Annotated in this window: 62 protein-coding genes, 1 other RNA gene, 1 pseudogene, 1 riboswitch and 2 other annotated features (2 of these 67 only partly in view); of the genes and pseudogenes, 12 read left to right on the top strand and 52 right to left on the bottom strand. The window is 42.8% G+C overall.

Translation table 11 applies throughout. The annotated features are described in order from the left end of the window. The 3 genes from ACSSTM_RS18290 to ACSSTM_RS18280 all read left to right on the top strand — a co-directional run. Positions 1-399, top strand: partial view of a transporter substrate-binding domain-containing protein gene (locus ACSSTM_RS18290; protein WP_095285500.1) — the 3' portion only. The gene continues 411 nt to the left of window position 1, outside the view; the window shows 399 of its 810 coding nt (coding positions 412-810); its start codon lies off the left edge, out of view; it ends in the stop codon at positions 397-399. An 80-nt stretch (positions 400-479) separates the two neighbouring features. Further along, entirely contained in the window at positions 480-1,133 is a 654-nt protein-coding gene (locus ACSSTM_RS18285; RefSeq protein WP_437404275.1) for an amino acid ABC transporter permease, read from the top strand. Positions 1,134-1,148: 15 nt separating this feature from the next. Beyond that, positions 1,149-1,799 carry an amino acid ABC transporter permease gene (locus ACSSTM_RS18280; protein ID WP_437404274.1) on the top strand — a complete coding sequence of 217 codons (651 nt, stop codon included), beginning with the start codon at positions 1,149-1,151 and terminating at the stop codon, positions 1,797-1,799. Between the two features lie 35 nt (positions 1,800-1,834). On the opposite strand, the gene ACSSTM_RS18275 is transcribed toward ACSSTM_RS18280, so the two are convergent. The 8 genes from ACSSTM_RS18275 to cymR all read right to left on the bottom strand — a co-directional run bounded on the left by ACSSTM_RS18275 (position 1,835) and on the right by cymR (position 8,696). Further along, positions 1,835-1,966, bottom strand: a complete 132-nt coding sequence (locus ACSSTM_RS18275; RefSeq protein WP_003216198.1) for a YrzQ family protein — start codon at positions 1,964-1,966, stop codon at positions 1,835-1,837. Positions 1,967-1,986: 20 nt separating this feature from the next. After that, positions 1,987-2,178: a hypothetical protein gene (locus ACSSTM_RS18270; protein WP_003216308.1), complete on the bottom strand. Its 192-nt coding sequence runs from the start codon at positions 2,176-2,178 to the stop codon at positions 1,987-1,989. Positions 2,179-2,191: 13 nt separating this feature from the next. Further along, positions 2,192-2,710: a PRC-barrel domain-containing protein gene (locus ACSSTM_RS18265; protein ID WP_045209900.1), complete on the bottom strand. Its 519-nt coding sequence runs from the start codon at positions 2,708-2,710 to the stop codon at positions 2,192-2,194. A gap of 74 nt (positions 2,711-2,784) precedes the next feature. Next, the gene (gene recD2, locus ACSSTM_RS18260) at positions 2,785-5,169 is read right to left on the bottom strand and encodes an SF1B family DNA helicase RecD2 (protein ID WP_060596861.1); all 2,385 of its coding nucleotides are present in this window, start codon (positions 5,167-5,169) and stop codon (positions 2,785-2,787) included. Between the two features lie 19 nt (positions 5,170-5,188). Next, a complete protein-coding gene (locus ACSSTM_RS18255; RefSeq protein WP_034661516.1) occupies positions 5,189-5,842 on the bottom strand; it encodes a tetratricopeptide repeat protein in 654 nt (217 codons plus the stop codon). A 60-nt stretch (positions 5,843-5,902) separates the two neighbouring features. Continuing rightward, positions 5,903-7,042: a tRNA 2-thiouridine(34) synthase MnmA gene (mnmA, locus tag ACSSTM_RS18250; protein WP_437404296.1), complete on the bottom strand. Its 1,140-nt coding sequence runs from the start codon at positions 7,040-7,042 to the stop codon at positions 5,903-5,905. 73 nt (positions 7,043-7,115) lie between these two features. Continuing rightward, positions 7,116-8,258, bottom strand: a complete 1,143-nt coding sequence (locus ACSSTM_RS18245; RefSeq protein WP_095285502.1) for a cysteine desulfurase family protein — start codon at positions 8,256-8,258, stop codon at positions 7,116-7,118. Between the two features lie 18 nt (positions 8,259-8,276). Then, on the bottom strand, positions 8,277-8,696 hold the full coding sequence (gene cymR, locus ACSSTM_RS18240; RefSeq protein ID WP_012010726.1) for a cysteine metabolism transcriptional regulator CymR: 420 nt from the start codon (positions 8,694-8,696) through the stop codon (positions 8,277-8,279). Positions 8,697-8,904: 208 nt separating this feature from the next. On the opposite strand from cymR, the gene ACSSTM_RS18235 reads away from it, so the two are divergent. Then, on the top strand, positions 8,905-10,170 hold the full coding sequence (locus tag ACSSTM_RS18235) for a replication-associated recombination protein A (protein ID WP_187703985.1): 1,266 nt from the start codon (positions 8,905-8,907) through the stop codon (positions 10,168-10,170). A 33-nt stretch (positions 10,171-10,203) separates the two neighbouring features. Here ACSSTM_RS18235 and ACSSTM_RS18230 read toward each other — a convergent pair whose 3' ends face one another. From ACSSTM_RS18230 to ACSSTM_RS18210, 5 genes are all read right to left on the bottom strand, one after another. After that, entirely contained in the window at positions 10,204-10,968 is a 765-nt protein-coding gene (locus tag ACSSTM_RS18230; RefSeq protein WP_034321354.1) for a tRNA threonylcarbamoyladenosine dehydratase, read from the bottom strand. 92 nt (positions 10,969-11,060) lie between these two features. Then, positions 11,061-11,241, bottom strand: a non-coding RNA gene (gene ssrS / locus ACSSTM_RS18225) — 6S RNA. A 77-nt stretch (positions 11,242-11,318) separates the two neighbouring features. Continuing rightward, positions 11,319-13,097, bottom strand: a complete 1,779-nt coding sequence (gene aspS, locus ACSSTM_RS18220; RefSeq protein WP_095285516.1) for an aspartate--tRNA ligase — start codon at positions 13,095-13,097, stop codon at positions 11,319-11,321. A gap of 18 nt (positions 13,098-13,115) precedes the next feature. Further along, positions 13,116-14,390: a histidine--tRNA ligase gene (gene hisS, locus ACSSTM_RS18215; protein ID WP_034661532.1), complete on the bottom strand. Its 1,275-nt coding sequence runs from the start codon at positions 14,388-14,390 to the stop codon at positions 13,116-13,118. Positions 14,391-14,463: 73 nt separating this feature from the next. Beyond that, positions 14,464-14,703: a binding site (T-box leader), on the bottom strand. 58 nt (positions 14,704-14,761) lie between these two features. Continuing rightward, positions 14,762-14,932 carry a YrzK family protein gene (locus ACSSTM_RS18210; RefSeq protein WP_003216250.1) on the bottom strand — a complete coding sequence of 57 codons (171 nt, stop codon included), beginning with the start codon at positions 14,930-14,932 and terminating at the stop codon, positions 14,762-14,764. A gap of 161 nt (positions 14,933-15,093) precedes the next feature. On the opposite strand from ACSSTM_RS18210, the gene ACSSTM_RS18205 reads away from it, so the two are divergent. Continuing rightward, positions 15,094-16,650, top strand: coding sequence for an SH3 domain-containing protein (locus ACSSTM_RS18205; protein ID WP_425389182.1), 1,557 nt, complete (start codon positions 15,094-15,096; stop codon positions 16,648-16,650). 97 nt (positions 16,651-16,747) lie between these two features. Here ACSSTM_RS18205 and dtd read toward each other — a convergent pair whose 3' ends face one another. The 8 genes from dtd to ACSSTM_RS18165 all read right to left on the bottom strand — a co-directional run bounded on the left by dtd (position 16,748) and on the right by ACSSTM_RS18165 (position 26,202). Then, positions 16,748-17,191 carry a D-aminoacyl-tRNA deacylase gene (gene dtd / locus ACSSTM_RS18200; protein WP_034661537.1) on the bottom strand — a complete coding sequence of 148 codons (444 nt, stop codon included), beginning with the start codon at positions 17,189-17,191 and terminating at the stop codon, positions 16,748-16,750. Between the two features lie 18 nt (positions 17,192-17,209). Next, positions 17,210-19,420, bottom strand: coding sequence for a RelA/SpoT family protein (locus ACSSTM_RS18195; RefSeq protein ID WP_034661540.1), 2,211 nt, complete (start codon positions 19,418-19,420; stop codon positions 17,210-17,212). Positions 19,421-19,562: 142 nt separating this feature from the next. After that, the gene (locus ACSSTM_RS18190; protein WP_034661543.1) at positions 19,563-20,075 is read right to left on the bottom strand and encodes an adenine phosphoribosyltransferase; all 513 of its coding nucleotides are present in this window, start codon (positions 20,073-20,075) and stop codon (positions 19,563-19,565) included. A gap of 23 nt (positions 20,076-20,098) precedes the next feature. Then, the gene (recJ, locus tag ACSSTM_RS18185; RefSeq protein ID WP_309415657.1) at positions 20,099-22,423 is read right to left on the bottom strand and encodes a single-stranded-DNA-specific exonuclease RecJ; all 2,325 of its coding nucleotides are present in this window, start codon (positions 22,421-22,423) and stop codon (positions 20,099-20,101) included. Between the two features lie 81 nt (positions 22,424-22,504). Then, positions 22,505-22,858: a LapA family protein gene (locus ACSSTM_RS18180; RefSeq protein ID WP_095285506.1), complete on the bottom strand. Its 354-nt coding sequence runs from the start codon at positions 22,856-22,858 to the stop codon at positions 22,505-22,507. 101 nt (positions 22,859-22,959) lie between these two features. Beyond that, positions 22,960-23,448, bottom strand: coding sequence for a cation:proton antiporter regulatory subunit (locus ACSSTM_RS18175; RefSeq protein WP_034661552.1), 489 nt, complete (start codon positions 23,446-23,448; stop codon positions 22,960-22,962). Positions 23,449-23,635: 187 nt separating this feature from the next. Continuing rightward, the gene (gene secDF, locus ACSSTM_RS18170; protein WP_034661556.1) at positions 23,636-25,864 is read right to left on the bottom strand and encodes a protein translocase subunit SecDF; all 2,229 of its coding nucleotides are present in this window, start codon (positions 25,862-25,864) and stop codon (positions 23,636-23,638) included. 41 nt (positions 25,865-25,905) lie between these two features. Next, on the bottom strand, positions 25,906-26,202 hold the full coding sequence (locus ACSSTM_RS18165; protein WP_003216788.1) for a post-transcriptional regulator: 297 nt from the start codon (positions 26,200-26,202) through the stop codon (positions 25,906-25,908). A 115-nt stretch (positions 26,203-26,317) separates the two neighbouring features. Between ACSSTM_RS18165 and spoVB the strand changes: the two genes are divergently transcribed. Next, positions 26,318-27,868 (top strand): stage V sporulation protein B, encoded by a 1,551-nt coding sequence (spoVB, locus tag ACSSTM_RS18160; protein WP_034661559.1) that lies wholly within the window; start codon positions 26,318-26,320, stop codon positions 27,866-27,868. Between the two features lies 1 nt (position 27,869). On the opposite strand, the gene ACSSTM_RS18155 is transcribed toward spoVB, so the two are convergent. Then, positions 27,870-28,532, bottom strand: coding sequence for a DUF421 domain-containing protein (locus ACSSTM_RS18155; protein ID WP_034661562.1), 663 nt, complete (start codon positions 28,530-28,532; stop codon positions 27,870-27,872). 165 nt (positions 28,533-28,697) lie between these two features. Here ACSSTM_RS18155 and ACSSTM_RS18150 point away from each other — a divergent pair, with 165 nt between their 5' ends. Continuing rightward, a complete protein-coding gene (locus ACSSTM_RS18150; protein WP_034661565.1) occupies positions 28,698-29,075 on the top strand; it encodes a TIGR04086 family membrane protein in 378 nt (125 codons plus the stop codon). Positions 29,076-29,124: 49 nt separating this feature from the next. Here ACSSTM_RS18150 and yajC read toward each other — a convergent pair whose 3' ends face one another. The 7 genes from yajC to ACSSTM_RS18115 form a co-directional block, all read right to left on the bottom strand. Beyond that, positions 29,125-29,391, bottom strand: a complete 267-nt coding sequence (gene yajC / locus ACSSTM_RS18145; RefSeq protein WP_003216659.1) for a preprotein translocase subunit YajC — start codon at positions 29,389-29,391, stop codon at positions 29,125-29,127. 47 nt (positions 29,392-29,438) lie between these two features. Next, positions 29,439-30,584: a tRNA guanosine(34) transglycosylase Tgt gene (tgt, locus tag ACSSTM_RS18140; RefSeq protein WP_034661568.1), complete on the bottom strand. Its 1,146-nt coding sequence runs from the start codon at positions 30,582-30,584 to the stop codon at positions 29,439-29,441. A 31-nt stretch (positions 30,585-30,615) separates the two neighbouring features. After that, positions 30,616-31,644, bottom strand: a complete 1,029-nt coding sequence (queA, locus tag ACSSTM_RS18135; protein ID WP_034661572.1) for a tRNA preQ1(34) S-adenosylmethionine ribosyltransferase-isomerase QueA — start codon at positions 31,642-31,644, stop codon at positions 30,616-30,618. A 34-nt stretch (positions 31,645-31,678) separates the two neighbouring features. Beyond that, the gene (locus tag ACSSTM_RS18130; RefSeq protein WP_034661574.1) at positions 31,679-31,879 is read right to left on the bottom strand and encodes a DUF2905 domain-containing protein; all 201 of its coding nucleotides are present in this window, start codon (positions 31,877-31,879) and stop codon (positions 31,679-31,681) included. Beyond that, on the bottom strand, positions 31,872-32,876 hold the full coding sequence (ruvB, locus tag ACSSTM_RS18125) for a Holliday junction branch migration DNA helicase RuvB (protein WP_095285510.1): 1,005 nt from the start codon (positions 32,874-32,876) through the stop codon (positions 31,872-31,874). The genes ACSSTM_RS18130 and ruvB overlap by 8 nt, the downstream gene beginning before the upstream one ends. Positions 32,877-32,887: 11 nt before the next feature. Then, positions 32,888-33,493 (bottom strand): Holliday junction branch migration protein RuvA, encoded by a 606-nt coding sequence (ruvA, locus tag ACSSTM_RS18120; RefSeq protein WP_034661580.1) that lies wholly within the window; start codon positions 33,491-33,493, stop codon positions 32,888-32,890. Positions 33,494-33,641: 148 nt separating this feature from the next. Then, the gene (locus ACSSTM_RS18115; RefSeq protein WP_181185478.1) at positions 33,642-34,142 is read right to left on the bottom strand and encodes an intercompartmental signaling factor BofC; all 501 of its coding nucleotides are present in this window, start codon (positions 34,140-34,142) and stop codon (positions 33,642-33,644) included. 240 nt (positions 34,143-34,382) lie between these two features. Between ACSSTM_RS18115 and ACSSTM_RS18110 the strand changes: the two genes are divergently transcribed. Further along, entirely contained in the window at positions 34,383-35,027 is a 645-nt protein-coding gene (locus ACSSTM_RS18110) for a serine/threonine protein kinase (RefSeq protein ID WP_034661587.1), read from the top strand. A gap of 32 nt (positions 35,028-35,059) precedes the next feature. On the opposite strand, the gene ACSSTM_RS18105 is transcribed toward ACSSTM_RS18110, so the two are convergent. Then, entirely contained in the window at positions 35,060-35,242 is a 183-nt protein-coding gene (locus tag ACSSTM_RS18105) for a hypothetical protein (protein WP_003216799.1), read from the bottom strand. A 191-nt stretch (positions 35,243-35,433) separates the two neighbouring features. Here ACSSTM_RS18105 and ACSSTM_RS18100 point away from each other — a divergent pair, with 191 nt between their 5' ends. Then, positions 35,434-35,580 carry a hypothetical protein gene (locus tag ACSSTM_RS18100; protein ID WP_162839368.1) on the top strand — a complete coding sequence of 49 codons (147 nt, stop codon included), beginning with the start codon at positions 35,434-35,436 and terminating at the stop codon, positions 35,578-35,580. Positions 35,581-35,616: 36 nt separating this feature from the next. Here ACSSTM_RS18100 and thiC read toward each other — a convergent pair whose 3' ends face one another. Next, the gene (gene thiC, locus ACSSTM_RS18095) at positions 35,617-37,377 is read right to left on the bottom strand and encodes a phosphomethylpyrimidine synthase ThiC (protein WP_034661590.1); all 1,761 of its coding nucleotides are present in this window, start codon (positions 37,375-37,377) and stop codon (positions 35,617-35,619) included. A gap of 126 nt (positions 37,378-37,503) precedes the next feature. Continuing rightward, positions 37,504-37,612, bottom strand: a riboswitch (TPP riboswitch). Positions 37,613-37,852: 240 nt separating this feature from the next. On the opposite strand from thiC, the pseudogene ACSSTM_RS18090 reads away from it, so the two are divergent. Beyond that, a pseudogene (locus tag ACSSTM_RS18090) lies at positions 37,853-38,368 on the top strand (lysine transporter LysE). Between the two features lie 48 nt (positions 38,369-38,416). On the opposite strand, the gene ACSSTM_RS18085 reads toward ACSSTM_RS18090, so the two are convergent. The 5 genes from ACSSTM_RS18085 to nadB all read right to left on the bottom strand — a co-directional run bounded on the left by ACSSTM_RS18085 (position 38,417) and on the right by nadB (position 44,397). Beyond that, positions 38,417-39,034: a YhcN/YlaJ family sporulation lipoprotein gene (locus tag ACSSTM_RS18085; protein WP_034661594.1), complete on the bottom strand. Its 618-nt coding sequence runs from the start codon at positions 39,032-39,034 to the stop codon at positions 38,417-38,419. A gap of 324 nt (positions 39,035-39,358) precedes the next feature. Next, positions 39,359-40,750 carry a SafA/ExsA family spore coat assembly protein gene (gene safA / locus ACSSTM_RS18080; protein WP_437404273.1) on the bottom strand — a complete coding sequence of 464 codons (1,392 nt, stop codon included), beginning with the start codon at positions 40,748-40,750 and terminating at the stop codon, positions 39,359-39,361. A 131-nt stretch (positions 40,751-40,881) separates the two neighbouring features. Next, entirely contained in the window at positions 40,882-41,991 is a 1,110-nt protein-coding gene (gene nadA / locus ACSSTM_RS18075; protein WP_034661601.1) for a quinolinate synthase NadA, read from the bottom strand. After that, positions 41,978-42,841, bottom strand: coding sequence for a carboxylating nicotinate-nucleotide diphosphorylase (nadC, locus tag ACSSTM_RS18070; protein ID WP_034661605.1), 864 nt, complete (start codon positions 42,839-42,841; stop codon positions 41,978-41,980). Before nadC ends, nadA begins: the two co-directional genes overlap by 14 nt. Beyond that, positions 42,823-44,397 (bottom strand): L-aspartate oxidase, encoded by a 1,575-nt coding sequence (gene nadB / locus ACSSTM_RS18065; protein WP_309415658.1) that lies wholly within the window; start codon positions 44,395-44,397, stop codon positions 42,823-42,825. Before nadB ends, nadC begins: the two co-directional genes overlap by 19 nt. A 97-nt stretch (positions 44,398-44,494) precedes the next feature. On the opposite strand from nadB, the gene ACSSTM_RS18060 reads away from it, so the two are divergent. Together ACSSTM_RS18060 and ACSSTM_RS18055 are read left to right on the top strand one after the other, a co-directional pair. Continuing rightward, positions 44,495-45,637 carry an IscS subfamily cysteine desulfurase gene (locus ACSSTM_RS18060; protein WP_420735156.1) on the top strand — a complete coding sequence of 381 codons (1,143 nt, stop codon included), beginning with the start codon at positions 44,495-44,497 and terminating at the stop codon, positions 45,635-45,637. A gap of 3 nt (positions 45,638-45,640) precedes the next feature. Next, the gene (locus ACSSTM_RS18055; protein ID WP_034661619.1) at positions 45,641-46,183 is read left to right on the top strand and encodes a transcription repressor NadR; all 543 of its coding nucleotides are present in this window, start codon (positions 45,641-45,643) and stop codon (positions 46,181-46,183) included. Positions 46,184-46,205: 22 nt separating this feature from the next. On the opposite strand, the gene pheA is transcribed toward ACSSTM_RS18055, so the two are convergent. The 16 genes from pheA to ACSSTM_RS17975 all read right to left on the bottom strand — a co-directional run. Then, the gene (gene pheA, locus ACSSTM_RS18050; protein ID WP_034661622.1) at positions 46,206-47,084 is read right to left on the bottom strand and encodes a prephenate dehydratase; all 879 of its coding nucleotides are present in this window, start codon (positions 47,082-47,084) and stop codon (positions 46,206-46,208) included. 18 nt (positions 47,085-47,102) lie between these two features. Beyond that, positions 47,103-47,546: an ACT domain-containing protein gene (locus ACSSTM_RS18045; protein WP_003216269.1), complete on the bottom strand. Its 444-nt coding sequence runs from the start codon at positions 47,544-47,546 to the stop codon at positions 47,103-47,105. Between the two features lie 55 nt (positions 47,547-47,601). Next, positions 47,602-48,888, bottom strand: a complete 1,287-nt coding sequence (obgE, locus tag ACSSTM_RS18040) for a GTPase ObgE (protein ID WP_034661626.1) — start codon at positions 48,886-48,888, stop codon at positions 47,602-47,604. A gap of 21 nt (positions 48,889-48,909) precedes the next feature. Continuing rightward, positions 48,910-49,503, bottom strand: coding sequence for a Spo0B C-terminal domain-containing protein (locus ACSSTM_RS18035; RefSeq protein WP_437404272.1), 594 nt, complete (start codon positions 49,501-49,503; stop codon positions 48,910-48,912). 256 nt (positions 49,504-49,759) lie between these two features. Then, complete coding sequence (gene rpmA, locus ACSSTM_RS18030) at positions 49,760-50,044, bottom strand: 50S ribosomal protein L27 (RefSeq protein ID WP_003216586.1); 285 nt, start codon at positions 50,042-50,044, stop codon at positions 49,760-49,762. A 12-nt stretch (positions 50,045-50,056) separates the two neighbouring features. Next, complete coding sequence (locus tag ACSSTM_RS18025; protein ID WP_034661634.1) at positions 50,057-50,395, bottom strand: ribosomal-processing cysteine protease Prp; 339 nt, start codon at positions 50,393-50,395, stop codon at positions 50,057-50,059. Positions 50,396-50,409: 14 nt separating this feature from the next. After that, positions 50,410-50,718 (bottom strand): 50S ribosomal protein L21, encoded by a 309-nt coding sequence (rplU, locus tag ACSSTM_RS18020; RefSeq protein WP_003216781.1) that lies wholly within the window; start codon positions 50,716-50,718, stop codon positions 50,410-50,412. A gap of 12 nt (positions 50,719-50,730) precedes the next feature. Then, positions 50,731-50,803 (bottom strand) — a sequence feature (ribosomal protein L21 leader region). 66 nt (positions 50,804-50,869) lie between these two features. After that, positions 50,870-51,739 carry a M50 family metallopeptidase gene (locus ACSSTM_RS18015; RefSeq protein ID WP_034661637.1) on the bottom strand — a complete coding sequence of 290 codons (870 nt, stop codon included), beginning with the start codon at positions 51,737-51,739 and terminating at the stop codon, positions 50,870-50,872. After that, positions 51,732-52,523: a M23 family metallopeptidase gene (locus tag ACSSTM_RS18010; protein ID WP_034661641.1), complete on the bottom strand. Its 792-nt coding sequence runs from the start codon at positions 52,521-52,523 to the stop codon at positions 51,732-51,734. The genes ACSSTM_RS18015 and ACSSTM_RS18010 overlap by 8 nt, the downstream gene beginning before the upstream one ends. Positions 52,524-52,632: 109 nt before the next feature. Next, positions 52,633-53,436 (bottom strand): septum site-determining protein MinD, encoded by an 804-nt coding sequence (gene minD, locus ACSSTM_RS18005; RefSeq protein ID WP_003216504.1) that lies wholly within the window; start codon positions 53,434-53,436, stop codon positions 52,633-52,635. Positions 53,437-53,438: 2 nt separating this feature from the next. Beyond that, positions 53,439-54,122, bottom strand: coding sequence for a septum site-determining protein MinC (gene minC / locus ACSSTM_RS18000; protein WP_095285521.1), 684 nt, complete (start codon positions 54,120-54,122; stop codon positions 53,439-53,441). A 54-nt stretch (positions 54,123-54,176) separates the two neighbouring features. Continuing rightward, positions 54,177-54,695 carry a rod shape-determining protein MreD gene (gene mreD / locus ACSSTM_RS17995; RefSeq protein ID WP_034661648.1) on the bottom strand — a complete coding sequence of 173 codons (519 nt, stop codon included), beginning with the start codon at positions 54,693-54,695 and terminating at the stop codon, positions 54,177-54,179. After that, a complete protein-coding gene (gene mreC, locus ACSSTM_RS17990) occupies positions 54,692-55,591 on the bottom strand; it encodes a rod shape-determining protein MreC (protein ID WP_003216396.1) in 900 nt (299 codons plus the stop codon). The genes mreD and mreC overlap by 4 nt, the downstream gene beginning before the upstream one ends. Before the next feature lie 27 nt (positions 55,592-55,618). Then, positions 55,619-56,638, bottom strand: coding sequence for a rod shape-determining protein (locus tag ACSSTM_RS17985; RefSeq protein ID WP_012010766.1), 1,020 nt, complete (start codon positions 56,636-56,638; stop codon positions 55,619-55,621). A gap of 90 nt (positions 56,639-56,728) precedes the next feature. Then, the gene (gene radC / locus ACSSTM_RS17980; RefSeq protein ID WP_034662037.1) at positions 56,729-57,403 is read right to left on the bottom strand and encodes a RadC family protein; all 675 of its coding nucleotides are present in this window, start codon (positions 57,401-57,403) and stop codon (positions 56,729-56,731) included. A gap of 48 nt (positions 57,404-57,451) precedes the next feature. Next, a protein-coding gene (locus tag ACSSTM_RS17975) for a Maf family protein (RefSeq protein WP_034661651.1) crosses the window boundary here: on the bottom strand, positions 57,452-57,671 show its 3' portion. 350 nt of this gene lie beyond the right edge of the window; only the last 220 of its 570 coding nucleotides appear in the window; its start codon lies off the right edge, out of view; it ends in the stop codon at positions 57,452-57,454.

The following is a 57,671-nucleotide window of genomic DNA, read 5'->3' as shown; positions in this document are numbered from 1 at the left end:
CAATCACTGCTTGTGAAAAAAGGAAGCGATATTCAATCGATTGATGATCTTAAAAAAGGGACGAAAGTGCTTGCAGTGAAAGGATCTACTTCTTCTCAAAATATCCGCGAAAAAGCACCTGAAGCGTCTGTATTAGAATTTGAGAACTATCAGGAAGCTTTTACAGCTTTAAAATCAAACCAAGGGCAAGTGCTGACAACTGATAATGCGATCTTATTTGGTATGGCAGATGAGGATTCAAATTACGAAGTCGTCGGCGGCACCTTTACAGATGAGCCTTATGGCATTGCTGTAAAGAAAGGGGATCAGGAATTAACAACTGCGATCAATAAAGCCCTAAAAACCTTAAAAGACAATGGAGAGTATGACAAGATTCATCAAAAATGGATCAAAGAATAACCGTTTGACTTGTTAAGACCTATTATCTTAGGGTGAGCCGCTCATTGGCTCCCCTGTTGATCAGGAAGGAAGTGAACTGATTGCTGCGGTTTTCCATTCTCACTGAAAACTTCAATCTTTATGTAGAAGGCTTTAAATATACCATTGGTGCAAGTGTCATTGCTTTGATTGGAAGCTTTTTGATCGGTACACTCATTGCCATTATGAGAATTGCGCCACTCAGGCCGCTCAACTGGTTAGGAACGGCTTATGTGGAATTTATTCGGAATATTCCGTTATTATTGATTACATTCGTTTTCTTCTTTGGTTTACCCGTGCTAGGTATTGTAGCAGATGGCTTCACCGCTGGCACCATTGCCCTTGCCATTTATACGTCTGCCTTTATTGCTGAAGCCATTCGCGCAGGGATACAAGCTGTACCGCTTGGACAAATGGAAGCCGCCCGCGCTTCAGGTCTATCCTATGGCGGGACGATGCGGTATATCATTCTGCCGCAGGCGATTAAAATTGTCATTCCCCCTCTTGGGAATCAATTTATTAACCTTGTCAAAAACTCCTCTATTTTAGGTGTCATTGCAGGGTATGATCTCATGTATCAAGGAGACCTCATCGCTTCTAGAACATTTGTGACATTTGATGTCTACATCTTTGTTGCCATGTTCTATCTGCTATTAACGATTCCGCTCAGTATAGGCGTTGGTTATTTAGAAAAAAGATTAGCAAGAAGCCACTAGAAAGGAGGAAACACCATGGATTTTATAGGTGCCTACCAGCCCGATTATCTTGCCTTTTTACTTGAAGGATTTGCTGTCACCTTAAAAGTGGCTTTTATCTCCATCATTTTGAGCTTTCTCATTGGATTAGTCATTGGCACATTGCGGTTCGCTCAAATTCCGGTTTTATCAAAGATACTTGCAGTCGTCGTAGAAACCATTCGAAACCTGCCGCTCTTATTGATCATCTTTTTTACGTATTTTGCACTGCCCGAAATCGGAATTAAGCTGAGCATTACAGCCTCGGCTATTGCAGCTTTAACCGTATTTGAATCAGCGATGCTGTCAGAAATTATTCGAAGCGGTTTAAAATCAATTGATAAGGGGCAGATCGAAGCAGCCAGGTCTTCTGGTTTAACCTATATTCAAACGTTAAAAATGATTATTATGCCGCAGGCTTTACGCCGAATGGTGCCGCCAATTGTCAGTCAATTCATCTCTCTTTTAAAAGATACGTCGCTTGCTGTTGTCATTGCACTTCCAGAACTATTGCATCACGCTCAAATATTAAACGGTCAGAGCCAATCTTACTTACTGCCCATCTTCCTATTAGCGGCGATGATGTATTTTGTCGTCAATTTCAGCTTATCACTACTTGCACGCCGATTAGAATACAGGCAGGCATAAAAAAGGACATCCGCTCTTGGCGGATGCCTTTTTGTTTACATCATTCTCATAACACGTTTTCTTAGCTTTTTCATATCCCGCTTTGATGGCATATCATATCGACTTGCAAAGTGATATGCGAGTGCACCTGCACCAAGCGTTAATAGTGAAGAAGTCATTTTGCCCATTCGAAATTCCCCCTTAACACTTATAGTTGAATTGAACGTTCATCATCACTAAACAGATCATCTAAGCTGCTTAGTGTCCCGTCTTCTTCCACTTGGTGTGTAGATATTTTGCCTTTTGACAGCGTCAATTCAATAAAACAGCCCCAGCAATAATATTGATTGACCCCAATTTTTCCGATGTCTTTACATTTGCAATTTGGGCAAATGAGCATAATCAGCACCTCTTTACGTTCGGTTTAGAACAAGTGCTTCCTTTTGAACGTTGATCAAGGTTCCGGCAGCCTGCAGCTGTTTTCGAATCCCTGATAGCTCTGTAAAGAAGCCGTCCGAGAGTTCATATGCTACGATTGTGCCCGAATTTGTGCAAAAGTATACATCTTCCAAAATGCCTAAATTTTCACCCTCAGGTGACTGCATCATTTTCTTTTTCAATTTCGAAAATAAGAAGGATGGGGCAGAGGAATCCATGCCTACTCCCTCCTGGCAGCTCACATATAAGCCTTTGTCTGTCAGCTGATCACCAGCAGAGAATGGAATGAGTGCACAGTCTTTCTTTTTCCCATCTAACACATATCCTCCGCAGCTGCCTCCGGCTAATAAGCAAATATCTTTAATGGAACCAAGTGAATGAGACAGCTCACCTGTATAGATTGACATTCCTTCAAGCTCTCGACATGTTCTCAAAATGTGCTCAACCACCTTTTGCGGAACAGTCTTATCGTGTGCGTTTGCTTCGATACTCATACGAAGAAATGGCTTCCATGAACGGAATATGAGGATTTCTTTTCACGCTAAAAAGGCTCCCATCTGGAAGCCTTTTATTCATGCATAAAATCAAATGGAGTGATTCCCTCCATGCCAATATTTGCGTCATGTACGCTAAACGGAAGCTCTTTTTGGAGCGCTGCAAGCTCCGCATCCATAACTTCATCAGTTTGCATCAGCCGCATCGTTAAGGACGTTTGTCTGAGCGAATCCTCATTGTTTTTCACGCCCCACTCCAGCGCTGATTCCTCGCCGCACAGGATTAAAAACTTTTTACTTCGTGTAATGGCTGTGTACAGCAGATTTCGCCTTAGCATTCTGTAGTAGCTTCTCACGACTGGCAGCACAACGATTGGGAATTCACTGCCTTGTGATTTGTGGATGGAGCAGCAATAGGCATGTGTAAATTGATGAAAATCCTTTTTTGTAAAGGTGATTTCATTCCCATCAAAGGAGATCACAGCCATGTCTTCTTTTTCCGTGTTTTCTTTCGCATAAAAAATCGAGACAATTTCGCCGATATCACCGTTAAAAATATTATTTTCCGGCTGATTCACAAGCTGAAGCACTTTATCACCGGTCCGGTACACCACATCACCAAACGGGATTTCTCTGCCCTTTGGTTTTTTAGGATTCAAAATGTGCTGCAGCATTTTATTGAGCTCATTAATGCCTGCTTTCCCTTTATACATTGGCGCAAGCACTTGAATGTCTTTTGCTGAATAGCCTTTTTGAGCAGCATTGCTGACGACTTTCTCAATCACTTCTTTCATTTGATCAGCTGAGCATTTTATGAAGGATCGGTCCTTTGAACGTGCGGTAATATCTTTTGGCAGTACGCCATTTTTCATATCATGTGCAAGTTCAACAATGCTGGAGCCGTCTGCCTGCCGGTAAATATCTGTCAGTGTAACAGCTGGTACGGCTTGTGAGGCAAGTAAATCCCTTAACACTTGGCCTGGTCCGACAGATGGAAGCTGATGTTCATCTCCTACCATGATCACTTGGATATGATCAGGAATCGCTTTAAACAAGTGATTCGCAAGCCAAATATCCAGCATACTTGATTCATCAATGATGACAAGCTTTCCTTCAATCGGCTGTTCCTCATCATGCGAAAAGCCCTCTGATCCGTTCCAGCCGAGCAAACGGTGAATGGTTACAGCTGGAAGCCCTGTTGATTCTGTCATCCGTTTAGCTGCTCGTCCAGTTGGCGCCGCAAGCACAAATGGAAAGGATTCATCTTTTTTGTAATCACTCGGGTCAAGAGATACACCGTGAAGATCGCTGTAAAGCTCAACAATCCCTTTAATGACCGTTGTCTTCCCAGTCCCAGGTCCGCCTGTTAAAAGCAGCATCGGGGACATGAGTGCCTTTTGAATCGCTTCCTTTTGTGTCGGCGCATACTGGACGCCCAGCCGTTCCTCGAGCTCGCCAAGTGCGAGCAGGAATTCCGATTCAGGGAATTGATCTGCATATTCCGTTTGGGAGACGATCTTTTGTATCCGTTTGGCGACACTTTGCTCCGCATAAAATAAGGACGGATGATAGCAGCGCTCATCTTCAATGATCATCTCTTTCCCTTCGCCAAGTGCAATGATCTGATTGGCGACATCCATTTCCGTCACTTTGTACTCATTGCCTGTCTGATTGAGCAGCTTGCGGGTTTCAACGATCAAATCTTTCGTTTGTATGTACGTATGACCGTCCTGAAGACTTGCTGTTTCGACTGTATAAAGCAGGGCTGCACGGATTCGCTCTGGGTCATTTCCTGAGATGCCGGTTCTAGCGCCAAGCTCATCCGCCTTAATAAATCCGATCCCTTCGACATCCTTGACGAGCTGATACGGGTTTTCCTCAATCTTTTGCAGCGTTTCACTCTCGTACACTTGGTATATCTTCATGCTGAGCTGAGGACCAAAGCCATATTGATTCAGGCTGATCATGATTTGTTCCAATCCTTGATGTTCCTGAAGCGCTGCGGCCAGCTTATCTGCCTTCTTTTTTGATAAGCGCGGAACATCATACAAAACAGCTGGGTCACGCATAATTTTATGAAGCGTCTGGTTGCCAAGCTGCCCCACAATTTCTTCCGCCGTCTTTTTCCCTATCCCCTCAAATAAATCACTTGAGAGATAATGAATGATTCCTTGCTTCGTTGTCGGTACTTCCTTTTGAAAATGAGTGGCCTGAAACTGTTCACCAAATTTCGGATGGCTTGTGACTTTGCCATAGAAGGTGTAAGTTTCTTCCTCATGAAGTGCTGGGAAGTAGCCTGTGACAGATGCTGTTTTTTCCTCTAAGTTTTCCGATGTTTCAATGACTTTCACCTTTAACACCGAGTATAAATTACTTTCATTATGGAAAATAACGGCTTGAACTGTCCCCTTTAAAAACGGTTCGTCCTCAAGCTTCATTTGATCTGGATGTTCCTGCACAGGTCTTCCCTCCTTCCGTCTATTCTGCCTCTTGAATCAGCTTTTGCGCATGTAGTGCCAGCATATGGTCAGGCTGCACGTCAATGGCTTTTCCTAGCATCTCAAGTGCTTCGTCTTTTTTCTCTAAGTATGCATACGCAACCCCTAAATTATAAAAGGCATCTGCATGCTGCGGATCACGCGCGACCACCTCGGTAAAGGTTGTCACCGCTTCTTCCAGCAATTGTTCATTGGCTAAGCACATGCCAAATTGGAATCTTGCTTCATTATCTTCTTCATTCAGTTCGATGGCACGCTGAAGATAGGGCATCGCAAGCTTCGGCTGCTCTAATTTGATGAGCGTCTGCCCCAGCATATAAAATAAATCACTATTTTCCATGCCAGCTTGTAGTGCTTGTTCAAAATAGTCTTTTGCTTTCATAAAGTCTTCTTTTAATGTGTATACATTTCCTGCCCCGTAATAGGCTGCAGCTGCGGCGTGATCAAGTTCAATGGCTTTTTGAAAGAAGTTTAACGCACGTTCAAATTCATTGATGCTTGAAAGCAAGTTCGCAAAGTTAATATATGGAACCGGGTCTTTTGGGCTTTCTTCAATGGCTTTCGTAAAAGCTTCAGCTGCTTTTTCGATGTTCCCCTGATTTAAGGCTTCTATGCCGATTTCGTTATGATTCATTCGCTCTCTCATCCTTTCATTAAAAAACCTCAACAGCGACGTTGAGGTTTTGAAAACATGTTACACATACGACAGCTTTTGGCCGTCCTTAAAGACATCGTCAATTGTTCCGCCGCCAAGACATTCGTCGCCATCATAAAAGACAACCGCTTGTCCTGGTGTGACAGCACGAACGGGTTCATCAAAGATGACCATCGCTTCTTGCTCACCTGTCATTTTGACCTTCACATGGTGATCTTCTTGACGGTATCTGAATTTGGCTGTGCATGTTAATTCACCATTTTCGCCGACAATATGAGGACGAGTCCAGCTGATATTGACGGCTGAAATGCTTTCAGAATATAAAAGTGGATTGTGGAAACCTTGTTCAACAAACAAGATATTTTGTTTCAAGTCTTTTCCAACGACAAACCAAGGATCACCGCTGCCGCCAATGCCAAGACCTTGGCGTTGACCGATCGTGTAATACATCAGTCCATCATGTTCACCTTTGACTTCTCCGTCCATTGTCTGCATCACGCCAGGCTGCGCAGGCAAATATTGACTGAGGAACGTTTTAAAGTTTCTTTCCCCAATAAAGCAAATACCGGTTGAATCTTTTTTCGTTGCTGTTGCGAGCTCTGCTTCTTTTGCCAATTCACGAACCTTTTTCTTCTCTAGATCACCGATTGGGAACATGACTTTATCAAGCTGTTCCTGAGTCAGCTGATTTAAGAAATACGTTTGGTCTTTGTTGGCATCAAGACCTCTTAGCATTTTGACTTCATCGCCAGTTCTGTCGACGCGCGCATAGTGGCCTGTTGCTAAATAATCCGCACCGAGTGACAATGCATGCTCGAGGAACGCTTTGAACTTAATTTCTTTGTTACACATGACATCTGGATTTGGCGTTCTGCCCGCTTTATATTCATCAAGGAAATATTGAAACACTTTGTCCCAATATTGCTTCTCGAAATTCACCGCATAATAAGGGATTCCAATTTGGTTACACACGCGGATGACATCCTCATAGTCCTCCGTTGCTGTACATACACCATTTTCATCTGTGTCATCCCAGTTTTTCATAAATATGCCGATTACATCATAGCCTTGCTCCTTTAGCATAAGAGCAGCAACTGATGAATCGACTCCTCCGGACATACCGACCACAACTCTTGTGTCTTCTGGTCTTTTTGTCATCTCATCAACTCCATTTTCAATGAAACAGCATGTGCGTTTCGTTCTTCAGGTGCCTGGCTGTTTCATTTTTCACACACGAACAAAAGAGGAACGTTTATTTGGCTAAGCGTTTGACAACAGCTGCTATCTTGCGCGCCGCCTGCTTCACATGATCCTCTTCATTCCCAAGACCGAAGCTTATTCTGACTGAGGACGTCAGCTTGTCTGCTTCTTCGCCATACATGGCGCTTAACACGTGCGAAGGAAGGACGGATCCAGCCGTACATGCAGATCCACTTGAAACAGCAATTCCTTCCATATCTAAATTCACAAGTAACGATTCGATTGAAACGCCCGGGAAATGAACATTTAAAATGTGAGGCAATGTCTCTTTCGGGTGCCCATTGACAGAGAAATTGAGTGATTCCTCTTCGAATACTTGCAGCATGATTTCTTTGAGCTTACCATAATGCATGGCTTTTTCTCTTCTATTTTGCTTCGTTAATTGAACAGCTTCTGCAAGTCCAACGATCCCTGCCACATTTTCAGTGCCAGCACGGCGTTTTCTTTCTTGTTCTCCTCCGAATATTTGCGGAGAAAGTTTCACGCCTTCGTTTACATATAAAAAGCCTGTTCCCATTGGACCATTTAGCTTATGGCCAGAAGCAGATAAGAGATCAATATGAAGGTCTGCTACATCAATAGGCATTGTTCCAAACGCCTGCACGGCGTCTGTATGAAAATGAGCAGTGTGATTGTGTAAAAGCTCGCCAATGTCTTTGATTGGCTGAATCACACCTGTTTCATTATTGCCGTACATGATGGTCACAAGAATCGTATCATCTCTCAGTGCTTGTTTTAGTTGTTCAAGATGAATCAATCCAGTTTCATCCACATCTAAATATGTCACGTCAAATCCTAGCTTCTCTAGGCGTTCACATGTGTGCAGCACCGCATGATGCTCTGTTTTTGCTGTGATGATATGTTTTCCTTTATGCTGTCTTGCCATGGCCACACCTGTAATCGCCAGGTTGTCCGCCTCTGTTCCTCCGCTTGTGAGGATGATCTCCTGTGGTTTACAGTGTAATTCTCCTGCAATCACTTCTCTTGCTTCATCGAGCCACTTTCTTGCCTCGCGCCCATATGAATGAATACTAGAGGGATTGCCAAATATCTCTGTAAAGTAAGGCATCATCTTGTCCACAATACGCTGATCCATTGGCGTTGTGGCCGCATGATCTAAATAGATTCGTTCCATTTCCGGTACACCTCTGATCTAAATATAGAACATATACGCGTCTTGATTTCCGTCATCTGTGTAGCTTGCCAAGTCTTCAAGAGTTGTATTGTCTAGTACGTCTTTTACTGCATCACGAATCCGAATCCACAGTTCACGCTTTGCTGGTTCTTCGTTTTCGATGACTTCGACAGGACTAATCGGTCCTTCTAAAACACGAATAATATCACCGGCTGTGATCTCGTTTGGTTCATGTGCAAGAACATAGCCGCCATATGCACCGCGAATACTTTTCACAAGACGGGCATTCCGAAGTGGTGAGACAAGCTGCTCTAAATAATGCTCAGACAAATTATTGTTTTGAGCGATTGATTTTAATGATGTGGGGCCTTCGCCATGTTTTTTGGCTAATTCGATCATGATCGTCAGACCATATCTGCCTTTAGTTGAAATTTTCAAGTTAAACACCTCTGCGTTTTCTATTCTATGTCATCAATTATTTTTCTGATTTCATATACGCTGATATATAGACCAAAAGCAATTATATCATACTTTCAGCCAACTTTCATTTGCCGGTTCTGAGCGCTTTAGGAGGACGCATCCCTTTTCTATTTGAAGAAATTTCGGTACTCTATACAAACAAGACATTGCTTTAGGAGAGATAATCATGAAACCTTTAGCGTACCGGATGCGCCCAAGTCATATTGAAGACATCATTGGGCAGGAGCATCTCGTTGGAGAAGGTCAAATTATTAGACGAATGGTCGAGGCAAAACATTTATCCTCGATGATTTTATACGGACCGCCGGGCATCGGCAAAACATCGATTGCGACCGCGATCGCTGGCAGTACAAGCATTGCGTTTCGGACGTTGAATGCAGTCATTCATAACAAAAAGGATATGGAAGCTGTCGCCGCTGAAGCGAAAATGAGCGGCCAGGTCATCCTTATTTTAGACGAGGTTCACAGGCTTGATAAAGGAAAGCAGGATTTCCTTCTTCCTTATTTAGAAAATGGCATGATCATTTTAATTGGCGCAACGACCGCTAACCCCTATCATGCGATCAACCCTGCCATCCGAAGCCGGACACAAATATTTGAGCTAAAACCGCTTGAAACAGAGCAAATCAAAGCTGCGTTAACAAGAGCGTTACAGGATGAACATCGCGGGCTTGGCGGTTATGAGGTGACAGTGAACGATGAAGCGATGAATCATTTTGCCAATGGATGCGGTGGAGACGTACGCTCTGCTTTAAATGCGTTAGAATTAGCTGTCTTATCGACAAAAGCAGATGAGGCTGGGCATATTATGATCACTCTTGCCGCAGCAGAAGAATGTTTACAAAAAAAGAGCTTCTCACATGATAAGAATGGTGATGCTCATTATGATGTCCTCTCGGCTTTTCAAAAATCCATTAGAGGATCTGACGCAGATGCGGCGCTGCATTACCTTGCAAGACTGATTGAAGCAGGAGACCTTGAAAGCATTTCAAGGAGATTACTCGTGATGGCTTACGAAGATATTGGTTTAGCTAGTCCGCAGGCAGGTCCTCGTGTGTTAAGCGCTGTTCAAACAGCAGAAAGAGTCGGCTTCCCGGAAGCACGAATTCCGCTGGCTAACGCAGTCATTGAACTGTGTCTTTCTCCTAAATCCAACTCGGCATATAAGGCGGTTGATACGGCGCTGGGTGACATTCGCTCAGGGAAAATTGGTGAAATCCCTGTTCATTTAAAGGATGCTCACTACAAAGGAGCTACAGCACTCGGCAGAGGTGTCGATTACTTATACCCACACGATTATGAAAACGGCTGGGTGAAGCAGCAATACTTACCTGATCCGCTGAAAAACAAGCAATACTATGAACCGAAGCAAACAGGCAAATTTGAAGGCGCACTGAAACAGGTATATGAGAATTTAAAACGCCAAAAATAAAAAAAGCCCCCTGCATGTTAGCAGGCGGGCTGTTTATTTATCCTTCACACGTGTAATCGGAATATCTTTTAAAAGCTTCATAATGACATGACCACCCATGATCAGCCCTGCAACAGACGGGACGAACGCATTGGATGATGGCGGCATTTGTGCCTTGCGAATCTTCGCTTCATCATTTCCAACTTCTTTTCTGACATCTTCGCGAATCACAATCGGACTTTCATCAGAGAAAATGACTTCAATTCCTTTACGAATCCCTTCTTTGCGCAGACGCGTTCTCACGACTTTTGCAATTGGATCGGTATGTGTTTTTGAAATGTCATCAATTTTGAAGCGGGTCGGATCTGTTTTGTTTGCAGCACCCATACTCGAAATAATGTTCACATTGCGTTTCAGGCACTCTTTCATTAAATGAATTTTATAGTGAATCGTATCTGACGCATCGATGACATAATCAAGCGGATACTCAAAAAATTGCTCATATGTTTCCTCTGTATAAAACATCTTAAGCGCAACAACTTCACATTCTGGATTAATATCAGCGATTCTCGCCTGCATTAAGTCAACCTTTGGCTGACCAACTGTTGAAAGCAATGCTGGAAGCTGACGGTTCACATTTGTAATATCAATATCATCTTTATCAACAAGAACAATACGGCCAACGCCTGAACGAGCGAGTGCCTCAACTGCAAATGAGCCAACGCCGCCCACACCAAGCACTGCAACTGTACTGTTTTTTAATATATCTAAGCCTTCCTTGCCTATAGCAAGCTCGTTTCTTGAAAACTGATGTAACAAGTGCCTCACTCCACCTTTATTTAAAATGAATCGAAAGAATCATATCATATTCAAACTTCTTCGTCATCCTTCTGAAAAAGAAAAAAACACAAAAAAGTCCCGACAACGCCGCCAGCTTTTCCTTCGTTTTGAACCCCGCACCATGCAGGTGGGTGCTTTCTTCCAGACTTTATAAGTCCTCTAAAGAGGCATTTATGCAGAAAGGAAAGGCAAGCTCCCGTATAAAAAAATGTTCGGTCAAAACTAGGTAACCACCGTACGTATCAGGACTTTATTTATTGATTGAAGAAAGCATATCATAGGCATGCCGCTTTTTCAAGCGTTTACATGCCCATATCCATGCGTCTATTTTACTGTTTTACTTTTGTTTTAATGGCTAAACTTAGCTCATCAAGCTGCGCTTCGCTTACAGTGCCAGGAGCATCTGTTAGCACACAGCTCGCACTTGCCGTTTTCGGGAACGCAATGGTATCTCTTAGGTTAGAGCGGCCGGCAAGCAGCATCACTAAGCGGTCAAGACCAAGCGCGATTCCGCCATGCGGAGGAACTCCATGCTCAAAAGCATCTAGAAGGAAGCCGAATTGTTCATAGGCCTCTTCTTTTGAAAACCCAAGTAAGCTAAACATTTTTTCTTGAATATCCTTTTCGAAAATACGAATCGAACCTCCGCCAAGCTCATAGCCATTCAGCACAAGATCGTAAGCCTGTGCCTTCATATCTTCAGGGCTTGTCTCAATTAATTCAAGATCATCGCGTACTGGCATTGTGAAAGGATGATGGGCAGCATAGAAGCGGCCTTCTTCTTCATCTTTTTCAAGCAGCGGCCAATCAACAACCCATAAGAAGTTGAATGCAGATTCATCAATGAGTTCAAGCTCTTTGCCGAGTTTTAGGCGAAGGGCACCAAGTGCATCATGGACAACAGACGTCTTATCTGCAACAAAGAGTAAAAGGTCACCTTCATCGACTTGCAGCTGCTCCTTTAATTCTGCCTGCTTTGCTTCATCAAAGAATTTAGCAATCGGTCCTTTTAATTCTGCCCCTTCTGCTTTTAGCCAAGCTAGACCTTTTGCACCGTAGTTCGCTGCAAATGCACCAAGGGCATCAATGTCTTTTCTTGAGTAGTTCGCTGCAGCACCTTTTACATTGATGGCTTTCACAGCTCCACCATTTTTCACAGCTCCGCTAAAGACTTTGAAATCGGAATCTTTTACCGTATCTGAAATGTTGACAAGCTTCATCTCAAAACGTGTATCTGGCTTATCAGATCCATAAGAATTCATCGCTTCATCATATGTCATACGGGGTAATGGCAATGTCAGGTCTACGCCTTTGACATCTTTCATCACCTTTGCCATCATCTCTTCGGCAAGCGTCATAATGTCCTCTTGACTCATAAAGGACATTTCAATATCGACTTGTGTGAATTCTGGCTGACGGTCAGCACGCAAGTCTTCATCTCTAAAGCAGCGGGCAATTTGATAGTAACGATCCATCCCTGAGACCATCAGCAATTGTTTAAATAATTGCGGAGACTGAGGCAAGGCATAGAATTCTCCCTCATGTACACGGCTTGGAACAAGATAGTCACGTGCTCCCTCTGGCGTACTTTTTGTTAAAATCGGTGTTTCAATATCTAGAAAGCCGTTGTCATCTAAGAAATGGCGGAATGCTTTTGTGACTTCATGTCGCATTTTCATCGTTTCAAACATAGCAGGACGGCGAAGGTCTAAGTAACGGTATTTTAAGCGCACATCTTCTGATACCTCGTCTGCTTGATCTGAAATCACAAAAGGAGGGGTCTTCGCTTCATTTAACACACTGACCGTTTCGACTTGAATTTCAATTTTCCCTGTTTTTAAATTTGGGTTGATCGTTGCGTCTTCTCTTGCGACAACCGTTCCTTTAATATCAAGGACATATTCATTACGAATCGATTCTGCTGTCTCAAGCGCCTCTTTTGATAGGTCTGGATTGAAGACAGCTTGTACAATTCCTGTACGGTCACGCAGATCAATAAAGATTAATCCGCCAAGGTCACGTCTTTTTTGAACCCATCCTTTTAATACAACGGTTTGACCGATTTGGTCTTCTGTTACTTCTCCACAATAAAAAGTTCTACCAAACACAAACATTCCACTCCTTCTTTACGCCTTCTTGTGGGCCTTCATCATTTGAATCAGCTCATCAAGCTTCACTTCAATTTGTTCACCCGTTGTCGTATCTTTTACATTCACAATGCGCTGCGCCAGCTCATCTTCACCAAGGACTGCAATAAACTTGGCTTTTAATCGATCAGCCGCTTTAAATTGCCCTTTTAATTTCTTCCCTGTATAGTCCATTTCACTTGAAATGCCTTCTTTTCTCAGACGGTTTAATAATGAAACAGAGTAATCTTTCGCTTCATCACCGAGTGCAGCAATGTATAGATCAATGCCATCTTGCAGTGGAAGATCAATCCCTTCAGCATCGATTGCTGCTAGGAAACGCTCAATACTCATAGCAAAACCGATTCCTGGTGATTCAGGACCGCCAATTCCTTCAACAAGTCCATCATAACGGCCTCCGCCGGCTAATGTGGTAATCGCGCCAAAGCCTTCAGCATTACTCATGATCTCAAATGCCGTGTGATTGTAGTAATCAAGACCGCGCACTAAGTTCGGATCGACGACATATTCAATGCCTATATCTGTTAAGTATTGTTTGACCTTTTCAAAATAAGTCCGTGATTCTTCATTTAAGTAATCTTGAATGGATGGAGCCGTTGCCATCAATTCGTGGTCACGATCCTTTTTACAATCAAGAATTCGCAGCGGATTTTGATGTAAACGGGTTTGACAGTCATGACAGAATTCATCAATTCTTGGTTCAAAGTGCTCGACAAGTGCTTTGCGGTAGTCTGCACGGCTCTCTTTGTCACCAAGGCTGTTAATGACGAGCTTTAAGTTAGAAAGGCCTGCTTTCTCATAAACACTCATCGCAAGTGAAATGACTTCTGCATCAATGGCAGGATCCTTTGAACCGATCGCTTCAATCCCAAATTGATAAAATTGACGATATCTCCCTGTTTGCGGACGTTCATAACGGAACATCGGTCCAATGTAATACAGCTTTGTTGGCTGCGCGGGCTGTGCAAATAATTTATTTTCAACATAAGAACGTACAGTTGAAGCCGTTCCCTCTGGACGAAGGGTGATGCTGCGTCCCTTTTTATCTTCAAATGTATACATCTCTTTTTGAACGATATCGGTTGATTCGCCTACTCCCCGTGCAAACAGCTCTGTATGCTCAAAAATCGGTGTACGGATTTCTTTGTATTGAAAGGCTGCACATGTATCTCTTGCAATTTGTTCAACATACTGCCAGCGTTCTGACTCTCCAGGTAAAATATCCTGTGTACCTCTTGGAATATTAAAACTCATTTTTCGTCCTCCTACGACCATCATTCATTTTTTATGTGGACATATAAAAAACCCCCGCCTCTACTATGTGTATAGTAGGGACGAGAGTTATACCCGTGGTGCCACCCTAGTTGGAACATGATCCAGCCATGTTCCCGCTCAAATCCTTAACGCAGATTCACGTTCTCCGCCTATTGACTCATTTTTAGAGCGTTCAGCAGGAAACCTACAGAGTGTTCTTTCGTGATAAATGCCATGCGGATTCGCTTTCAGCCTAAGGCGATTCCTCTCTGCTCACGCAATTTACCCTACTATTCTCTATCATCAGTTCCACATTTTAAATTTTCAAGTGTGTTGATTTATATTATAATAAGGTCGGTGCTGCCACTCTGTCAACCCTTGCCGTGTCTCTTTTTCTTTTCCAGCTCTTCTTTTGACGTACATCCGTATTCAGATGCGGTTTCTTCAAGGAAGCCTGGTTGATCCATTTCGTCGTGCTGCCAGCGATCGATATCACGGTGTCCATTATATTGCACTCGTCCTAATTTTCTGCTTAATCTCATGTTTGTACATCCTTTTATCACGTTTTTATTTAGTATAAACAGATTGATTCATTTTTATTAGGGAAACTGCAAGGAATTAGTCCATTACATAACGAATTTACATTCATCGGTTTTACAAGGGAGGGGAAAACACCGTTTTGAATCTAAAAAAACACAATCAAATGATGATGCTTCTTACCTGTTTTGTTCTCATCGCAAGTACTTTGCCTATGACACATGCTACAGCACAAACAGATCAAGCTGTGGTCGCAACAGATGAAATCAATGTGAGAACGGGCCCTGGTTTAAGCTATGGAATCGCAGCTAGTGTGAAGCGCGGAGAAAGCTATCCCATTCTCACTAAACAAGGAGAATGGGTGCAGATCCAATTGTCGAACGGTCAAAAAGGCTGGGTCGTCTCATGGCTGATTACCACATCATCTGGCAGCCAAAAGTCTGCTAAGCCAAACGCGCAAAATCAGAGCGCATCAGGCAGCAGTTCCATTACATCGACAGCCTCGGATCTTCGCATACGGACAGGCCCTGGAACTTCCTATCAAGTCATCGGAACTTTCCCGCAAGGCGCTTCCGCTAAAAAGCTGAAAACAAGCGGCGAATGGACAAAAATTTCGTATAAACAAGCAGTAGGCTGGGTTCACTCTGATTATGTTTCAGGCGGCAAAAAAGCTTCTCAATCAAGCTCTGGCGAGTCCTCTCGCTCTAAACAGACAGGCACAGTTGGCGTATCGAGCTTGAATGTAAGGCAATCGGCGGCACCGAATGCACAAGTCGTCGCTTCACTTGCCCGCAACACACAGATCACCATTTTGCGCGAGCAGAACGGCTGGTATGAAATTGAGGCAAAAGGCGTAAAAGGATGGGCTGCAAGCTATTACATCGTCACAAGCAATGGAGCGAGTTCGGCGGGTGAACAGAATTCATCTTCTTCGTCTTCCCAAAAGAAAGCGTACATTGTCTACGATGGTACCAACATCCGAAAAAGCGCTTCTACCTCTGCTGGGATTGCAGAAAGAGCCACAAAAGGCGCTGCCTATCAAATTGTTCGCACGCAAGGTGACTGGTACGAGGTGACACTATCAAACGGCGGAACTGGTTATGTGGCAAGCTGGGTCGTTCAAACGAATAAAAATAGCAGCGAAGCACCAAGACCACAGCAGGATTCATCGTCTGGAACTGGGTCTTTAAAAGGAAAAACGATTGTTCTTGATCCTGGTCATGGCGGAAAAGACAGCGGCACGATTGGCGCAGATGGTGCATTTGAAAAGAACATTACCATCAAAACCGCCAATTTACTTGCAGGCAAATTAAGGGCTTCTGGTGCAAGTGTCTATTTAACAAGAAGTGATGATACTTTTATCAGCCTTCAATCGAGGGTCGCGACATCTCATTACAGAAATGCAGATGCATTTATTAGTCTTCATTATGATAGTTTTATGGACCCAAGTATCAGAGGAAGTACAGCGTATTATTATCAAGCAGCAAAAGACCAGCAATTAGCGACAAACGTCCATACAGAAGTCGCTAAACGCTCTCAAATCCCTGATAAGGGTGTCAAATTCGGAGATTATTTTGTTTTAAGAGAGAACAAACGCCCTTCTCTTTTATATGAACTCGGCTATTTAAGCAATCCTCAGGAGGAAGCGATCATTTATAGCGCTTCTTACCAAGAACGAGTCACAGAAGGAATGACGGAAGGATTAAAACAATATTTCCGTTAAAAAGAAAGAGGCCTCTGCGCCTCTTTTTTGTTTGATCGCAAAAGAAAAAGACTCTAAACAAACTCCTGCATGAGTTTATCTACAGTCTAAAGCGAATCTATTCTTTGCTATCCATCCAGATGGTGACGGGCCCTGAATTGGTCAATGACACATCCATCATCGCGCCAAAGCGGCCAGTTTCTACATGAATGCCTTTTTCTTTAAGGGCTTTATTGAAACATTCGTAAAGGGAGTTCGCGGCATCTGGCTTGGCTGCTTTCATAAAATTCGGTCGTCTGCCCTTTCTCGTATCACCATAAAGGGTAAATTGAGACACAGACAGGACGCTTCCTTTTACATCCAATAACGAATGATTCATTTTCCCGTTTTCATCTTCAAAAATACGTAAATGTGCAAGCTTTTCTGCTAAATAAAGCACATCTTCTTCTGTATCTTCATGTGTGACACCAACGAGCACCATATACCCTTCATTGATGGCACCTGTGATCTCTTCTTCTACCTTCACAGATGCACTTGTCACACGCTGCACTACAAGCCTCATAGACGATATACTTCCTTTCTAATTCATGAATCGGCGAACAGAGTAAATGTCTTTGATTTGTTTAATGCGCTCTACTACTTTGTGCAAATGGTTAATGTTTTGGATAAAGATCGCCATATGGATCGTCGCCACTTTGTTACGGTCAGACTTCCCAGAAACTGAAGAGATGTTCGTTTTGGTTTCATTGACTGCTTGAAGCACCTCATTGAGTAAGCCGCGTCTATCATATCCTAATATTTCAATTTCCACATTGTATTCTTTACGGTTTCGAGCAGGCTGTTCATGCTCCCACTCTACCGGGATTAACCGTTCCTGCGCTTCTCCTGTCTTCACGTTCGGACAGTCATCACGGTGAACAGATACGCCCCTGCCTTTCGTAATAAAACCAACAATGCTATCACCTGGAACAGGATTACAGCACTTAGATAAGCGGACAAGCAGGTTATCTATCCCTTTGACTCTTACGCCTGCTTCTCGTTTTTTCCCATGATACGTCTTTGACTCTACTGTCACTTCTTGAACAGTTTTCTCTTGTTCTTCTTGATCTCTTTGTTTTCTTTCTTTTTCTGTTAAACGATTGGCGACTTGAAGTGCAGTAATTCCGTTATAACCAACCGCTGCATACATGTCCTCTTCGTTTGAAAAATTAAATTTGTCAGCCACTTTTTGCAGGTTTTCAGCTGTCAAAATGTCTTTGACATCAAACTCAAGGTTTTTGATTTCTTTCTCCACGAGTTCTCGGCCTTTTTCGACATTTTCTTCACGGCGCTGTTTTTTGAAAAACTGTCTGATCTTGTGCTTCGCTTGGGAGGTTTGGGCAAGTTTGACCCAATCCTGACTTGGTCCATAGCTGTGCTTAGATGTCAGAATTTCAATAATGTCACCTGTTTTCAATTTATGATCGAGCGTGACCATCTTTCCGTTGACTTTAGCACCAATCGTTTTATTCCCAATTTCCGAGTGAATCCGGTAAGAGAAGTCAATCGGAACGGAACCCGACGGCAGTTCAATGACATCTCCTTTTGGTGTAAACACAAACACCATATCAGAGAAGAGATCGATCTTTAATGATTCCATAAATTCTTCTGCATCTGTCGATTCATTTTGGAATTCAAGGATTTCTCTAAACCAAGAGAGCTTCTTCTGGAAGACAGCTTCCTCCGTTGATTCTGCTGACTCTTTTCCTTCTTTGTATGCCCAGTGCGCTGCAATTCCGTACTCTGCAATTTCGTGCATTTCCACTGTACGGATCTGAACTTCAAGCGGGTCACCTTTTGGCCCAATCACTGTTGTATGAAGGGATTGGTACATGTTCGGCTTTGGCATCGCAATATAATCCTTAAACCTGCCTGGCATCGGCTTCCAGCATGTATGGATAATCCCGAGCACGGCATAGCAGTCTTTAATGCTGTCAACCAAAATACGAACGGCCAGCAGATCATAAATTTCATTAAACTGCTTATTTTGCAGGACCATTTTGCGATAAATACTATAAATATGCTTTGGTCTGCCGGAAAATTCAGCCTTGATGTTCACCTCTGACACACGGTCTTTCACTTCATTAACAACCTCGTCCAAGTATTCCTCACGTTCCGCTCGTTTGCGCTTCATGAGATTCACGATCCGGTAATATTGTTGCGGATTTAAGTAACGGAGCGCTGTATCTTCAAGCTCCCACTTAATCTTTGAAATCCCTAATCTGTGCGCAAGCGGTGCAAAGATTTCAAGTGTTTCATTTGAAATTCTTCGCTGCTTCTCCTGAGGAAGGTGTTTGAGCGTTCTCATATTGTGCAGACGGTCTGCCAGTTTAATTAAGATGACGCGTATATCCTGCGCCATTGCCACAAACATTTTTCGATGGTTTTCGGCCTGCTGTTCTTCTTGTGATTTATATTTAATCTTCCCGAGCTTTGTCACACCATCAACAAGCATCGCAACTTCTTCGTTAAAATGCTCTTTTAAATCCTGTAATGTCACATCCGTATCCTCGACAACATCGTGCAGGAAACCGCCTGCAATGGTCGATGGGTCCATTTCAAGGTCAACAAGAATCCCCGCCACTTGAATTGGATGGATAATATAAGGCTCACCAGATTTCCGGTATTGCTCCTTGTGTGCATTTTCAGCATATTCATATGCTTGCTCTATAAATTGAATATGTTCAGCGGACAGGTATTCTCTTGCCTTGTCAATGACCTGCTGCGCCGTTAAAACTTGTTCGTTCGCCATGGAATCACCTTTTTAAATGAAAACTGTATTGTAGTTTATTATCAAGAAAAATTCGATAGATGTAAAGAGAAGAAGTCCGCTAAAAGATTTTTGATAGGAAAAAAGCACCCTTCTTACCGAGTGCTTTTTGCGTAAAACTCCATTAGTATTGCATTAACGTCAAGATGTCGTAACCGTCAAGCTTCTTTCTGCCGTCCAGATACGTCAACTCAATCAAGAATGCAATTCCTGCCACAACGCCGCCTAATTCCTCTACAAGCTTGATGGATGCTTCAATTGTTCCACCAGTCGCAAGTAAGTCATCTGTAATCAGGACACGCTGACCAGGACGAATCGCATCTTTATGAATCGTTAATACATCTTTACCATATTCTAAGCCGTAATCGACTTTAACGACTTCACGAGGAAGCTTTCCTTCTTTACGAACTGGTGCAAAACCTACACCTAGTGCGTATGCTACAGGGCAGCCAATAATGAATCCACGCGCTTCAGGTCCAACAATGAGATCAATGTCTCTTTCCTTCGCGTATTCAACGATTTGATCCGTTGCATAACGGTACACTTCGCCTTTATCCATTAACGTTGTAATATCTTTAAATTGTACACCTTCCTTTGGGTAGTCAGGTACAACTGTCACATATTGTTTTAAATCCATCTTTTCCTTTTCCTCCTCGTACGTCAAAGCACAGGTGAGACTTCGCTCATCATGCTATTCAGCCATTCCTTCAGCTCTTTGGCTGAGGAATATGTTAGTGTTTGATCGAGTTCCATCAATCGTTGTTTTGCTGTATAGGATGCTGATGCCGTTAAATCTTTTTTAGGGGCATCACGTACTATTGACAGCACACCATTCTCTATTTTAACAAAACCGAGTTCAAAAAACACCTTTGTCATAAAAATGATTGTATCTTTTGTCCAGCCTCTATGTTTGGCAAGCTCCATTCCTTGTTCTTTGAGGGGGAAACTTCCTCGTTTTAACAAGAATCCATAAAACCATTTGAATTGATCACGGCTAGGGAAAGAAGACATAAAATGATCTTCTTTTCTTTGAAAAACCGTATAAACTCTAGCTGGCTTTTGGTTTTCTAAAAGCTGCCTTAGCAAATGCTCATCTGCAGGAACATCCGCAAAGACGATATACTTGCCCTCTACATCGAACGTTGAAACATTTTCTGCATGGACATGATAAATTGGGATATTGACTTCCTGTTTTGTTTCTTCGTCAAAACAGACCACCACATATTTTTCTGGATCAAGCGTGGAGATTGTCTTTTCCCAATCCTTTTTGCCGCGCAAATCAAACAGCTGCCATTCATCTACTCGGGCATCTTTTAGCATAAGCTGAGGTTTCTTCCGGTTATTCCATTCATTGATGGACATTTCACCAATGACGGAAATGCGGCTACCTGTGACAATTTCTTCTTTTAATTGACCTTGATGAAAACCGACACAGTCAAGCAGCTTGTCTTCGTCTTTCAGAGACATTTTAATATGATTCTGATTTGCCCCAATCGTTCGGATCTCTTCAAGCCTCGCATCTTCAATCATGATGAACGGCTTTGGATTCTGCATGCCAAATGGTGACAGCATCCCCACTTCTTCAATCGCTTCAACCGTCAATTCGTCTACCTTGCATACGGCATCGACCCGCTGAATCGGAATAAAATCTTCTTCTGTCAACGTTTCATTCGCATATTGATTTAATCTTTCTCTTAGTAAAGGAACATCATCCGCTCGAAGTGTCATACCCGCAGCCATCGGGTGCCCGCCGAAATGCGGCAGAATGTCGCGGCATTTGCTTAAATGGAAAAATAGATCGAAGCCAGGAATACTCCGCGCTGATCCTTTTGCCATTTGCGTCTCTTCATCTATTCCAAGCACAATCGCCGGACGTGAAAATCTATCCGTCAATTTAGAGGCAACAATTCCGACAACACCCGGATTCCAGCCAGCTTTCGCTACAACGATCGCAGACTGGTCATCACCTGTCTCTTCCACCATTTGAATGGCTTCTTCTGTGATCGTACTCACAATTTTTTGACGTTCTTTATTGAGTTCTTGTACAAAACGAGCGAGCTCTTCTGCTTCATCCTTATCCTCTGTCATGAGAAGATGAACAGCTGGATCTGCCTGCTCAATTCGCCCTACAGCATTCAGCCTTGGCGCAATTTGAAAGCCGACCGTTTCTTCATTTGCTTCTTCAAGAGTAGCTCCCGCTTCTTTCAATAACGCTTTCAGCCCCGGTCTATTCGACTGCCTAAGCTGCACAAGCCCTTTTTTGGCGAGCCATCTATTCTCATCATGAAGCGGCACAAGATCCGCTATTGTCCCAATTGCCGCAAGATCTAACAGCTGAGCTGGCAGCTTTCCAAGGAGTGCATGCGCCACTTTAAACGCTACGCCTACACCGGCAAGTTCTTTAAAGGGATACTCACAGCCCGGCTGCTTAGGATGGACAATCGCAAGTGCCTCAGGCAGCTCCTCACTTGGTTCATGGTGATCTGTAATGATCAGGTCTAACCCTATTTCTTTTGCAATACGTGCTTCATTTACAGCTGCAATGCCTGTATCGACCGTGATGACAAGCGATGCGCCTTGCTCTTTGATATATCGGAAAGCCTGTTCATTAGGCCCGTAGCCTTCTTTAAATCGATCTGGAATATAAAAGTCTACTTTCGCAGACCGCTCTTTTAATGTATGTAAAAGCACAGACGTACTTGTCACACCATCCGCATCATAGTCTCCGAAGATCACAATCGATTCCTGCTCTTCGATCGCTTTATTGATGCGCTCTACTGCTTCTTTCATTCCTTTTAATAGAAATGGATCATGAAATTCGGCTTTTTGATCAAATAAAAAAGACCTCGCTTCTTCTACTTCTTCGAGTCCTCTTTTTACAAGAAGCGATGCAGTCAGCGCTGAAATATTCAGATTTTCAGAGAGTGATATCACTTTTTCTTCGCTTGGATGTTCATATTCCCAGCGCATTTTGGATAATAACATAAATTCACCCCTCAACCACACTATTATACTAGAGTGGCCTGAGGGGTTTCAATTTTTATTTTATGAAATTGTGCTGGAAGATTATTTTTCCTTCCGGTCAAATGATGCTGGCTGTTCTTTTAAAGGCGTCACATTCGGTTTCTTTTGAACGTCTTTGTCGATCTTTTTATTCGAAACAGCAGATGCAGGTGCGGCTGCACGCTCAGCTTTTAAAGCCTTTAGTTCACGTTTTAGTTTCACAATTTGGAAAATTCCTGCGAAAGCCACAATGAGTCCGCCCATGAGCACAGAACCAATAATGACAAGAATCAGCGGCCATTCAGCCGTTCCAAATAAGTAGTCAACTTGCACTGGCCGCACATTGATCACGGCAAATACTGAGACAATTAATACGAAAATAAATGCGAATATGATGGTCCATTGTTGTTTGTTCATCTACATATCCCCCAAGCTTTTTCTTTTATTCTTCCCTTTTCCTTGTCCTTTTTAAACACAGAAAGAAAAGAGCGGAAGAAAATCTATCAGCATGGGCATGATTAGCTGCTGAGTTTTTCTTTAATGAGGTTCTTTATTTCTTGTCTTTCTCCAGAAATAACAAGGGTATCCCCTTCTTCAATGACCGTATCAGGTCCTGGATTTAAAATCTTCTCATGTGATTTTCTCACGATAGCGATGACTGTTACTTGATCATTTTGGCGGACATTGAGGTCTCCGATTGTCTGCTGAACAGCTGGTGCATTCTTTTCAATCTTAAACCATTCAATCATCAGTTCATCAATGGCTACCTCTACAGTTTCAAGCGCTTTCGGCTTATATACCATGCCGCCTAAAATAGCTGCAATTTGTCTTGCTTCTTCATCGTTTAGCAAAATACCAGAAATAGATTCTTCATGGTCGTCCTCTTGAAAATGATACATTTCTCTTCTGCCGTCATCGTGTGTAATGATGGCAAGCTTCTCATTATTTCTTGTGATCATTTCGGCTTTGTGACCGATACCTGGCAGTTCAGTTTCCCGAACCTTCATAACAGCCCCTCCAATGAATAAAGCCAAATGCCTCAAACGGACACTTGCTTTCTATACTGATCTAAACGTATGTCATTATAGCAAAAGACCATTTCAAGATCAATGAAACCCGAAATGTTTTTTTCGAATCGACTGCTGATCCGGAGAAACTACAGAAAAAGACTGCCAATTAGGCAGTCTCGCTACATTAAATATCTTGCTCAGTATCAATCTTCGCCGGTTTTTTCATCTCACGGCCTTTCCACATGAGCCAAATTTGCGCTGCGATATATAGAGATGAGTACACCCCTGTTAACAGACCGACAAGTAAGGCGATGGAGAAGTTTGTAATAGATGCTGATCCAAAGATAAGCAGTGCGATCACAACGACAAGTACGGTTAATACCGTGTTGACAGATCGCGTAAAGGTTTGCTGTAAACTCAAGTTCACAATGTACGAAAGATCTTCAATGGTTTTTGGTTTGCGTTTCTTCATTTGTTCACGAACCCTGTCAAAGGTGACGATCGTGTCGTTGATCGAATATCCGATGACTGTGAGAATCGCCGCAATGAAGGTGACGTCCACCTCTAAACGCGTAATACTAAAGAAGGCCACGATAAAGAACGCATCATATAGTAGTGAGATAATCGCTGCAATTGCCATTTTATATTCAAAACGAATGGATACATATAAAATGATCCCGATTGAAGCAATGATGACAGCATATAATGCATTTCGGGCAAGTTCTTTTCCAACAGTCGGAGACACTGTACTTACGTTCGGCTCCGTTCCGTATTTATCTTTGAAGTAATCTTTCACTTCAGCAATCTTTTCTTTGTTCGGCACACCGACAAATCTCGCTGCTGCCTGATTTTCTTTTTGACCCGATAACACGACACTGTCTGTCTCAAGGTCCAGTTTTTTAAAGTCTTGCTCGATTTGTTCAGTTGACAGCTTGTGATCACTTTGGATATCAATTCTAGTTCCACTTGTAAAGTCAATTCCGGCATTCAGCTTGAAGATGGAAAGAACGATGATTCCCGCAATGGTGATAGTAGCTGAGAAAATCATAAATCCTTTACGTTTGCTGACGAAATCCCACTTATCAAATGGCGTTTTCGGCTCGGTATTTTCTGTTGTTTCGTGAATGTTCATAATGTCTTTTTGACGAACACCAAACCAGCTTTTTCTCCGGTCAAGATAGCGGCTTTCAACAAGAAGACCAAGAAGGAATCTTGATAGGAAGACAGCTGTGATAAAGCTTGTTAAAATCGAGAGGATGAGCATCGTTGCAAATCCTTTTACAGAGCTTGTCCCGAAGAAGAACAGCACGCCGCCGGCAATGATACTTGTTAAGTTTGCATCAAAGATGGTCGCAAATGATCGGCGGTTCCCTGATCTAAAAGCAGAACGGACAGATTTGCCGAGCTTGAGTTCTTCTTTGATCCGCTCATAAGTAATAATGTTGGCATCAACAGCCATCCCTACCCCTAGAATCAGTGCCGCAATTCCAGGCAGAGTCATGACTGCACCCATCCAGTCAAACACTTGAAGCGTAATGTAAATATAAGCTGAAAGTGTGATGACAGCAATAAGACCAGGTAATCGGTAATAAAGCAGCATGAATAAGAAAATAAATGCGATTCCTACAATTCCTGCGAACACCGTTTCGTTCAGTGCTTGTTCACCAAACTGTGCACTCACAGATGTTGAATATTTTTCTGTTAATTTCACTGGCAATGCCCCAGCATTTAAAATACTTGCAAGGTCCTTTGCCTCTTGGACAGTAAATTTCCCTTCAATTTGCACGTCACTGCTGTTAATTTCTTGGTTCACATTCGGCGCAGAGACATACTTGTGGTTTGATTTTGAGACTTCTTTTTTGAAGGAATCTCCTTTGTGGTAATCAAGCCAAATGACAAGCTGGTTATTCGGCGCCATCGCCGCTACTTTTCTTGTGACGTCACCAAATTTTTTCGCATCCTTTAGTTTAACCGTCACAATTGGCTCATTCGTTTGACTGAATGTTTGTTTTGCACTGTTTTCGACCAAGTCAGCCCCGTTTAGGAGTTCTTTATCATTCGTATCTCTGAAGGATAGCTGTGCTTCAGTGGAAAGAATCTCCCTAGCTCTGTTTTGATCTTTTACTCCCGCAAGTTGCACGCGGATACGATTGTTGCCTTCAATCGAGATGTTCGGTTCACTTACACCTAGCACATTGGCTCTTCGGTTTAAAGCCTCCACTGTACTGACGAGGACACTATTTGTAATCTTGTCCTCTTTTTTCACTGGATGTACATCATACAGGACTTCAAATCCACCCTGCAAATCCAGCCCTAGCGTCATATCTTTCGCAACAGGCTTTGTTAGTAAGCCTACGCCAGTTCCGATTAACAGAACCACTAAGAAAAACGCAAGAATGCGCCCTTTTTTCATTATGTATTTCCTCCTTAAACACCTGAATCCATTAAGATGGCTTATTTCAACAGTTCATCTAGCATATTCTTGCCATCTTCACTGTCCAAAAAAGCAGACGTTTTAAACGACTGAACGGTTGCATAGTTCATAAATTCGCCAATTTTCACAGATAAAATATCTGCAACCATTTCATGAATCGGATACTCTTGTTTTTTCTTCCACTTCTTATTCTCTAAGTATGACCATAATTCCTCTAAATCTACATCTTTATAGCCCAAAACGATGAATTCTTCAAGCTTACTGAACAGAAAAGGCTTTAAATGGTCTTTGTAAATTGCAGCCGGATGTTGTGTCAATGGGATGCTCCCCCTTTTCAGTTTTTATCGAGAGACTTGTCATGCTTGGACGATATACACGCATATCTTATTGTATATGATTCTATGTCGTTTGAGAAGGCAGGTGATCTTTGATTTGACGAAGCAAACGTTTTTAAAGGGCACGATTATTTTAATTTTAGCAGGTTTTATCACGAGAATATTGGGTTTTGTCAATCGGATTGTGATTGCAAGGTTCATTGGCGAAGAAGGAGTCGGGCTTTATATGATGGCTGCCCCTACCTTTTTTCTCGCTGTGACGCTGACACAATTTGGACTGCCTGTCGCTATTAGCAAGCTTGTCGCAGAAGCAGAAGCCCGGGGTGACAAACAGAAAACCAAACGTATTCTAGTCATGTCCCTTGCGATAACAGGGACACTCAGCCTGATATTCACGCCGCTCTTTTTATGGTTTGCACCCATCATGGCAGAAAATATGCTGACAGATCCTAGAACGGTCTATCCACTGCTTGCCATTACTCCCGTTGTCCCAGTCATCGCCATTTCCAGTGTGCTGAGAGGATATTTTCAAGGCAGACAGCAAATGAGCCCGCTTGCCATATCTCAAGTACTGGAACAGGTCGCAAGAATTTCTCTAGTGGCAGTATGTACAACAGCTTTCCTTCCTTATGGGATTGAATACGCGGCAGCTGGTGCGATGATTTCATCTGTCATTGGAGAGATGATTTCACTTGCATATTTACTGATTGCGTTTCGTTATAAAAAGACCATTCGTATTCGAAAACGATTTTTTAAGGCGATTCATGACGGTAAGGACACGTTTAAGCAGCTGATGAGTATTGCCCTGCCAACAACAGGCAGCCGTTTCATCGGGAATATTTCGTGGTTTTTAGAGCCGATAGTTGTCGCGCAAAGTCTTGCTATTGCTGGATATGCGGCTGTAGAAGCGACAAGGCAGTATGGGGAGTTGACTGGTCTTGCGCTGACCCTTTTGACACTGCCTAGCTTTATTACGTACTCTCTATCCACTGCATTGGTCCCGGCGATCAGTGAAGGAATGGAGCAGAACAAACGCAAAACGGTCGAATACCGCCTGAAGCAGGCGATGCGTCTTTGTCTACTCAGCGGAGGCATTTCCTGTATTATTCTTTTCGTTTATGCAGAAGATTTAACGCTCTTTATGTATGGTTCATCGCATGCGGCTATCTATGTGAAATTCATGGCCCCATTTTTTCTATTATATTATTTTCAAGGGCCGCTTCAAGCTGTCCTGCAAGCACTCAATTTAGCTGGTGCGGCGATGACGAATAGTCTGATAGGTGCTGTTGTGAAAACAGGGATGATTTTTGTCCTTGCTTCACAGCCGGGCTTTGGCATTATGGGGGCAGCACTCGCGATATTAATCGGCATCGTCCTCGTCACGCTGCTTCATGCGGCAACTGTCGGTAAAGTACTGCCTATCCATTTACCAATGAAGGAATATGGGATATGCGTTCTTGTGATCATCGGCACCGGGGCTGTCAGCCTTTGGCTGAAGTCTCAAGTAAACGGGCTCTTTTCTGCCCCTATTGAGCTTGTGATGCTGATCTTTGTTACGTGTATGCTATATGTCATTCTATTAATCTGTCTAGGGCTAGTGAAGCGTGAAGAGCTTCGCCGCATCCCATTCATTGGGAAACTGCTTTAGCTCATCTCTTCTTGATCACTTCATCTTTCAAATCAATATAAAATGTCTTTTGATTAAAGCTGCAGTAGGAAATCTGATCAATTTCATGATAGCCCCTTTTGGCAAGCTCATCTTTCAGCCACTGTTCATTTTGATTAATTTGCTTCAGATGATCGTGCTGTACAACACCATCTGCAATAAGTGGCAGCTCAAGCGCTCCGTGTGTGTGCTTGTTTTCTTTTTCAACGACCGCAAGCTTTCCGGATGGCTCTAAAATGGCGTAAGAGACGTCCTGAATGCTATCGATGTTGTTTTCTCTTAATTGAATAAGCAGGTCATCAAAATTGTATCGCTGTTTTCTCATCGCACCCTCGTCGATTTTCCCATTGATGATGAGCAGGGTCGGTTTGCCGTCTAGAAAGCGCCGGACACCTTGGAATTTCAATGAAAGGTAGGCGAGTGTGATTTGAATGAAGGTTAACAGCAGGATCGGCCATACCGTATGTAACATGTGATCTTCGACTTCTTCTATGGCGAGAACTGCAATTTCTGCGATCATCATAAAAATGACAAGATCTAAAATACTCAATTCGCCAATTTCTCTCTTGCCCATTAACCGAAAAATAAACCAAACAAGAAAATATAAAATGATTGTTCTCATGGAGATAATCAAGATGTCCTGCATGTGATGTAAACCCTCCTTCTCCACCATAGCTTGTGTCAAAACACTTTATTTATGTAGAAAAGAAAGCCTCTGTTTTTATCGTGAGAAACATGTCTATTTTTTCTTCACGGTGAATACATTTTAGTAAAAGACAAGCTTCGGTCAATTGGAGAGGAGACGAATCACATGCAGGAAACGAAACAAATCGGAAAAGGGATTTTATCCGGCTTAATGGCCATTTTTATCGTGATGATTGTCACAAGCTTACTTGTATCGCTCATGCTTACCTTCACAAGTATGCAGGAATCATCGTTTAAATGGATGATTATGATTTTGTCCTTTGTGGCACTTTTATTAGGAGGGATCATTTCTGGAGGAAAAGCAAAGGAGCGCGGCTGGCTCATTGGCGCGATCACTTCTATGATCTTTTCTCTCACTGTATTCTTATTTCAATATTTAGGGTTTGGAGAAACCTTTTCACCAGAGCAGTTTATCTATCATGGGGCATTTCTAGGGATTTGTATGCTGGGCGGAATGATTGGCGTCAATCTTCGAGGCAAATAAAAAAAGAGCGGATCATATCGCTCTTTTTTTATGGCTATGTATCGGAGGATTAACCTTTGTCAGCTAATTCTCTAATAGCACGTCGATCGAAAGTTAAACGGTTGTTCTCGCTAGTTTTGATGACCACTTTTGATTCATCAATGTAGTCGATTTCACCGTGTAAACCACCGATTGTGACGATTTTATCGCCTTTTGATAAAGATTGCTGCATCTGACGCACAGCTTTTTGTTGCTTTTGCTGTGGACGGATTAACAAGAAGTAAAGCACAGCAAACATGACAACAATCATAATGATTGAACCCATACCACCATCCATTCTATTTCACCCCTTTCTAAAGCATTATAAAGCCTTTCGTTTATGCGTTAAAAGTTTTTCGCATTCGGTTTGTTAAAGCCATAACGCTCAAAAAACTCTTCTTTAAAATCACCTAAACGATCCTCACGGATAGCTTCTCTCACTTGCTCCATTAATTTTAACAGAAAATGAAGATTATGATAAGTTGTTAATCGAATTCCGAACGTTTCATTTGTTCGGATTAAATGTCTAATATAGGCGCGTGTGTAGTTTTTACATGTGTAGCAGTCACAATTTTCATCGATTGGTCTGAAATCACGCTCATATTTTGCATTTTTCACAACAAGACGTCCTTCGCTTGTCATCAAGGTGCCGTTTCTTGCAATTCGCGTTGGCAGCACGCAGTCAAACATATCTACACCGCGAATGGCACCGTCAATTAAGGAATCTGGTGAGCCGACACCCATTAAGTACCTTGGCTTGTCTGCCGGTAACAATGGCGTTGTGAACTCCAGTACACGGTTCATCACATCTTTTGGTTCACCAACAGATAAGCCTCCGATGGCGTAGCCTGGGAAATCAAGTGAAACCAGATCTTTTGCACTTTGTTTACGAAGCTCTTCGTATTCTCCGCCTTGGACAATTCCAAACAGCCCTTGATCCTCTGGACGCTGGTGCGCTTCTAGACAGCGCTCTGCCCATCTGCTTGTCCGCTCCACAGAACGTTTCATGTAGTCGTACTCTGCTGGATATGGCGGACATTCATCAAATGCCATCATAATATCAGAGCCAAGCGCATTTTGGATGTCCATGGCCTTTTCAGGAGAAAGGAACAGCTTGTCTCCGTTTAAGTGATTACGGAAGTGGACGCCTTCTTCTTCAATTTTTCTAAATTCACTCAAAGAGAATACTTGGAATCCGCCTGAATCGGTCAGAATCGCTCGATCCCAGTTCATAAATTTGTGCAGCCCGCCTGCTTCTTTCACAATGTCATGACCCGGACGGAGCCATAGGTGGTACGTATTGCTTAAGATGATGCCTGCATCCATTGCCTTTAGTTCTTCAGGTGCCATCGTTTTGACTGTAGCCAGTGTACCTACCGGCATAAATACAGGTGTTTCAAAGGAGCCGTGCGGTGTATGAACGCGTCCTAGTCGTGCACCTGTTTGTTTGCATGTTTTAATGAACTCATAACGTATCGGTAATTGCGACAAAAATGAGCCCTCCTGTCTTTGTTGTATGATGTTATTGAATCAGCATGGCATCGCCAAAGCTGAAGAATCGGTATTCCTCTTTTACAGCCTCATTGTACGCTTTTAGTACATGCTCTCGTCCAGCTAATGCGCTGACAAGCATGATTAACGAGGATTTTGGCAGATGGAAATTCGTGATCATGCCATCAATGGCCTTGAATGTATAGCCAGGGTAAATAAAGATTGACGTCCAGCCGCTTGACGCTTTGAATTCGCCGTCATGCGCACTTGCAATGGTTTCGAGCGTTCTCGTTGACGTTGTCCCAACTGAAATAATCCGTCCGCCTTCCTTGCGAACGCGATTGAGCTCTTCAGCTGTTTCTTCATTCATTTCGTAAAACTCTGCGTGCATTTCGTGTTCTTCAATACGTTCTGCACTGACCGGACGAAAAGTACCAAGCCCCACGTGCAGTGTAATGAAAGCTATATGCACACCTTTTGCTTTCAGCGCATCCAGCAGCTCATTTGTAAAGTGAAGACCAGCAGTTGGAGCAGCAGCGGAGCCAACCTCTTTTGAATACACCGTTTGATAGCGTTCACGATCGTCAAGCTGCTCTTTAATATAAGGAGGCAGCGGCATCTCACCGAGGGATTCAAGTACTTCATAAAAAATGCCTGTATACTGAAACTTAACTTTTCTTCCGCCATGTTCCATCTCTTCTGTACATACCGCTTGAAGCCGTCCATCACCAAATGTGATAACCGTTCCTTTTTTCACCCGTTTGGCTGGTTTTACAAGTGTTTCCCAGTTGTCTCCCTCCTCTTGTTTTAATAGAAGAAGTTCAACTTTTGCACCTGTATCCTCTTTCATTCCAAACAAACGTGCCGGCAGAACGCGTGTATTGTTTAAAACGAGACAATCACCCGTTTGAAAATAATCGGTGATTTGTGAGAATGTATCATGTGTCATCGCACCCGTTTGTTTGTTTAAGACCATCAGTCTTGATGCATCTCGTTTTTCAAGCGGCACTTGTGCAATCAATCTTTCTGGTAAATCAAAATCAAATAGTTCTAGCTTCATTTCCTTCACCTATTCTGTAGTTAACTAGTTAACGTTATTTCATCCGTCCAAAGATATTAAGTAATATGGTTAGCACAATGCTAATGGCAATGCATGTTATCACAGGAAAAAAGAACGTCACATTTCCTTTTTTCACAAAAATATCACCTGGAAGCTTACCAACCAATTGAAATACTAATCCTGCGGCAAAAAGGACACCACCTAAAATCATCAATATTTTAGGGAATTCAGTCACGAATCGGAACCTCCATTTGAAAATGTTCATACGCTTCTCTTGTGACGACCCGTCCTCTTGGTGTTCTTTGCAGGAAACCAATTTGCAGTAAATACGGTTCGTACACATCTTCAATCGTATGTGATTCTTCTCCAATTGTCGCTGAGATTGTATCAAGCCCAACAGGACCGCCTCTAAATTTTTCGATCATACTTAAAAGCAGCTTATGGTCTATATGATCCAGGCCAAGCCTGTCGACTTGAAGGCGCTCAAGGGCATCTTCCGCAATGTCCTTGGTAATCGCATGATTCCCAAGCACCTGCGCAAAATCTCTTACTCTTCTGAGCAGACGATTGGCAACCCTTGGCGTGCCCCGGGAACGTCTTGCGATCTCTTCGGCTGAGCGAAGATCGATCCCAATCTCAAACAGCTCGGCTGTTCTTGCCACAATGTGAGCCAAATCTCTTTGCTCATAGTATTCCAATCTTGCATGTACCCCAAACCTGTCACGAAGCGGTGCTGTTAAAAGCCCTACACGGGTCGTGGCACCTACAAGTGTAAATGGCGGTAAATCAAGCCGTACAGAGCGCGCTGTATCTCCTTTGCCAATGACGATATCTAAACAAAAATCCTCCATTGCCGGATAAAGCACTTCCTCAATTGAGCGCTGCAAGCGATGAATTTCATCTATAAACAACACATCACCTGGCTCAAGAGAAGTTAAGATTGCCGCCAAATCGCCAGGACGTTCAATCGCTGGTCCAGATGTTGTACGCAGCTGAACATTCATTTCATTGGCGATAATCGACGCAAGCGTTGTTTTCCCGAGTCCAGGCGGTCCATATAAAAGGACGTGATCGAGAGTTTCCTGCCTCATGCGGGCAGCTTCAATAAACACACTGAGGTTATCTTTTACTTTTTGCTGACCGATATATTGGCTAAGTGTCTGTGGCCGCAGACTTTGCTCAATGGCTGATTCATGGTTGTCTGCTTCAGTTGAGACGAGCCGTTCATCCATGAGACATCACCCTATTTCAACATTTTTTGTAAAGCTTTTTTCACATATTGATCGGTTGTGAGATTCTTTTCTTCTTTTAATAATGGAAGAACCTTTTTAATTTCACGATCACCGTATCCAAGAACATGTAAGGCTTCAAGCGCTTCGTCTAATGCCGTTTGCTGCGTTTCGACCTGAATATGGTCCTCGTGATTAAATAGGTTGCCAATCATTTCCGGTACGACATCGGCTAGCTTTCCTTTTAGATCGAGAATGATTTGGCGAGCTGTCTTTTTGCCAACACCAGGGAACTTAATCAGGAACGCTTCATCTTCACGTTCTATCGCTGAAATGACAGCGCCAGGATCACCGGAAGCAAGAATCGCTAGAGCCCCCTTCGGCCCAATCCCCGTGACATTTAACAGTTTTGTGAACAGCGCTTTTTCTTCTCGCGTTTGAAATCCATATAACGAAAAAGCGTCTTCCTTTATGTAATGATACGTATAAATCGTTTCTTGTTTGTTTACTTGATAGATAAACGGGTTTGGGGTATAGACTTGATATCCCACTCCGCCGTTTTCAATGACAACATATTGCGGGCACACATAATCAATGGTCCCTTTTACAAACTCTATCACCGTTTTCACCTCTTTGACTGTTCTTCATTGTAACATAAATCGAGAAGAAAACCGCAATAAAAGTTAACATACGTTCGCTCAATGCATTTTTACGATGAAACCACGAAAAACAGCTTGCGGCCTTCACACCAGCAAGCTGTTACACGCTTTAAAACGATATTTCATTTCGGTAAGGCTTCATGACTTCAAGCACATGCTCAAATTCATCCTTTGTTCGAAAAGGAATGCCTTGCTCAAGCTGCTCCTCCACATGACTTTCTAAACGGGACGTATCAATTTGAAAAAAGAGATGAATAGGCTCCGCCCAGCCGTCAGGCCTTCCATGAAACGTAGAAATCACACCGTCCTCTGATAACCCGATATATCCATTTGCTTTACTTAATGGAGAGATATCATCAATTTGCTTTCTAAAAAGCGCAAAATCCTCTCTCTGTTCTACTAGCGTCCAGCCTTTATACTGTGCCCAGAATGTGTCTTTGTCTTCTAATGATGCCCGGTGTCTTTCAATACTCACATCTCCGTCTAGATAGACTTTTTCAAGCTGCACGGTGATAGAGTTTGACTGCTTTTGCAAGTGTTCTTTTCCTTCCATATCCGCAGCGAAAAAAAGCACACTTGTCATGATAAGTCCTGTAACGAAACATTTCATCTTCACTTTCACTATTTACACCTCTTTAGAACATGAGATCGATGCATGACATATGTAGTTTGACCCATTTTTCTAAACATTAACCAAATCGATGACATGAATGGTATGGGAAGAGTCTTTCGTTGTATCCTTCATTCGTAAATGGTATGTTTTATACAATCCATTGCTTTATCGAATGACTCGGTTTTTTCATCATTCGTTTTTCAGCCGCATAAACTGAAACCAAAGAAGGTGAAGTCAATGTCAGATGTTAAAAGATTAGCCGAATCGATTCAGTATCATGAAGATAAACGTCTTCATAAGCTTGCCTTTAAACCGGCAGAGCTTGAACTGTGCGGCAAAGGAAGAAGTGCCTATGTCTTTTCATACAAAAAAGACGGCAAGAAAATGGCACTAAAAGTCTTTTTCCCTTCTTATCAACATATTGCCCGCAAAGAAGCCGCCATTTATGAAAAACTTTCTGGTTCGTCTTACTACCCTGAGATTTATGAATCTGGGGATCAGTATATTTTAATGGAATATATTAAAGGCTACACATTCTATGAATGCCTCACAAAGGGGATACCTATTAAAAAACAAATGATTGAACAAGTCGATGATGCGCTAGAAGAAGCACGCGAGAAAGGATTGAATCCTTCTGATATCCATCTGCGGAATCTGATCTTAACAAAGGAAGGCCAGGTCAGGGTCATCGACGTAGCCCGTTTCACACAAACAAAAGCATGCCATCAATGGAATGATTTAAAAGCCGCTTACGCTTATTATCAAAAACCTTTTTTCCCTAAAAAAGCACCGCGTCTATGGCTTGAAGTGATTGCTTATTTGTATAAAAAGAACTGGCTGTCCCGCGGTCAGCTTAATAATCGAAATGATTTTTCTGCATAATGAAAGCCGCTCAGAGAGAGCGGCTTTCTGTTTTAATCTGTTTCTACGTGGATGCTATTCACATTTAATAAGTTAATGATTTCATTATTCAGCTTAAACCAATGATTGGCTTCTTCAATTTTCTTATACACATCATAGGTAGCTGGGCGTTTTAGCTCGAAATCAAGCACTTCCCCATTGTTCATATGAAATGTTACCTTAAATACTTTCATCATAAGATCACCTTCCACTCTTTCTTGTTAGCTGGCCAAATAGATCGGCTCTTTTCATTCATTCTCTATTCAACTCGTTTCCCCTCCTTCTTTCCTTTCAAACACAAGAAGTTTAAATTTTGTTTAAATTCAAACAACATCTCTATCCCTCTGCTTTGCAAAGAAGTATATTATTTAAAAAGGAGGCTCTCTTCATGAAACGGAAAAAGAAACGAACATCTCCCGAAAGACAAACCGTCTTTTTTCATTTAACAGATGCCCTCATTCCGAGTCTGGACATGATAGGGATTGCATTAAAGACATTTTTCCACATCTTAAGAAAAGCCTTTTCCGCGATCTGATAGAACCCCGCACAACATATGTGCGAGGTTCTTTTTTTAGGATGAATAAATTTGACTTCCTTGGCTGATAAACTCCTTCGCCTTCTTCTCCATCTCTCTTTTCACTTCTTCTGATTGATTGCGAATATCATGTGAAATTTTCATACTGCAAAACTTCGGTCCGCACATCGAGCAAAAATGGGCAGTCTTAGCGCCTTCCGCAGGCAATGTTTCATCATGGAACGCCATAGCTCTTTCTGGATCAAGTGACAGGTGGAATTGGTCACGCCACCTAAATTCAAACCTCGCTTTCGATAAAGCATCATCGCGCTTTTGAGCAGCAGGATGTCCTTTTGCTAGATCAGCGGCATGTGCGGCAATTTTATAGGCAATCACACCTTCTCTTACATCTTCTTTGTTCGGCAGACCTAAATGCTCTTTTGGCGTCACATAACATAGCATCGCTGTTCCATACCAGCCGATCATGGCCGCACCGATGGCGGATGTAATGTGATCATATCCCGGGGCAATATCTGTTGTAAGAGGCCCTAACGTATAAAATGGTGCCTCTTTGCAAATCTCCATTTGCTTGTCCACATTCTCTTTGATTTTATCCATCGGAACATGTCCAGGCCCTTCAATCATCACCTGTACATCATGTTTCCAAGCGATCTCTGTCAATTCACCTAACGTTTCAAGCTCTGCAAACTGCGCCTCATCATTGGCATCAGCAATCGAGCCTGGTCTCAGACCGTCTCCAAGTGAAAAAGCAATATCATACGTTTTCATAATCTCACAAATGTCTTCGAAGTGGGTATAGAGGAAATTCTCTTGATGATGGGCAAGACACCACCTTGCCATAATGGCACCGCCTCTTGAAACAATTCCGGTCACCCGATCGACTGTCAGCGGAATATACCTTAACCTCACGCCCGCATGAATCGTGAAGTAGTCTACTCCTTGCTCTGCTTGTTCAATTAATGTGTCTCTGTACACGTCCCACGTCAAATCTTCTGCCACTCCATTTACTTTTTCAAGCGCCTGATAAATGGGAACGGTTCCTACTGGGACTGGGCAATTCCGTATGATCCATTCTCTCGTTGTATGAATGTCCTTTCCTGTAGACAGGTCCATCATGGTGTCTGCACCCCATCTGATCGCCCATGTCATCTTTTCTACCTCTTCATCAATGGATGATGTCACAGCTGAATTGCCAATATTCGCATTGATTTTGACGTGAAAATGCCTTCCAATAATCATCGGTTCACTTTCAGGATGGTTAATATTCGCTGGAATGACTGCTCTTCCGCTGGCTACTTCCTCTCTCACAAACTCAGGGCTTAGCTCTTCTCTTAACGCGATAAACTCCATTTCAGGCGTAACAATACCTTTTTTTGCATAATGCATTTGCGTCACACAGGCACCTTGTTTTGCGCGGAGCGGCTCATGATGAAAATCAGTATGAACATGATGAAAGGACTCTTTTTCCTTAGAACGATATCCGTTATCTTCTGGTTTCACATGGCGCCCTTCATAGCTTTCTGTATCCCCTCTTTCTTCGATCCATGCTGCCCTAAGGCGTTTTAATCCCTTAGTGACATCAATATGGGCTCTCTCATCAGTGTACGGTCCACTCGTATCGTACACACGAATCGGTTCATTTTGAATGTTCCCCGCCTGTGTCACAGTTTTTGAGAGAGCAATCTCCCTTTTTGGCACTAAAATGTCAGGTCTTGATCCTTTCTCATACACCTTTCGGCTGCCGTCAAAGCTTGATAATAAGGATTGAGTTGTTGGGGTATTTTTCTTTTCTTTCATTTGCTGTTCTCTCCTTCTCTTCTTGTCACCGGACAGGATGGAATCAGCACCAGCAAAAAACCAGGCTCTATGAACAGAACCTGGTTTCGTCGACAGAAATAAACATGAATGTCATCCATATGACCCATGTATCATCTTCAACTTCCCCACGCTGGTACGAGCCAGATCAGGTCCAAAGGGTTAAGAAGCATACACTTCTCTCTCAGCCCAACTGCGGGCACCCCTAGTCACATTATTTATTGATTTCCACAACAGTGTAGCATAGAGATGCCATGAAAAAAAGAAGTTTTAGGAAAATAGTTCCTTTCCACTACAAAAGAGATACAGCAAGCTTGATATGCACCTTTATATACATCATCTCTCCCAATCATTTCGATAAAATATGAAATAATCATTGATCTTTTTCTCCTAATATGTATAGTTAATCTAAACTGAGAATTTTTATACAAACTTTTCCAAAGGAAGTTCTAGTCGATTGCAAATATTTCTCGCATTTATCGTCGTAGGATTGTCAATTGCTCTGCCAGTTGGAGCGATCACGGTTGAAATGACAAAACAGGGATTATAAAACGGATTCTTTGATGGATGCTGAATTTGCTCAGTTTTTATCACTGCCATTTGTCCAAATCCCGCTCTGGCTGATCGGAGCAGTATTCTTAATAATTCGGATCAAGACATCCATTTAGCTGGCGAAAAAGTCAATAAATCATTCGCAAAAACGTACAGAAACGGCTTGCTTGTCGCGGTATCCCCTGTACTGGCAGATGCATATCCAAAAACAGATTCATCTGAATTTATGCTGGCTTCAGGCGGTATTTTGGCAGGGATTCTCCTTCATGACATCTGTCTTCTCCCCCTTGTATCCTTAACAAGAAAAGTGATGAATCGAACGATGATCAAAGGGACCTTCATTATTGCTGGTATTTTATTACTTGGATTTGGCTGTTATTTCTTTTACGAATTTTATACAGGCATCAAGGGTTATTTTTAAGAAAAGGCTAAAGTTCTTGAGGAACTTTAGCCTTTCTTATTCTCCAACCTATCGAGTCATGCCTGTTTGGCCTGTTTCAAATTGTGTTCTTCTCATATCTCTAAAGCGTGTGAAAGCACCCTCGTCTTTAATGACTTGGACAGCTCTTCCATCCGCATAACGAGTCGCTGCTTCTTCAACTTGTGATACGCCCTCTGACGTCAGACGTCCATCTGATTTAATGGCAATATACACATTTTCATCTGTCACCATCACCTGTGAGTCTGCAACGTGGTTCATTTTATTGACCCGGTTGGCAATTTTTCTTGAACGCTGGACGTTCTCTTGTTTATCGTAGCCAGAGAACGACATTTGGTTATGATAGTTCATATCTCCATGACTGTAGCGTCCATCTCCACCTGCGAGAGGCATTCGATCATCGGTTTGAGGACGGGTGCGATAATCAACATTCGTTGTGTTCCCACCGTTCATCCCCTCCATGAGTTCAGAAACTGGCCCTTGATGATCTTGATTATTGTCAGCCGCACGGTTATTCGAATGATATCCGACTGGCTGACCTGATTGATTATGACGTGTATCTACACCTGCATTATCATTTGTACCACATGCCGTTAACCCAATAGGAAGAAGCACTAATGCGATCGTTTTTTGCCATTTTTGTCTCAAACGAAAAACCCCCTGTACAAATTCAATCTCATGAGCGCGAAACAGGCTCTGTTTTAGCATGTACAGTTTGGGGAAAAATCAAGCTGTCAGTTATAAACAAAAAAAGGAACGATTGAGATCGTTCCTTCCAGATTGTTAAAATGATCTTTATTTTAGCCCTTTGTCTCTTTTTCAGCGTGACTTGAAAACCTTTGCAGTCTAGGAAGGACGAGTACCGGAGCGGAGCGAATTTGACATTCGTGAGCACCGGAGCGCAGACCTGACACCGAATGCGAGGGTTTGTCTACACGCTGAAAGGAACGATTGAGATCGTTCCTTCTGTCATTACTCTTCTTCGTCTTCTTCTGGCCTTGCAAAAACAGATTGACCTGGATATGGCTGCATATAAGGCTGAGCTGGATACCCCCCCATTTGGCCATAAGGAACAGGATTCGGATAATGTCCTGCCCACGGCTGATGCTGCTTCATGCCATCATCACATCCGCAGTCTTCCTTGCCATAAGCTTCATTTGAAACGTTTGGATAAAAGCCTTGATTCACGTTCGCATTGTCATTTGGGTGCATATGGTGGTGCCAGTGATGCCCATCGTTTGCATGATGTGCATGATGTTCCCCGTAATAAGCTGGCGCTTGATACGCAGGATAATACGGCTGAGCTGGGTATGGATATGGCATCATGTGATGGTGATAATATGGCTGGACAGGATAACAAAGACCTGAACCTGGTAAAATTGGCGATGCTGGCACCATTTGTTGCGGGTATGGATACATTGCCGGCATGTAATGTCCATGACCAAAACCATAATAAGGATCATATGAGTCATGATGCTGGTGATGGTGATGATGCTCTTTATTCTCAGCCATTCCTCCTACCGCTGCGCCTCCAACATTCGGCATTTGCGGGAAATTAGGAAGGTTTGGGTAATTGCTTTGCTCCATATCTTTTCCCTCCTCCTTTTGATGCGGAATATGAATAAACGGATCATACCCCTTTGCCACTTCATCTTTTAGATGGCCTTTATTTTCATCATAAAAATGGTCCTTGTTATTTTTATGGTCCTTATTTTCATGAAGAAAATGTTCCTTATTATCTTTATGGTCCTTATTTTCATCATAAAAATGTTCTTTGTTATCTTTATAGTCCTTATTTTCATGAAGAAAATGTTCCTTATTATCTTTATGGTCCTTATTTTCATCATAAAAATGTTCTTTGTTATCTTTATAGTCCTTATTTTCATGATGAACATGATCTTTGTGATCCTTTTTGTCATGAACATGATCTTTCTTTTCATGAACGTAATCTTTTTTCTCATGATGTTCTTTTTTGGGAGGAGGCGTGAATGGCTGGTAGAGATTGGTCTGATAATAGTTCACATCGACTTGTGGAAAAACTGGATGCTCGATCTTTGGCACTGGCGGTACATAAGGTACCGGTTCATTTGGCTTTTCTTTCGGCTTCGTATCTTGCACTTGCACGACATCTTTTGGCTTTTCTTTCACATACGGATGTTCTTTCGGCTTTGGCATTTCTTTTGCTTTGTGATGATCTGTTTTTACAGGAACACCACTAGATGGAATCTTGATCTTCATACCCGGCATGATCAAATCTGGGTTACTGAGTTGTGAATTTAGTTTTTTCAATTCTTGAAAGTCGACTCCGTATTTCTTTGAAATTTTCCAAAGGGAGTCTCCTTTTTGCACAATATGAATTTTCAACGTTTTCCCCTCCTATGCAAAACGTGAACGTAACGGTTATGTCAGAAGTACAATATGTTTCACCATAAATTTATGCCTATTTACAAGCCGATATGATAAAAACTTGTTTTCTGATAGGAGGGGCTGATTTATTATTTAATGGCGAGCATTTTATTCAGTGCAAGTAAAGCCTCTTTGGTAATGTCTTCATTGACCTGAATCAAACCGACCGGATCACCTTTCTCAATGCTTTCTAGTGACCATAACAAATGAGGAAGATCGATCCGATTCATGGTCAAACATGGACACATATCCGGATTGAGGGATTCAATTTGTTTATCTGGATGCTGATCTATTATCCGCTTGACTAAATTCATCTCTGTTCCAATCGCCCACTTGCTTCCTGCTGGCGCTTCCTTAATCGTATCAATAATAAATTTCGTTGAACCGGCAAGATCAGAAGCCCTGACGACTTCATGCGTGCATTCTGGATGGACAAGGATTTGAATGTCACGGTCTCTTTTTCTCGTTTCTTCAATATTCCGCACCGTAAATTTCTCATGGACAGAGCAATGGCCTTTCCATAAAATCATCTTGATGCGGGAAAGCGGCTGATCGGTGATGAGCTTTTCTTCTATTTGATCCCAGACAGCCATTTCTTCTAGTGAAATGCCTAAATCGAATGCCGTATTACGCCCTAAATGCTGATCAGGGAGAAACAGAATGCGCTCATTTTGTGTGAGCGCCCACTCCAGCACTTTTTTAGCGTTTGATGATGTCACAGTGGCCCCGCCATGCTTTCCGACAAATGCTTTAATATCAGCTGTTGAGTTGACATACGTAAGTGGAAGAATTGTCTCCCCAAACAGATCAGTGAGCTGCTCCCATGCTCTATCCGTTTGTTTCATGTTCGCCATATCTGCCATTGAACAGCCTGCTCTCATATCTGGCAATAGGACCTTTTGATTCTTGTTTGACAGCATGTCTGCCGTTTCAGCCATGAAGTGAACACCGCAGAAAACAATGTACTCCGCTTCCTTGTTGTCCGCGGCTATTTGTGCGAGCTGCAATGAATCTCCTGTTGCATCTGCGAATTGGATGACTTCATCCTTTTGATAATGATGCCCTGGTATAAAGAGTTTTGATCCAAAGGATCGTTTAATGTCTAACACACGCTGCTTCATCTCTTCAACAGATCGGTGTTTATATTCTTCTGGCATCATGGCTGCATGTTGTTTCGCAAGTACATCAAGCAGTGACATGAGTTGTTCCCCCTTTATGACTGAATTCCATATTCATACTAAAATCAAATGCTGGAACAGAATGTGTCAGAAAACCAAGTGAAATAAGGTCGACACCTGTCCCTCTGTAACTTGGCAATGTCTCAAGCGTGATGCCTCCTGAAGCCTCAGTCAGAATTGTCTCCGGTGTCATTTGTTTAAAACGTTTTACCTCGTCCGGAGAGCAGTTGTCAAACATGATGACATCGGCTTTTGCATCAATGGCTTCCTTTAGCTGCGTTTCTGATTCAATTTCTACTTCAATTTTCACCATATGACCCGCATATGCTCTTGCTTTCTCTACAGCTTCACGAATAGAGCCGCATGCGGCAATATGATTATCTTTAATCATCACCCCATCTGATAAGCCGAAGCGATGATTCTTTCCGCCCCCTGTCTTCACAGCATATTTCTCTAACATACGCAAGCCGGGAGTCGTTTTTCTCGTATCACAAATCGTAATCGACGGATCCGCTAATCGCTGCACCGCTTCATGTGTTAATGTGGCGATACCTGTCATGCGCTGCAAGACATTCAAAATGACCCTTTCTCCTTTTAATAAGTCGCTGACCGGCCCCTTTATTTTCGCCAGCACAGCGCCTGAATGAATCCAATCACCTTCCTCAAAAAACAACTCAGCTTGAATCTGTTCATTCAGCAGGCGGTACCCTATGTCAATGACTTGAGAACCTGCCAATACACCCGATTGTTTTGCGATGATGTATGCTGTTCCTTTCTTTTCTCCAAAAATGGCATCAGCTGATACATCTCCAAAGCCAATATCTTCTGTGAAAAAATGAGTCATCATTTGTTTTAACTGTAAACGTTCCATTTGGCACCGATCCTTTCATTTTTCATCATATGAATGTGGCCTTTTTCATGGACAATCTGCATGCCCCGCCACAAAGCATCATTCCGATTTGGATAATCCATTCGAAAATGGCCACCTCTGCTTTCTGTACGAAGTAATGCAGACTTCACAAGGCAAATCGCTAATGCCCATTGATTGCTTAATTCGATCTGTTCACTTGTGATATTCTTCACATTTGTTTGCTGATAAGGGACTTGCTGTAATACTTGAAGCAAGGTCTTTAGCCCTTTTTCGTCTCTTACAATTGCGACATATGTCATCATCCATTGTCTCAACTGATCCTCTGAAATCGCTGGGACGGACCATACTTCTTGAATAGAAAAAGATGGGACTGTTTTTTTCGGTTTAGGTACCTGTTCAATTCTCCGTGCCGCTTTGTTTCCTAAAACGAGACCTTCCAAGAGAGAATTACTCGCTAATCGGTTCGCTCCGTGTAATCCTGTACAGGCCGCTTCTCCGATAGCAAAAAGAGATGGAACAGTGGTTTCTCCATATTCATTCACGCAGATTCCGCCCATTAAAAAATGCATACCAGGGGAAACTGGGAGCCTGCCGCTTGCCAAATCGATACCTGCCCGTTCACACATTTCAGCAATGGCTGGAAAACGAACTGAGAAATGTGGAATTTCGCTGATATTGAGATACAGATCATGACCTAATTGCTGCTCATGAAAAATAGCTCTAGCGACCACATCTCTAGGCGCTAAATCAGCTTGTGGGTGAATGCCTTTCATCATCCTCCTGCCTGTTTCATCTTCTAAATAGGCTCCCTCTCCCCGGACTGCCTCTGAAACGAGACCGACTGCTTTTCCAGCGATCGTCAAGAGGGTGGGGTGGAATTGAACAAATTCAAGATCTGCTAATTGTGCCCCGGCTCGATAGGCCATCATCAGTCCGTCTCCTGTTACAGAAGGGTCATTTGTGTTTGTTTCATATAGGGAGCCGCAGCCGCCCGTGGATAAAACAACTGCATCTGCGGTCATGGTATGGACGTGTCCTTTCTCGTCTTTCCACACCACACCCATGCAGGTTCCTTCTTCATGGACCAATAGATCAATGACATGGTGATATTCGTATAAATGAATATGTGAGCCAAGCTGACTTTTTAAATACTGCACGAGTGTTTTGCCTGTTTGGTCTCCTCCTGCATGCAAAATGCGATGAGTCGTATGTGCCCCCTCTTTACCTAATTGCGGCTCGCCCGTCTCCGTTTGATCAAATGGACAGCCTTCTTCTACGAGCTGCTCTACCAATTGCTTTCCAAGACTTACGATCTCTTGTACCGCCCTCTCATCATTGTGATCACAGCCGGCAGCTAATGTGTCTTGTACATGCTGATGAACTGAATCCTGTGCTGAAAAGGCAGCAGCGATTCCTCCTTGTGCAAGCATGGAATTACTAGAGGAAAATTGTTTTTTTGTCATCATGATAACTTGGCAGCTTTCTGAAATGGTTTTTGCAAAGGAAAGCGCTGCAATGCCTGATCCCACCACAATGACTTTTTTGATTGATGACACCTTCGCCCCTCCTGTCATTTACACCTGTCTTGACACATATCATTACACAACACTACAATAAATACAAGAAAAAATTTTCTCATAGGAGATGGATGGATTGGTTTATTTAGATTACGCAGCTTCTACACCTGTTTCAGAGGAAGCACTGCATGTTTTTCAGCAGCTAAGTCAAGATTGCTACGGGAATGCAAGCAGTCTTCATGATGCAGGTGGAAGAGCAAATGACATACTGACTTACAGCAGACAATCATTCGCTGCCATTCTTGAGGGCGAACCAGACGGCATCTACTTTACAAGCGGCGGAACAGAATCCAATCTTCTGGCGATTCAATCGATCGCAAATGGTCTGCCAGCACACAGGCAGCATGTCATCACAACTTCTGTAGAGCACCCTTCTGTTCATCACGCGGTTAGTAGCTTAGAGCGTCTTGGCGTGAAGGTCACAATCATTGAACCGAATCAAGATGGGATCATCACTCAGGACATTCTCAAAGAAGCATTATTGCCTGAAACAGGACTAGTATCTATTCAGCATGCTAATTCAGAAACAGGGATTATCCAGCCGCTCGCTGAATTAGCACCCCTTTTAAAAGAAAGGCACATTCTTTTTCATACAGATGCCGTGCAAACATTCGGAAAGATTCGTGTGTCCATCAAGGAGCTTGGGGTTGATGCCGTGTCCATCTCTAGCCATAAAGTGTATGCACCTAAAGGAGCTGGTGCTGTCTATATGAGCGCTCATGTTCCTTGGAAGCCTTTATATTCAGGTGCAGTTCAGGAAGGTGGCTTCCGCCTTGGAACAGTGAACGTTCCATGCATCGGTGCTTTTGCTGCTGCAAGTGAACAATTGATGCTTAAGCTGGATGAGCAGCAACGACAGAATGAGCAGCTTCGTGATTATTTTCTTCAGCAGCTGAAAATGAGACATCTTCCTGTTCGTACACTTCAAAACAATGGCAATCGCCGCATGCTGCCTCATATTATTGGTTGTTTTTTTGAAGGGTTTGAAGGACAATATGTAATGTTAGCATGTAACCGGCATGGGGTTTGTATATCGACTGGAAGCGCATGTGCTTCTGGTTATCACCATCCTTCCCCGGCTGTGAAGGCATTGCACGTATCAGATCGTGATGCTCTTCAATTCATTCGAGTATCATTTGGATCGAAGTCATCAAAAGAGGACATCGATCAGCTTTTGCATACATTTGAACAATTGCAAAAGGAGAAGAAAGGAGCATAAGACGTGGAGCAAGAGAGGAAACTCATTGGCGAAGAGAGAAGAAACGCCATTTTAGAGTGGCTGAAAGAAACAGATTCACCGCTCACCGGAAGCTTTTTGGCTAAAAAGGCGGCTGTCTCTCGACAAGTCATTGTACAAGATATGTCACTATTGAAAGCAAAAAACGAACCCATTATTGCTACAAGTCAAGGCTATGTATATATGGCACCGCAGCATGCGCCAGAAAGAGAAATTGAACAAATCATCGCCTGCAAGCATAATCCTGTTCGTACAGAAGAGGAACTAACCTTGATTGTAGACTTTGGTGTGACGGTGAAAGATGTGATCATAGAGCACCCCGTTTACGGTGAACTAACGGCCTCTATTCGCGTCAGCACTCGCAAGCAAGTAGCTGATTTCGTCCATCACATTTCTAACACGGGCGCCTCCTACTTGTCAGAACTAACAGACGGCGTGCATTTACATACACTCACTTCTTACAGTCAAAAGCAGCTTAACCAAGCCATTCAAGCACTCGATGACGCTGGTTTTTTAATTAAAGACTAAAAAAAGTGTCCTGCAAGGGACACTATTTTTCATTCGTTAGTTCATATGTTTGGTAGCTGCCGAGCAGTTTGACCTCACAGCCAATCGCTTCTAATTCCTGAATCGCGCCAGGGACAAGGACATCATCCATTTCTTTTTCAATATCTATTATAAATAAATAGTGTCCAAGACCCGTTTTTGTCGGACGAGATTCAATTTTTGACAAGTTGAGATTCCGCCAAGAAAAAGCAGATAACACGCGATGCAATGCACCTGATTGGTCATCCTTTGGCAGACTGACGACAATGGTCGTTTTTGGCTTCGATGAGAACCCAGCATTCATTGGGAACGACGCCTTAGGATCTTTATGTAAAATAACAAAGCGTGTATGATTGTGCGGATAATCATGAATGTCTTTTTTTGCAATCGTTAAACCATATGTTTGCGCGGCAATTTCATTGGCAATGGCCCCAGCAGCCTCATCCGGATGCTCACTGATATATTTGGCTGCATAGCCTGTTGATTCTACTGGACGATGCGGAATATCTGGGTACTGCTTTTTCAGAAATTGATGACACTGGGCAATCGCGTGCGGATGTGATTGGATCACATCTAATGTCTCCCAGCTTTCCGCTCTTGATGGGTGGACAAGCAAATGCTGCCGAATCGGTGCTGTCATTTCACCAACAATGGACAGCGCTTCCTCATGAATTAAATAATCAATCGTTAAGTTCACAGATCCTTCGAGTGCATTTTCAAGTGGAACGACCGCCAAATCGACTTCGCCTTTTGACACAGCATCCATACATTGCGGAATCGTTGCATAGGCACGCTGCACTGCATCTGCTGGAAAGCAAGAGCATACGGCCAAATGAGTAAATGTTGCCTCTGGTCCAAAATAACCTACAGTTAATTGCTTCATCTGCTATGATCTCTCCTTTTACGCCCCAGAACCTAGAATTTCAACTTTTTCGACAAATTCAAGTTTTCTTAATTGATTCATGACTGTATTGATATCATCTGCCATACCAGCCGTGCTAATGGATAGGGTGACATTCGCTCTTCCCTGCAGCGGAATCGTTTGGTGAATGGATAACACATTACAGCCAGAGTCCGCCACAATTTGAAGCAGCCTTGACAGAGCCCCAGACCGATCCTCAAGGTGGAAAAACAATGTGATGATCTGCTCTTTCACCATCGTATAAAATGGAAAAACAGCATCTCTGTATTTATAAAAAGCACTGCGGCTTAAATCCGCTTGTTGAACAGCATCGGCAACTGAATCCGCTTTTTTGCGATCGAGAAGCTTTTTGACTTCAAGCGTTTTTCGCATCGCATCTGGAAGGACATCCTCTCTTACTAAATAGAACGTTTCTTCTTTCACCTGTTTTCTCCCCTTTTAAAAACGGGAGAGCCCATGGACTGGACCCTCCTTTTGATCAATCAATAAATTCAAATTCAAATTCAAGCAGACGAATGATGTCGCCGTCTTTTGCACCACGCTCACGCAAGGCATCATCGACACCCATTCCGCGCAGTTGTCTAGAGAATCGTTTCACGGACTCGTCTCTTGAGAAATCTGTCATCTTAAACAGTCGCTCAAGTGCTTTACCCGTTATGACAAACGTACCGTCAGGATCTCTTGTGATCTCAAATGGCGCGTCTCCCTCATCAAACCTGTACATCACGCGGTTATCAGACAGTTCCTCTTCATTATAGAGCGGGAATTCCGGTGTTGTTTCAAGCTGATTGGCGATTTCAAATAAAAGCTCACGAAGCCCTTCTCTTGTGATCGCACTAATTGGGAACACTTTATAGTCATCCGTTAATTTTTCTTTAAATGCCGCTAGATTGTCAGCTGCTTCTGGCATGTCCATTTTGTTCGCTACAATGATTTGTGGACGCTCAGTCAATCTCATATTGTATTGCTCAAGCTCTTCATTAATCGTCACATAATCTTCGTACGGGTCACGCCCTTCAAGTGCTGACATATCAATGACATGGACAATAACCCGTGTCCGCTCAATGTGGCGTAAAAATTGATGACCTAAGCCAACGCCTTCGTGCGCTCCTTCGATCAGTCCTGGCAGATCCGCCATGACGAAGCTTCGGTTATCATCTGTTTCGACAACTCCTAGGTTCGGCACAAGCGTTGTGAAATGATAATCCGCAATTTTCGGTTTCGCAGAAGAGACAATTGAAAGCAGTGTCGACTTCCCGACACTTGGGAAACCAACAAGTCCAACATCTGCAAGTACTTTTAGTTCTAAGATGACGTCACGTTCTTTTCCCGGCTCACCGTTTTCAGAAAGCTGCGGTGCAGGGTTTGCCGGTGTTGCGAAACGTGAATTTCCACGTCCGCCTCGTCCGCCTTTTGCAATGACTGCCCGCTGTCCATGCTCTGTTAAGTCAGCGAGTACTTGTTCCGTCTCTGCATCTGTCACGACCGTACCGGGCGGAACTTTGACAATCATTTCTTCCGCATTTCGGCCATGCTGGTTTTTACTCATTCCATGCTCGCCGCGATCCGCCTTAAAATGGCGCTTATAACGAAAGTCCATCAACGTTCTGAGTCCTTCGTCTACTTCAAATACAACATCTGCACCATTTCCGCCGTCGCCGCCAGCTGGTCCGCCTTTTGGCACATATTTTTCACGACGGAACGCCACCATACCGTTTCCGCCGTCACCGCCTTTAACATACACTTTAACCTGATCTACAAACATAACTTCCTCCGTTTCTCTGCATCACATATCTCGTTCTTGCCTCAAACAAAGCTCAATCATGGACTCATGACTTGTCACATGAAATTGAGCTACACTCATACATGGATAGTTTGCGTCATGAAACGCATTTAACGCATCCAAACTTGTTAATTTTCCTTTGAAATCAAAATATAAGACCACATCATTCTCTTCTTGATCTGTTTGGAACGTGACCGTTAAATGATTTTCAGTTTTTTGGCAAACTGATTGATCGAATATCGAAAACAACTCCTGTGATACCGTTAGCAGCTGCGATTCATATGCTGATAAGTCTCGGGTTTCACCAAGCACTTCATATTCTAGGGTGATAAAATGCGACTCCCAATTAAATGTTAGAAAGTAATAGGCCAATTGGGGAATTTTTAAATTTGAGAGTTTGGATTCATGCTGTGCTTCAATGACCATTTCTTCTATAATTTCAAACACCCGGTCATATTTTTCTAATGTCAAGTTGCCCTTGATCAGCTGCAATTTATTCATCCAGTCGTGTCTTGAACGACTGAGCAGATAGATCAATTCATTTGTTAATGCAACGTGAATTAATTTTTCGTTTTGTTTACTTGGTATCTCTTCCATTATCGCACTCCCAATCGTTTGGTCTCTCTTTTAGGAGTCTTATCATCACTATGTCTCCCTGAATTATAACAGAGAAGACAGCATAGAAAAACACTAGTTATGTGAGGAAAGGTTGTTTTTTCTGATCTATAGGAGAAAATGAGGCAAAGTCAGCAAATGTTCTTTGATATTTATGGAGTGCATCTTCTTTTATCATCTTCGATACTACTTGTAAAAAGTGAAAAAAACTCCAGTCAATGACCGGAGTTTTTAGCAATTATTGTGCCGCAGGATATACGCTCACTTTTTTACGGTCACGACCGAAACGTTCGAATTTAACTGTTCCGTCGATTTTAGCGAAAAGAGTGTCGTCGCCTCCGCGTCCAACGTTTTCACCTGGATAGATTTTCGTTCCACGTTGACGATAAAGGATAGAACCACCAGTTACGAATTGACCATCAGCACGTTTAGCGCCTAAACGTTTAGACTCAGAGTCACGTCCGTTCTTTGTAGAACCTACCCCTTTTTTAGATGCGAAAAATTGAAGATCTAATCTAAGCATGAAGTTCACCTCCTATTTTTTTGTAGATATTCTCACATAATCGTGATAATCTCGTTCGATTGTCTCTAAGGAAACGACCATGCCTTCTAAAAGCAGCTGGGCTTTTTCAAAGGATACTGGATCTGTATCAGCTGGCAATTCAAAAGAGAAATAGCCGCCTTCTTCACCAATATCGAGCAGTGGATCCATTCCTGTCAGTGCAATAATTGAATTGACTGAGCCGAAAACAACAGCAGATACACCTGCACAAACGAGATCCTGACCTTTTTCAGCAAACTCGGCATGTCCAGTCATCTGAAAAGACGTAATGCTTTCATCTGCTGCCGACCGAGTAATGGTTGCTTTGATCATATCACTCACACGCCTTAAGCGTTGATTTTTTCGATAACAACTTTAGTGTAAGGTTGACGATGACCTTGTTTCTTGTGGTTGTTTTTCTTCGGTTTGTACTTGAACACAGTAATTTTCTTACCGCGACCTTGTTTTTCAACTTTAGCCGTTACTGTTGCTCCAGCAACTGAAGGGTTACCCACTTTGACAGTGTCTCCGCCGACAAACAATACGTTTTCGAAAGTTACTGTTTCACCTGCTTCAGCAGCTAGTTTTTCAACATAAACAGTTTGACCTTCTTCAACTTTTACTTGTTTACCACCAGTTTCGATAATTGCGTACATCTCTGCACCTCCTAATAAACTCAGACTCGCCGAATACAGGGGGCCTTAGGCTCTTTACACCTGCTTCGCGCGGTTGTAGCACGGGTGCTACATATCCATAACATTAAAAAATATATCAAATTAGAAGCAGAATGTCAACGTATTTTCATCACTAGTACGGCAAAAGGAGCTCTTCCATTGAGGAGTTGGTTCTTCGATCTGAAAAATACGCATGGAGCAGTTCATTTTCGTCAAGCTGGCTCATTTTCACGCCATCTCTTTCAATAATAATCGGATGCTTACAGCCTCTTTGGAATCGCGCCATTACTTCATATACTTTTTCCTCAGCGCTCGCTCTCAGCGGAATAAGCTTTTCTACCTTTTGCTCTTTTTTACCGTAATAGCGTTCTAGTAAAAAGCGGACCCTGACGTAATGCCGCTGCCGGTGTTCCATTACGAGTGAATAGGCTAAAAAAGTGAGCAGCACCCAGCCGTTGAATTGCAGCGGCGCAAACAAAAGCAACCCTGCAGTCAATAGAACGAAAAAGACAAGTGAGCCTTTTATGGCAAGGGTATGTGCACGTTGGAAAGGGTAATATGCTGATAAGAGCAAAAAGAATAATTTCCCGCCATCAAGCGGCCAAATAGGCAAAAGATTCACAAGAAAAATCGCCATATTATAAAAAGTGAACATCGTAAAAATGTCGTGCGAAATAAGAGAAGTTTCCATGAAAATCCATGCCATAAGCTGGAGCGGTACATGCTGGAGCGGCCCGCATAAAATGACCGCCAACTCTTCCTTTAGCGGACGGTTCCCATGCTCTTCTACTTCTACCGCTCCGCCAAATGGCAGTAAAAAAATCCGCCGAATGCGCCAATGATAATAGCAAGCAGCCGCTGCATGTCCAAGCTCATGGACAAAGACGATGATGAGCAGACAAAGCAGCGGCTTGATTTGACCAGAGAGAATCGCAAACGCCATCACAATCCACAGCAGCGGATGAATGTGAATTTTCGTCAGCATGACCAGCCATCTATTCAAAGGTCATCACCTGAATAGGATCGATAAACTGTTCATTTTGCTTAATGGCAAAGTAATATGTGCCCTTTCCTTGATCATCAAGTGAGATCTGGCCAATTTTCTCACCCTTATCGACAAAATCGTATAAGGCCACATCGGCTTCCTTTAATTGACCGTACCAGCTATAGCTGTTATCCGCATGCTGCACGACCACTGTAAGCCCTGTGTCACTTTTCTTTTTCACTTCTACTACATAGCCTTCCTTCATACTATCAATCGCTTCAGCCGATGTTTCGACTTTGACACCTGCTCCATTTTGCGTAAAGGATTCCTGCACTTTTCCAGAAGCAGGTACAGCCAGTTCTTGGTTCGCTTGTACATCTTTTTGGTCTGCCTTTTTGTCGGTTAAAAAGGCAAGGGGGTTTCCAACTGTTTTCTCAAACCAGTGATTGGCAGCAGCAAATTGAAAATCTTGCTCAAAGGTCTGCGTAATGATCGGCTTCAGCTGCTGAAACGGCCCTGCCTGACCTTTAAATGAAATGGCTGCAATCAACACAAGGGACGCAGATAATAAACATTTAAGCACAAAAGCATTGGGGTTAAATAACGGATGCCGATATTTCTTCGGCTGGTGAGACGACGACTCAAAGGAAGACGACCCTGAATGCTTTTCTTCCTCTGTCAGCATGACCCATGGAGGGATATCTTCTTTTTTCTTGAAAGTCGTCTTCTTAGGTGGAGCAGCTGGCTGCTTCGTTTTGCGGCGCTGCGCAATTTTCTTTCGGTACTCGTCCACTCTTTTCATGAGATCACCCTTTACATACAAACAGTTTGTACATTTTATGTGACGACCTCATCTGATATGCAACAAAAAGACCGATTCTCATCGAATCGGTCTCATCTTACTTGAATGCTTATGCTCTTACACCAAAAAATGCTTTCAGCTTCGCAAACATTCCTTTGTTTTCATCTTCAAATGATTGAAGCGGAACAGATTCGCCTAGTACACGGCGGGCGATATTACGATACGCAATCGATACTTTGTTTTTAGCATCCATGACAATCGGTTCACCATTGTTTGAAGCCTTAATCACGTCATCATCATCTGCGACAATGCCAAGAAGATCAATCGATAAGTGATGTACAACTTCATCCACATCCATTGAATCGCCACTTTTCGCCATGTGTGTACGAATACGGTTGACAATCAAACGAGGTGGTTCGATATCTTCTTGTTCTAACAAGCCGATGATACGGTCAGCATCTCTCACAGCTGAGATCTCAGGCGTCGTCACGACAATTGCCTTATCTGCACCAGATACAGCATTTTTAAAGCCTTGCTCAATTCCAGCAGGGCAATCAATGACGACATAATCAAAGTCTTGTTTCAATGATTGAATTAATTCTTTGATCTGCTCCGGCTCTACAGCCGTTTTATCGCTTGTTTGAGCAGCGGGTAAAAGATACAAAAGATCCTCGAAACGCTTATCTTTTACAAGCGCTTGGTGAATTTTACATCTTCCTTCTACTACATCGACTAGATCATAAATAATGCGGTTCTCAAGCCCCATCACGACATCTAGATTCCGAAGGCCAATATCGGTATCCACTAGACACACTTTTTTCCCTTGAATTGCTAGTGCTGTGCCTAAGTTTGCAGATGTTGTTGTTTTGCCAACGCCGCCTTTTCCTGAGGTAATCACAATAGCCTCGCCCAATTTCACATTCCTCCCTCAAGCCTTGTCAGATTAGGTCTTATATGAGCCAATTGCTGCAGGCGTTCAATGATCATGTTGCCATCTATATCTAAATAAGCACATTCCATTTCGTTTCCATCTTCTTTTTGATCTGGTGCACGGTTAAGCACTTGTGCGATGCGAAGCTGTGTTGGAATCATACGAGATGCCGCAATGACAGCTTGTTTATTCCCATTACATCCAGCATGTGCCACGCCTTTTAAAGCGCCGAGCACAAAAATATTTCCCCCTGCACGAATCGTTCCGCCAGGATTGACATCTCCTATTAATAAGAGATCTCCTTCGACATACAGCACCTGTCCAGAGCGCACAATTTTGGCTACAGAGGTAATTTCGGCCTCTGCTTTTAATCGTCTCGCCTCTTCAGTTGACATGACGTCACTTTCAATGGAGTGAATGACGAGATGTTCATTTTCAGAGACCGCTTCAGTCAAACGCATTTCCTGATCCTCTGTTAAATACCGAAAACCAAGCTTAATATGCACATTGACCTTATGCCCTTCTCTACCATCTGTATATTGCTCAAGTAAAAGAACCTCTCGCAAGCCAGAAAGAAGGTCATCAAACGAACAGTCATCATTTAACTGTAATGTTAATCCGTTTTTTGTACCTTTTATCGTCACATATTGCTGTTTTTGAGTTTTCAAGATGCTCACCTCAACAACATACTCATTTCGCCGTAATTGGACAAACTCCTGCTTTTATTCGTCGATCAGTCCTTGTTTCATATTGATGAAAAAGAGCCTAAGCGGCACAACAAGTATGAGAGACGCAGCAGTATTTAAAAGAATCGTTGGAATAAAGCGTTCGATGACATACGTATTAAACGGCATAATTCCTGGTTGAATTGTCGCTTGAACGCCGTATACATAAAACTCCATCACGGAAACAGCAATAATCGACAGAAAGACGACCACTAGCATATTCGTTTGCAGAACTTTAAAGGCTTTCGCTAGCAAATAGCAGAGCGCTCCAAAGCCAAACATATGAACACCAAGTATGCCTGTATACGAAATATCATATAAAAGTCCAAAGATAAAACCGAAAATCACACCATATTTTTGATTCACAAAAGCAGTCATAAATACAAGTGCGAGTAAGATGAAATGAGGAGCTAAAATTTGATTGTCTGAAACAAATGGGAGCTTCACTAGATCGACAAAAATACTGTCAAATACGAAGATAAACAACATGACGAAAGCAAGAAGGACACGTCTCACGAGCCTTCCTCCTTCGTCAATTCAGATGCATCTGCCGTACTTGAGCTGCGATTCACCACAATCACGCGGTCTAAATTGTTGAGTTCAGCCGCTGGTTCTACATAAATAATTTTTGTCAGGCCGTAATGATCTGGCTCGATTTCACTCACCTTACCAATCGTCAAGCCTTGCGGGAATACGCCCCCTGCTCCAGATGTTTCAACAAGATCTCCTTTTTTGACATCTCCATCTGCATCAGATTTCAGAATATTCATTGTCAGCATTTTTTTCTTACTGTCATAACCGTTAATAATTCCGTTGAGTTCTTCTTTGCCCTTTTTCGCAAAAATTTTCGTTGAAATTCTATTATTTTGGTCCGTAGAGCTTAGCAACCTTACAGTTGAAGTAAAATTGTTGAGCTTATCACTTTCAATTTTCCCAATTAACGCACCACTCTCATTTGTGACCGCCATATCTTTGTCAACGCCTTGTTTTTTCCCTTTATCAATCATCACAAAGCTATCCCAAAGGGACGGGTTTCTCGCGATAACCGTTGATAGAATTGGCGTATAATCACGAATAGAGTTCACATATCCGAGCTGCTTGCGAAGCTTTTTGTTCTCATCTTCTAGCTCTTGAAGTTTCGCCTCATATTGAGTTTGTCCATCAAGTTTTTTTCGAAGACGCTCGTTTTCATCATATGTGTTCTTTAAATCTTGTACGTTCCCATAAATACCGGCAATAAATTGTGATGGTTTATGAAAGACACCTTGAAAAAAGCCTGTCGTATCCCCCACTAATTTTTCCGGCCATGAAGCACCTCTGCCGCTTTTCACTGAAAAACCAATCATGGCCACCAGTACGATGACACAGACAAGGAGCAACATTAATCTTTTATTCATAAAAAACTGCGGCATGTCTTACACCTCTTTATTTACGCCCGATTATCGATTATCTTTAGATTTTCCTTTGAACAAATGAATGTGCTCTAGTGCTTTTCCTGTACCGATTGCCACACAGTCAAGCGGGTCTTCAGCAATAATGACTGGCATCTTCGTTTCATCACTAATGACTTTGTCAAGATTACGCAGCAATGCACCGCCGCCTGTTAAAACGATTCCGCGGTCCATAATATCTGCTGCCAGCTCAGGCGGGGTTTTTTCAAGTGTCATTTTCACCGCATCGACAATTGTTTCCACCGTATCGCGAAGCGCTTTTGCAATCTCATCTGCCGTAATAGAGATCGTTTTTGGCAGACCTGTTAAAAGGTCACGGCCGCGAATATCCATCTCATCATGTACATCAGGCTGTGCAGAACCGATTTCCATTTTAATGGCTTCTGACGTACGGTCACCGATCATCAGGTTATACGTTTTACGGATGTAGCTGCTGATCGCATCATCCATTTCATCTCCTGCCACGCGGATCGACTGTGAGGTCACAATGCCGCCAAGAGAAATAATAGCTACCTCTGTTGTACCGCCGCCAATGTCTACAACCATACTTCCTGTTGGCTCCCATACAGGCAGGTTAGCACCGATCGCCGCAGCAAATGGCTCTTCAATCGGGTATGCGTCACGTGCACCAGCTTGTCTTGTTGCATCAATGACTGCACGCTCTTCTACAGCTGTAATACCAGATGGTACACATACCATCACGTAAGGTTTACGAGCAAAAAGCCCTTTGCCTTTTAATGCTTGATTAATGTAATATTTCATCATTGTTGCTGTCGTCTCGTAATCTGCAATGACTCCGTCTTTCATCGGGCGTAGTGCCACAACATTACCAGGTGTACGGCCAATCATGTTTCTAGCGTCATTTCCGACCGCCACTATAGACTTCGTATCAGTTTCCAAAGCTACGACCGAAGGTTCTCTTACAACAATGCCTTTTCCTTTAATAAAAACAAGCGTATTCGCTGTTCCAAGATCTATTCCAAGGTCTTTTGTACCAATTCCAAACATATGTATGTATCTTCCTTTCTTAAACCAAAATTCCCTTTAGGGAAAAACTCATAAACTCTATTATATCGTAAAACATTGAAAAAAAAAGTGTTACAAATACCCTTTTTCCTTCAAACTCACAAATTTTTGATCACCTATGACAAGATGATCAAGCAGCTGTATTCCAATCAGCTTTCCACATTCAAAAAGTCGCTGTGTAACTTCAATATCTTCCCTGCTGGGCGTCGGATCTCCAGATGGATGGTTGTGCACACATATAAATGAAGCCGCCGAACGTTTAAAGGCCTCTTTGAAAATTTCACGCGGGTGAACGATCGATGAATTCAGGCTTCCAATAAACACGGTATGTTTATGAAGAACTTGATTTTTGGTATTGAGATAAAGACAAACGAAATTTTCCTGTGTCAAAAATCTCATATCTTCCATCACAAAGTTCGCTCCGTCTTCTGGTGTGCGGATCACATAGCGGTTATCCGTCGTTTGATGGTGTAATCTAGTGCCGAGTTCTAAAGCAGCTAAAAGAGAAATCGCCTTCGCCTTTCCAACTCCTCGGATCTTCGACATTTCTTCAATTGAGGCTTCTTTTACAGAGCGAAGACCGCCAAATGTTTGCAGAAGTCTTGCGGAAATTTGGAGAACTGATTCTTTTTTTGTGCCTGTTCTTAGAAGGATCGCAACAAGTTCATGATTTGACAAACTGCTGGGCCCGTATTTGATAAATCGTTCTCTCGGTTTTTCATCATGAGGGAAATGCTTTAGCAGCATAGGGAAATCGTTCAGGATGACCACTCCTTTTAGAATTCCTTCCTGTCTTCAAAAAGGGGTGATTCCAAAGGTTTCAAGCACTCTGACTGTTTTCGCAATAGGTAGACCTACAACGGAAAAATAATCACCATCTATTTTTTGAACAAACAGTGCGCCTTTCCCTTGAATGCCATAACTTCCCGCTTTATCAAGGGGCTCGCCCGTATTGATATAGCGATCTATTTCATTTTGAGTCAGCGTCCAAAATGTCACTTCTGTCTGTTCATAA

This window comes from Bacillus sp. RK1064 (assembly GCF_051488405.1).
Lineage (GTDB): Bacteria > Bacillota > Bacilli > Bacillales > Bacillaceae > Bacillus.
This window is presented reverse-complemented; position numbering and strand designations above follow the sequence as displayed.

Bases quoted from the DNA above. Each gene is read 5' to 3' on its own strand.
- ACSSTM_RS18210 (WP_003216250.1), bottom strand. From the start codon at position 14,932: ATGAGATTAAGCAGAAAATTAGGACGAGTGCAATATAATGGACACCGT.
- ACSSTM_RS18180 (WP_095285506.1), bottom strand. From the start codon at position 22,858: ATGAACAAACAACAATGGACCATCATATTCGCATTTATTTTCGTATTA.
- ACSSTM_RS18100 (WP_162839368.1), top strand. From the start codon at position 35,434: ATGAAACGGAAAAAGAAACGAACATCTCCCGAAAGACAAACCGTCTTT.
- ACSSTM_RS18010 (WP_034661641.1), bottom strand. From the start codon at position 52,523: ATGAAAAGAGTGGACGAGTACCGAAAGAAAATTGCGCAGCGCCGCAAA.
- recJ (WP_309415657.1), bottom strand. From the start codon at position 22,423: ATGTTATTATCCAAAATGCGCTGGGAATATGAACATCCAAGCGAAGAA.
- radC (WP_034662037.1), bottom strand. From the start codon at position 57,403: ATGCTGCTAAAGCATTTCCCTCATGATGAAAAACCGAGAGAACGATTT.
- mreC (WP_003216396.1), bottom strand. From the start codon at position 55,591: ATGCCGCAGTTTTTTATGAATAAAAGATTAATGTTGCTCCTTGTCTGT.
- ACSSTM_RS18115 (WP_181185478.1), bottom strand. From the start codon at position 34,142: ATGAAATGTTTCGTTACAGGACTTATCATGACAAGTGTGCTTTTTTTC.
- ACSSTM_RS18155 (WP_034661562.1), bottom strand. From the start codon at position 28,532: ATGCAGGACATCTTGATTATCTCCATGAGAACAATCATTTTATATTTT.
- ACSSTM_RS18255 (WP_034661516.1), bottom strand. From the start codon at position 5,842: ATGAATCATAACGAAATCGGCATAGAAGCCTTAAATCAGGGGAACATC.
- ACSSTM_RS18270 (WP_003216308.1), bottom strand. From the start codon at position 2,178: ATGCTCATTTGCCCAAATTGCAAATGTAAAGACATCGGAAAAATTGGG.
- rplU (WP_003216781.1), bottom strand. From the start codon at position 50,718: ATGTACGCAATTATCGAAACTGGTGGTAAACAAGTAAAAGTTGAAGAA.
- ACSSTM_RS18195 (WP_034661540.1), bottom strand. From the start codon at position 19,420: ATGGCGAACGAACAAGTTTTAACGGCGCAGCAGGTCATTGACAAGGCA.
- thiC (WP_034661590.1), bottom strand. From the start codon at position 37,377: ATGAAAGAAAAGAAAAATACCCCAACAACTCAATCCTTATTATCAAGC.
- ACSSTM_RS18190 (WP_034661543.1), bottom strand. From the start codon at position 20,075: ATGGATTTAAAACAATATGTGACAGTTGTACCTGACTACCCAAAGGAA.
- ACSSTM_RS18265 (WP_045209900.1), bottom strand. From the start codon at position 2,710: ATGAGTATCGAAGCAAACGCACACGATAAGACTGTTCCGCAAAAGGTG.
- ACSSTM_RS18205 (WP_425389182.1), top strand. From the start codon at position 15,094: ATGATGATGCTTCTTACCTGTTTTGTTCTCATCGCAAGTACTTTGCCT.
- ACSSTM_RS18245 (WP_095285502.1), bottom strand. From the start codon at position 8,258: ATGGAACGAATCTATTTAGATCATGCGGCCACAACGCCAATGGATCAG.
- queA (WP_034661572.1), bottom strand. From the start codon at position 31,644: ATGAAGCTAGAACTATTTGATTTTGATTTACCAGAAAGATTGATTGCA.
- ACSSTM_RS18105 (WP_003216799.1), bottom strand. From the start codon at position 35,242: ATGATGAAAGTATTTAAGGTAACATTTCATATGAACAATGGGGAAGTG.
- nadC (WP_034661605.1), bottom strand. From the start codon at position 42,841: ATGGAACGTTTACAGTTAAAACAAATGATGACTCATTTTTTCACAGAA.
- nadA (WP_034661601.1), bottom strand. From the start codon at position 41,991: ATGTCACTGCTTGATGTACTTGCGAAACAACATGCAGCCATGATGCCA.
- hisS (WP_034661532.1), bottom strand. From the start codon at position 14,390: ATGAGTTTTAATATTCCAAGAGGTACACAGGATATTTTACCTGGAGAG.
- ACSSTM_RS18110 (WP_034661587.1), top strand. From the start codon at position 34,383: ATGTCAGATGTTAAAAGATTAGCCGAATCGATTCAGTATCATGAAGAT.
- ACSSTM_RS18025 (WP_034661634.1), bottom strand. From the start codon at position 50,395: ATGATCAAAGCAACCATTACTCGGTCGGCAGCAGATGAAAGCATTACG.
- yajC (WP_003216659.1), bottom strand. From the start codon at position 29,391: ATGGATGGTGGTATGGGTTCAATCATTATGATTGTTGTCATGTTTGCT.
- ACSSTM_RS18175 (WP_034661552.1), bottom strand. From the start codon at position 23,448: ATGAAGGTTCGGGAAACTGAACTGCCAGGTATCGGTCACAAAGCCGAA.
- ACSSTM_RS18235 (WP_187703985.1), top strand. From the start codon at position 8,905: ATGAAACCTTTAGCGTACCGGATGCGCCCAAGTCATATTGAAGACATC.
- ACSSTM_RS18280 (WP_437404274.1), top strand. From the start codon at position 1,149: ATGGATTTTATAGGTGCCTACCAGCCCGATTATCTTGCCTTTTTACTT.
- secDF (WP_034661556.1), bottom strand. From the start codon at position 25,864: ATGAAAAAAGGGCGCATTCTTGCGTTTTTCTTAGTGGTTCTGTTAATC.
- dtd (WP_034661537.1), bottom strand. From the start codon at position 17,191: ATGAGGCTTGTAGTGCAGCGTGTGACAAGTGCATCTGTGAAGGTAGAA.
- ACSSTM_RS18035 (WP_437404272.1), bottom strand. From the start codon at position 49,503: ATGGAAGAGATACCAAGTAAACAAAACGAAAAATTAATTCACGTTGCA.
- rpmA (WP_003216586.1), bottom strand. From the start codon at position 50,044: ATGCTTAGATTAGATCTTCAATTTTTCGCATCTAAAAAAGGGGTAGGT.
- obgE (WP_034661626.1), bottom strand. From the start codon at position 48,888: ATGTTTGTAGATCAGGTTAAAGTGTATGTTAAAGGCGGTGACGGCGGA.
- ruvB (WP_095285510.1), bottom strand. From the start codon at position 32,876: ATGGATGAACGGCTCGTCTCAACTGAAGCAGACAACCATGAATCAGCC.
- ACSSTM_RS18150 (WP_034661565.1), top strand. From the start codon at position 28,698: ATGCAGGAAACGAAACAAATCGGAAAAGGGATTTTATCCGGCTTAATG.
- pheA (WP_034661622.1), bottom strand. From the start codon at position 47,084: ATGAAGCAATTAACTGTAGGTTATTTTGGACCAGAGGCAACATTTACT.
- ACSSTM_RS18275 (WP_003216198.1), bottom strand. From the start codon at position 1,966: ATGGGCAAAATGACTTCTTCACTATTAACGCTTGGTGCAGGTGCACTC.
- ACSSTM_RS17985 (WP_012010766.1), bottom strand. From the start codon at position 56,638: ATGTTTGGAATTGGTACAAAAGACCTTGGAATAGATCTTGGAACAGCG.